Consider the following 41,221-nt stretch of genomic DNA (forward strand, 5'->3'; position numbering starts at 1 on the left):
CCGGCAGGTTCATCACCGTACCGCCCGATTCAACACCGCGGATCTGTGTCCCCCAGCCGGAAATCTTGTGGCTGCGGTTGATGTTCACGCCCATCGCATAGGCGGCGTTCATCCAGACATAGTGGTCGTGCTGGCCGTCGATCTGCTCTTCGAAATCGAAGCCTTTGACCGGCACGGTTTCGGCGCCGTAAGGCAGACGCCCCAGAACCCGTGGCATCGCCAGACCGATATACCGCGCGTCCTCGCTTTCGCGCAGCGACTGCCAGCTTGCGTAATCCGGGCTGGAAACGATCTGTTCCAGATCCTGCGGGTTCGGCAATTCCTGCCAGCTTTCCATGCGGAAAAGCTGCGGGGCGGCCGCAGCGATGAACGGCGCGTGCGCCGATGCCGCGATGCCCGAGATGTTGCGCAGAAGGCTTACGTCCTTGGGTTTGTGGCTGAATTCGTAGTCGCCCACGATCGCCCCGAAAGGTTCTCCGCCGAACATCGAATATTCGTCCGAATAGATCTTCTTGAAGATCGGGGACTGGTCCCACATCTGGCCCTCGTAATCCTCCAGATGATCGGCAAGATCCTCTTTCGAGATGTTGAGCACGCGGATTTTCAGCTTCTGGTCGGTCTCGGTATTGTTGACGAGATAATGCAGTCCGCGCCATGTGCCTTCCATCTTGCGCACTTCCGGGGCGTGCAGGATTTCGTTCATCTGCTCGCTCAGCATCCCGTCGATGCCCGCGATCAGCGACTTGATCGATTTGACCGCATTTCCCGAAATCGCCGCCGTTCCGGCGCGTTCCTTCGCGGCGAGCGCGAGGTTTGCAACCAGCGCCTGAAGCTTCTCACCTTCGCTGTCCTTGACGCGGAAATCCTTCTCCAGCAGATCGCTGAATTCCCCCAGATCGAGAGCTTCTGCTTCGGCGGCGGCGCCTGCGGCTTGCTTTTCTTCGGCCATGCTCAGCCCTCCTCGTTCTTGGTTGCGTTCATGGCCTTTTCGGCGGCCTGCGCCAGAAGCGGCTCGTTTGTCAGCAGCTGCGCGATGCGCTTCTCTGCATCGACCTTGCCGTCCATGTAGCTGAGCAATTCTTCGAGCTGCTTGCGCATCTTCAGCAGCTCGTTGAGCTGCGGCACCTGTTCGGCCACCTTGTCAGGGGCGAAATCGCTCATGCTCTGGAAGCTGAGATCGACGAAAAGCTCCTCGTCGCTTTCCTCGCCATCCTCGGTCGGCAGGGTGTTCTTCACACGCGCCTTCACCCGCGGGCTGAGCGCTTCCATGAACTTGTTGAACCGGCCCGCATCGGTTTCCACGAAAGAGCGGTCGTTGATCGGTTTCTTGGCTTCGCGGGTTTCGGATTCGCCCGCCAGATCCGCCATCACCCCCATGACAAAGGGCAATTCGATGGTGGTGGGACTTCCGTAGTGTTCGACGTCATAGGCAATCTGGACCCGCGGGGCGCGATTGCGTTCGATAACCTTTTGCTTACTGCCACTCATAATAAAATACCTCCGTCTTGATCAAAAAATATTGGTCTTCGGTTACTTTTTCTTCGCTTCGTCAACTCCTGCCACATTGCGAAATTCCTTCAGGCCCGAGGGCGCGATTTCCTCCATCAATTCAAGGAAATCCATTGCCACCATGCGCCGCATCCGCCGCGCAAGATGCGGGATCGGGCTGCTGGGTTCGGTGCGTTCGTAAAATCCGATAATCCGGTCGAGGCTCGCTTCGACGTCGGCGCGTGAATTGATCGTGCCGGGCGCCGGTGCGGCAGATGCCTGTGCCGGCGCGGAAGCGGGAGCGGCCCCGTTCGATACCTGCGGTGCGGTCGCGGACGGATCATCGACCACCTGTGGCGCATCCGCCGCCGTTGCCCCGACCGCCGCTTCCAGCGTTTTGCGCGCGAGCGCCAGAAACTCTTCGAGTTCGGGCATCGGCACGCCGGGGCCGTCTGCAAATCCGGCGGCCTTGGCCACGGTCGCGCTGAGTTCGGACAGCGCCGCCTCGCTTGCCGACAGGCCCGCGATCAGCGCCGCGATCCCCTCGGCGTCTTCGGCGGCCATGGCGCGGGTCGCCGCCTTCACGCGGTTCACCTTTTGTGCGTGCGCGGCCAGCAATGCGTCCTTCTCGGCCTGGCTCAGGCCCGAGGCCGAGCGCGACAGCATGTCGAAATCGCTCAGGCTGGCGGCGGTCAGGTCATCACCGATGATCGGGCCGATCCCGCGCGGATTGAGGATCACACCGAACCGCAGGTCACACAGCAGCCCGTCTTCGTCGTTTTCCAGCTGCCGCAGCGCATTGGTGCGCGGCAATGCGGCCACCTTGGGATCGTCGCGGTCGCGCTGTGCGGGATGCAGGCTGTCCCAGTATTGTGTCACGCTCTGGCGCAGAAACCCGACGGCGGCGGCCAGCCCCCCGAACCCTTCAAGATTGTAGTGCGCGCGCGTCATCAGCACCAGAAGACGCAGGTCGCGCCCCTCCGAAGACAGCTCCTCGCCTTCTTCGATGATCCGCTGCCAGTCGACATTCGGCTCAGCCTCGGCAAGCGATCCGTCGTCGTTCATCCGCGCGGCCCGTGTTGCAGGCTCTGTCAAACGCTCCAGTTCGTGGAACCGCAAATCATGGCGCAGTTCGATACCCGAAGGGCTATCCCCGTCAATGGGCGCGAGGAGGCTCTCAAAATTCATGCCCCTAGCTTTCTCAAAATAAATTCAAGTACGACTGTTGCACGAGATCGTGATTCTAGCAACTCTGCGAAAGGCAAGGAATTCCACCATTGCGCGATCTTCTTTTTTCGCCCCTCTGCGCGTTATTTTATTTTTCGACGCTACGTCACCGTGCCGATGTCGCCACGAAGAGATACGCCCATTCTCCGCGAAAATCCGGGTGCGCCTGCCGCGCCTCTGCGATCCGCGCGCGCATCTCGGCAAGGTAGGGGGCGGCGGGTTCGACCAGCGGGCGCAGACCGTCGTAGAGCGGGACACTGCTGGCAAAGGCCACCGCGATATCCTGTCCGAAGGGCGGTGCGATCCGCAGGTCCAGATCGTCCCCGCGCCCGATTGAAAACACTTCGGCCTGCGCCGTTTGCACCAGCGGGGTCTGCGCGTTGGGGCGCAGGTGGATCACCTGCCCTTCGGCGTCGAAATAGTCCACGTAGACATAGGCGGGATAGTCGGGGCCGGTCAGGTCGATGGTCAGCCGGTCACCTTCGGTGAAGGCGTATTCACGCACCTGCGCCGCCTCGCCAACCAGATCGCTGTCGGTCAGTTGCTCTTCCGATTGCGGCAGGCCCAGCGCGGTGATTGCATCAAGCGTGCCGCATTGCGGTGGGGGCAGGATGCGCAGCGCATCGCGCAAGGGCAGCGCCGTGCCCACCTGTGCGCGCATTCGGTCCAGCAAAGGGACGCGCAGCGTTTCGTCGGGCAGATGCCCGCGCAGTTCCAGCGCGCCGGTATCGGGGTCGAACACGGTTTGGACGCGCGCGCAGGGCGGTGCGCCCATGATACGGGTCATGCTGTCGCGCACCGCGCGCGCCGTATCCGTCTGCGGGCTGAGAAACGCCTCGAGCGTGGCAAGGCTTTGCGGGTCGAGCGTCAGGTTCTCCGCGCCGCTCCAGCCCAATGTCGCCGTGAGTGCCGCAGCATCGGGCAGCACGGCTGCCACCTGCGCGCCGTCCGCGCGCTGTCCCTGCTGCGATGGACCCTGCGCGTCCGCGGGTGCCAGTGCGGCAGTGGCCGGCAGAGCGACCTGTCCGGCGGGCGCGGCGGGGGTGATGATCGCCGGTGTGGTCTGTGACGCATCCTCAACGTTTTGCAGCCTTGCAGAAACCGGCCGCACCGCTGCGGCCAGGGCCAGCTCTTTCGTTTCTACGGGCGTTTGCAGTGCCACGGTCGGGCTGACCGCAGGATCCGCCGGCTGCGTTTGCGCGAGGGCGGGGAGCGCCGTTGCCCTGCCGGTCAGTGCTGCGGCACGGGGCCCGGTTGCAGGCCGCGCAACCGCCTGCCCGCGCGGCACGGGCCCCGCGCCCAGGCGCCCGCCCTGCGTGGCTGCGCTATCCGCTTTGGGTGCGGGTGGTTCACGTTCGGTCGCACGCTGTTGCGGCACCTGCACCGTAGCCAGCGCAAGCGTGCTGCGCGCGTGGTCCTGTTGCGGCATCGGGCGGGGCGCGAGCAAGGGCAGCAGCGCCGCTGCCGCGATCCCGTGAACCGCCAGCGACAACACCACGGCAAGACCGATGCGCCCCCTCATCGCGCGTCCGGCGTCACGACAAGGACGACCTCGCCATAGCCACCGCGCTCAAGCGCTTCGATCAGCGGCAGGATGTGACGAAGCGGCGTGTCGCGGTGCGCGTTGACGCGGATCAGCGTGGCTTGCCCACGGTCCATGGCCGCAGCGACAGAGCGTTCCCAATCCTCGCCGGGCACCGCTGTGCCGTCCACGGCGAGCCTGCCGTCGCGCCCGACGGAAAGGGTGACTCCACCACCGGGCATATCCTGACCGCTCAGCGCCAGCGGCGGGGCCACCTCGAACGGGGCCGAGGCGTCGAGCCGTGCCACGAGCATGAAAAACACCAACAGAAAGAAAACCACGTCGATCAACGCAATGATCGGCTCCGTGGCGGGCCGGTGATCGGGGCGGACAAGCCTCAAGGCGATGCCTCGATCCTGACCAGACGCGCGTCAATGATCCCTGCCGCTGCGGTCGCATCCATCAGGCGGGTCAGCGCCTGCAGGGGCGCAGAGCCCGAGGGCAGGATCAAAAGCCGCCCGCCCTCTGCCGCCGTGGTTTCCAGAAATTCACGCAGACCGCGCGGATCGAGCGTTCTGCCCCGCAGCGCCACCTCGCCGCCCGCGGTCAGGCGCAGCAATGCGACCGGCCCGGTGCGGCGGTCCTTTGCAGGTGTCACCGCTTGCGGCGCGTCCTGCGTCTCCGCAAGCGGGATCATATCCAGATCACGGTAGACGGACGTCACCATGAAATAGACCAGCAGGATGAACAGCACGTCGATCAACGGGACGAGCGTCACCCGCCGCGCCGGTCTGGCAGGACGGGCGAGGATCACGCCGTGTCCTTTCCGCCGGTCCCGCGTGCCAGCGTGGTGCGGCCGATCACGCGCTCGATCTCCTGGGTGCCGGTTTCGGCGCGAGCCTGCAGGATTGCGGCCCCGACCACCGCCGGAATCGCCACGATCAATCCCGCCGCTGTCGTCAGCAGCGCCTGCCAGATCCCCCCGGCGAGGATCGAGGCATTGGCCGCGCCCTGCGCCAGCTCCAGCGAGCGGAAGGACTGGATCATTCCCAGCACCGTGCCGAGCAGCCCGAGAAGGGGCGCCACCATCCCAATCAGTTCCAGCAACCGGATTCCCCGCCCCATCGACAACACTTCGGCATTGCCCATCTGCACGAGGTCCGCCGACATGGCAGGGGCAGCCACATCGCGCGCCATCAGGTCAGCGGCGCGCGACGCCACGCGGTCGGCGGGGGTGCTGCCGCCGGGGGCAGGATCGCGCGCGCCCGTCTCCAGCCCGTCCAGCCAGCGGTTGCGTGCCTCGCGGCCCGCGGTGATCCGGCCGAGGGCGATCAGGCGGGCGATAAAGACCGCGACCGACAACAGCGAAAGGACCGACAGCACGATCAGAACCGGCCCCGCTGTCCCGAGATCGGACAGGATACCGGTCATTTGACCAAAGCCGCCCGCGCCTTGCTGGACAGGTCGAGCACCTCGAAGCAATTCATCTCTTCACCGTTCTGGGGACGGCAGGCGGCGATATCGTGCAGCAGGATCTCCGAGATACCGTCGCAGGCGATATCCGGAAACTCGAACAGTTTCAGCGTCGTGCGCGCCACCGGCACGGGCGCTGCGTCCACCGTCAGCAGCTGGTCGATGATCCCGTCCCCGTCGAGGATCGCAAGCGACATCTCGAACGCCTCGAGCGTGCGTCCCAGATCGTTGCGAAACAGGAAGTAGGCGCGGCACGAGGCGCCGTCCTGCTGTTCTAGCTTGTTGAGTTCGACGCCCAGCATGGCGGTCTGTGCACTCCCCCAAACGGGAACCAAACACAGCGCGGCAGAGGTCGCGATGACCGGAATGAGGTTTTTCAATGCGTGACCTTTCAAAATGAATATCCCGATCCTACAGCGATTCTGTCCCGTTCAGGTCAGAATTTTCCTCCCCCGCGCATCGCGTTCTTGGTAAATCGCGCGGCGCGTGGAATACTGCGTGCATTGATTGAACGTATTTTCAGGAGAGTGTGATGGATGTCACCGAGAACATCGACGGTGTCGTGATCGGTCTGTTGCTGGGCTTTCGCGACGGGGCGCCATTGGTCGTCTTCCCCTCCAACCCCGAAGATCACGCGCTGCCCGCGCGCAGCCTGTGTAGCCTCGGCGCGCAGGATGCGGGGTGCGAGGTGGCGCTGCTCTTTGAGGATGGTGCGCGCACGCGCCCGCTGATCATCGGGCGCATTGTCGACCCGGTGCGCAACGATGGGGCGAACGTCATCCGCGACGGCGAAACCGTCCGCGTCACGGGCAAGGAACGGATCGAGCTGCGGGTCGGCAAATCCGCGATCATCATGGAAAAGGACGGTCACATCACCATTCGCGGAACGCATCTGGTCAGCCATGCGTCGGGGTCCAACCACATCCGCGGCGGTTCGGTCAATCTGAACTGATGGTCGCCGTTCCGATCATCGAGAACATCGTGCGCCAGCACGCCGAAGAGGCTGCGCACCTGTGGTGTCTCTACGACTGGCATCTTCTCAATCCCGACGAAAACCCCGACATGGACGAAGAGCGGCTGGCCCGGCTGGTCGAACGGCTGGACGCGCATCTGGACGGAATCCGCATCGCCGGAGACGACGGCGTCGCCATTGCCGAAGCCCGCTTTGCCGAATTTCCCGAAGCGGGTGAATTGTTCGTGCTGCGGATGCTGCAGCCCGGCGCGCGAAAGCTGACGGTCGCCGATCTGGATCTGGCGGGCGTTCGCGCCTATCTGGCCAGCAAGCTAGGCTGAAGATCAGGCCACATCGACTTCCATATAGCGCAGCCAAGCGTCCCGGTCATAGATCATGACGTCCTTTTCGCCCACAGACCACAATACCCCTTCGGCGGACGAGAGCACCCCATAAGTCCGGCAGAATTCCAAGGGCTCGGGGATCAACGTCAGTTCGTTTTCGAAATCGAGTTGGAAGAGGGCGGTGTAGCCTGCGAAATAGATTTCCCCGTCGAAATCATCCACGGACCAAAGGTCGATAATGTCTGGATCGCTGTAAAGGATCTCGAAATCGCTGCGCCGCCCGCGCGCGACAGTCCCCGCCTGGCCTGCGGCATAGACGTAGCCATCCGATGCGCAATGGATCGCATAAAAGCACGCATTGCTTGCGCACTGAATGGGGTCCCACGCGGAGCCGTCCCAGTACCAGATCACCCCGAAGTCGCCGGCGACATAGACTTCGTCTGTTGCGAAACCGTCGATTGCTTCGAAAATGTGATTATCGAACTCGGTACGCAAATCTTCCGGCGGAGAGATGTCTGTCCAGCTTTCGGGAGCATCGCGGCGCCAGACCTGCATGGCTGCGCCGCAGCTAAAAGCGCGCCCTCCGATCCAACCAAGTCCGCGCAGCGGTCCGCGTTTGACGGGGATCGTCTCTTCGGTTCCGGTGTCCCCGTTGTAGAGTTTGAACTTCCCCCAGTCACCAAGCGTCATGGGACCGGCATCAGAATAGGCGACAGAGACCACACTGTATTCGAGGCTATCGATCAGGCGAACCGTATCGACCTCGAGCACGTAGATTGCGGCGTGACCACTTTGCGGATCTTCGGCAAGCTCGTCGATCACCATCGCGAAAGCGATCACGTCCTCAGATTGGGCCGCCGCCGTCACTATCGTCATCTTTTCAAGGATCGGGTACACATCACATCCTTTTGCGTTCAGAAGCCGGCCAGTTTCGCCATCTTTTTAGCCCAAGCGTTGATGGCGGCGATATTGCGCATCAAACGCTCTGATTCTTCAGGCGGTCGTCCCGGGATCGGATCAGCGCGCAGCTTCTGATTCTTGGCGATCTTCGCTTCTTCGGAATGCCATGTATCGAGCTGGGCCCTCAAACACGCCGGCGAGCAATCGGAAGCGGGGAATATCTTGCCGACCGAACTGATGGCCTTCTCCTTCATGTCATCATAAGTCATCGCGCGCGCTTTGATCGGAGCGGGCCTTTTGTTGTTTTTCTTGGGCAGCGCAAGATCCTGCAAATCCGGGCTGCCCGCATCCCCGGTCTTGGCCAGGATCTCGGTGTACATGTCGGCGTGCATCAATCCATGGCTTCCCTTGTTGTGGCTTGCGCCCTCCGCGCAAATGCAAAGCGCCTTGTTTTCATCGTAGCTCTCGCACCCGTCCAGCTTTGTCCCATCGGGCGCGCAGAAACCTGACTCCGGCACCATGTGGTGACCTGTCTGGCGCTGGCAGCAGGCGCCGTTGTCCGCGTCATCTTTGCTGACAAGCTTGCAGCGGAGCGCCTTCAGGCAGTCGTTGCGTTGTGCAGCGCCGTAGTCCTTCATGCGTTGCTTGTTGATGCGGCTCTGCTCGGGCCCAAGTTTTTTCGCCGCGGTCTTTCCGCCAAGCGTGGCTTTGCCCTTCTTGACCACGAGGGTTTGATCACTGGCCGATGTCTTGTTATCCCCAGTGGCCAAGCCCGCGTCAGCACAGTGCTCTTCGACGGTTTTGTCTTTCGGTGTGCAGTTGGTCTCGATCGCTTCCTTGTTTCCCTTGCAGGGATCTTCACCACCCGGCATGTGAATCGCTGCAATCTTCGGCCAGGGCGGTGAATTCGGCGGGGAGCCGTGGTTGTCGGTCTGGATGTCCGAGAAGCGGGTCAGGTTCTTGCCCTCGGCCTTGACGTTCATCGAAAACGCCTGGCTGTAGGCTTTGCCGGTGTTCTTGGAGCTGACCACGCCCTTCTTGGCCGCGGCGCCCGCCTCGTCGCCGGTGGTCTTGGTGAAATAGGACGTGTTCTTGAGGTTGACCGTCTTGCCGCCGATCTTGACCGATCCGGTGCCCTTGTCCGTATCGCCGTCGAGGCCGAAGTTGGGATAGGGGATCGGCACGCCGGGCGGTGTTGGCGGGGCTTCCGGCGGGGTCATGCACACGTCGGGAAAAGACGCGATGACCTTGTTGGCCTGCGCCTTGCACGACACTTCCAGCTTGTTGGCGAATACGCTCATGCGGCGGCCCTCTCGCGGGTGGCGGCCTGCAGGATCGCCGCCCCGCAGGCGCCGTCGTCCCCCGTCGCCTCGATCAGCACCACCTCGCCGGGCCCATAGCCGCGCTCGAACGCGGTCAGCCCCCAGCCGATCATCAGCGGCACCATTGCCGCGCCGATATTGCCGACGCTGTCAGTCGGGCTCCAGATGTCCTGCGGGTCGCGGTGGGTGCGCATCGTGCGCTGCATCGCCAGCGCGGATTGTTTGAAGAAATAGCTTTCGCCGGTCATGTCGCAGATCCGGTAATCGACATGGCCGAAGTCGGTGATATTGGCCGCCGCCATCGCGTCACGGTAGGCCTGGGTCATGGCATCGGCCCGCAGGGGCAGATCTTCGGGGTTGTAGAGGAACGCCCGCTCGCGCGTGAGGCCGATCCCCGAGAGCGCGAAATGCGCGGGCGCGCCGGCTTGGCACAGGATGGCGGCGGCGGCTTCGCCGGGGATGAAGGCGTTGGCGATGTCGGGGGTCAACAGGCGTTCCTCGGCAAGGAAATGCGCGATGGTCGGTCCGCTGAGCAGGCTGTCCACGCCCAGAACAACCGCGTGGCCCGCTTCGCCGCGCGCGAACATGCGCCGGATGCGTTCCAGCGCCACGATGCCCGACGGGCGGCCGTGGCGGACGCTGTGGACCTTGGTGCGGGAAGGAAGGCCCGCGAATTCCAGCATCCGCTGCGCAAACCGCGTGTCATCGCGGACCGGACGGCCGGGGCGGCCCTCCTCTGCGAGGCAAAGGACGATCTGCAGGTCCCCGGCGGCCTGAGCGTGACCGTCCAAAGCGTCCAGCAGCGCGCCCGCTGCCAGATGGGCGAGCCGTTTTTCCCCGACCCAGTCGCGCGGCAGCGGCACCGGTGCGCCGATCAGCCATTCGCCCCCCGCCGACATGAACTGGGTTTCCTGAAACCCGTCGAGCCCCGCGCGCATGGCCGCAGTGGTGGCGGCGGCGTTCAGCCCCACCGCCGTGACCATACCGCACCCGATGATGTTGACACCGGTGCTCATCCCTCGGCCTCCTGCGGCAGGCGCAGGGGAACATAGGCCTTGCCCGTTTCCTTGGCGCGGACCAGCCCGCGGCGTGGCTTGCCGATCCATGCCTCGGTGATTTCGGTGACAATGCGCTTGAGCGGAACCTCGACCCGCCAGACCATCGACAAGAGCCGCGCCTCGGTATCGAACAGCAGCGTGTCGGGATAAACCGTGTCGTCGAAGACAGTCTCCCACTCCCGGAAAAGCCGGACGGGAAGCGCCGTGTCAGGCAGGCGGAACGCCTCGCGGCCCGAAGGCGTCAGGTTCAGCAGCACGACGTCCTGCGGGCGCTTGGGTTTTTCAATCTGCTGGTCCACACCAACCTGCTGATAGTATCTTTCGTCGAAGTCGGCGGGCAGGAAGGGAAACACTTCGTCCTGCCATTTCTGGTCGTAGGTGCCGCCGTGGCGCAGCCGATCGGGGAAGCCGCGCCAGACCGGCCCCAGCGCCATGGGTTTGTATTCCTCGTAGGGAGATGTGACCGGCTGCCCCACCTCTTCGGTCAGCGGCAACGGCTGGCCCGACAGCTTGGATTGGTTGCGAAAGCTGGCAAAGCCGCGCCCGTGCGGGTTGGGGTAGTACGCGGGCGGCGTGGCATCATCGGGATCGAGCCTGTCCACACCGCCGAAGGCGGTATCGTACCCGAAGGCCTGCCGCGTGAAAGGATAGGGATCGGTCGCGGCGATCGACGGGCCCAGCACGCGCCATTCGCGGTGGCCGACCACGTGAAAGCTTTTCTGCCATCCGCCGACACGCAAGCCCACCTGGACCCGTTCGGCACGACGACCGCCGGGCGCATAGGCCGCGCCCTGAACGACGATATCACACTTGGGCTTGCGAAAGGCGAAATCGGTTTCCCACCGCGTCGCGGAAAATCCCGGCGCGCCGGTGTGCTCATCCGCGTAGACCAGCGGCACGTGCTCCGCCGCCGGTTGCATCGGTGCGCCGCTGTGATCGGGGAAGCCAAAGCTGCCCTTGATGACCAGAACGAAATGCTCGCGCCCCGCGACATCCATGCCCACCGTATGCTGGTGAAGATAGCCGGGGCGGTTGAAGACCTTCATGGCCGCGCCTCACTCGAAATCGTAGGCAAAGCCGTCCGCACCGCCCGACACCGTGACCTTGTGCAGATCGCGGCCTTCCAGCCGGTAGTTCAGGATGCGGCGGCTGAGTTCGGGCATCAGCGTGTTGGTCAGGATCGCGTCGATCATGCGGCCCCCGCTTTCGATCTCGGTGCAGCGGTCCTTGATGACCTGCAGCGCAGAGGGATCCACCACCAACTCGGCGCCATACCCTTCGCCCAGCCGTTTCGACAGGCTGCGCAGCTTGTGACCGGTGATCGCCTCGATCATCGCGTCGTTGAGCGGGTAGTAGGGGATGGTCACGACCCGGCCCAGCAGGGCAGCGGGAAAGACGTTCAGCAATGGCGCACGCAGCGCCCTGTTCAACTCCTCGGCGTCGGCGGCGACCTTGCCGTCCTCGGTCATCGCCATGATCTCTTCCGAGCCGACGTTCGAGGTGAGCAGAATGAGCGTATTCTTGAAATCGATCCTGCGGCCTTCGCTGTCGTCCATCATCCCCTTGTCGAAAACCTGAAAGAAGATCTCGTGCACGTCCGAATGCGCCTTTTCGACCTCGTCGAGAAGGACAACGGAATAGGGGCGGCGGCGCACCGCTTCGGTCAGGATACCGCCCTTGCCATAGCCCACGTATCCGGGCGGTGCGCCTTTCAGGGTCGAGACGGTGTGCGCCTCCTGAAACTCGCTCATGTTGATCGAGATCAGGTTGTCCTCGCCTCCGTACATCAGTTCAGCCAGCGCCAGCGCGGTCTCGGTCTTGCCGACACCGGACGGGCCGCAGAGCATGAAAACGCCCACCGGTTTCTCCGGGGGCTTCAGCCCCGCGGCGGATGTCTGGATGCGGTTGGCGATCATCTCCATCGCGTGATCCTGCCCGACCACCCGTTCGGCCAGCGTCGCCGCAAGGCTCAGCGCACGTTCGGTCTGGCTCGAAAGCATGCGGCCCATCGGGATGCCGGTCCAGTCCTGCACGACAGAGCCGACGGCCAGCCTGTCCACCGACGGCAGGATCAGTGGCGTCTCGCCCTGGGCCTCTGTGAGGTCGGCCATCCGCGCCTTGAGCCTTGCCAGCGTTTGCTCGCGGTCGAACGGTTCGGCGCGATCTTCGGCATCCGCATCCGCATCCGCTTCCAGCGTGGCATCGGGGGCACCTTCGGCCTCGGCCATTTCTTCCATCATGTCGGCATCCGCATCGCCCAGATCGCCGGTATCGTCCACGGCGGCGCCCAGCCCGCGCAACTGCGCACGCAGATCGAGGATCTCGGTGACGATCTCGCGCTCGGCTTCCCAGCGGACGTTGGCGGCATCGAAGACCTGCTGCGCGTCGGCCAGATTGGCCTCGACCGCTTCCTTGCGGTCGGCCACGTCGATGCCGATGGCTTCCTCGCGCTCGATGATGCCCGCCTCGATCTCCAGCGCGTCGAGCCTGCGCTGCGCGTCCTCGACTTCGGCGGGCGTGGCGTGCTGGCTGACTGCAACACGCGCGCAGGCGGTGTCGAGCAGGCTGATCGCCTTGTCAGGCAACTGGCGACTGGGAATATAGCGGTGCGACAGCTTGACGGCGGCCTCGATCGCCTCGTCCAGAAGTTCGACCTGGTGGTGTTTTTCCAGAACCCCCGCGATGCCGCGGCACATCAGGATCGCCTTGGCCTCGTCGGGTTCGTCGACCTTGACCACCTGAAAGCGGCGCGTCAGGGCCGGATCGGGTTCGATATGCTGCTTGTACTCGGCCCAGGTGGTCGCCGCGACAGTGCGCAGCTCGCCCCGCGCAAGTGCGGGCTTCAGCAGGTTGGCAGCATCGCCCGTGCCCGCCGACCCACCCGCGCCGATGAGGGTATGCGCCTCGTCGATGAAAAGGATGATCGGCGTGTCGCTGGACTGCACTTCTTCGATGACCGACTTCAACCGCTTTTCAAACTCGCCCTTGACGCTGGCCCCTGCCTGCATCAGCCCGATGTCGAGCATGTGCAGATCGACATTGCGCAACTGCGGCGGCACGTCGCCCTTTGCCAGACGCTGTGCGAACCCTTCGACAACGGCGGTCTTGCCCACCCCTGCCTCGCCGGTCAGAATCGGGTTGTTCTGCTTGCGGCGCATCAGGATGTCGACAATCTGGCGGATTTCTGGATCACGACCCACCACCGGATCCATCTTGCCGTCGCGGGCCCGTTCGGTCAGGTTTGTGGCATAAAGGGCCAGTGCCGATTTCCCGCCGGGTGCGGGTTTGCGGCCAGCGGTTTCTGCGGCGGCACTGTCGCCCGTGCGCTCCACCGAGTTGGCCAGCAGATTGTCCAGATCGGACGCCATCGCCTCCACATCGAACTTGTCGAACTCCAGACTGATCTTGAACAGCAACCCTTCGAGCACCGGCACCTTCAGCGCCGCAAGGATCACATAGGCGGACCGGACCGTATCCTCGCCGAACTCGAAAGTGGCGTAATTCCACGCCTCCTGAATCGCGCGAAAGATGTGGTCGGAAAATTCCTCGACCGATCCCGCGCCGTGGGGCAGCGCATCCGTCGCCTTGAGCACATCACCGTCGAACCTGTGCCTGTCCACCCCCGCGGCATCCATCAGCAGGGCCAGATCCGACCCGTCGGTATCGGCCAGCGCGGTAATGAAATGCACAAGCTCCACATAAGGGTTGCCGCGCCGCTTCGCCGCCTGCGCCGCTTCGGAAAATCCCTTCAGGCAAGTCGGGTTGAGTTTTCCCACAAGCTCCTTGCGCTTGATGGTTTCATTGGAACCGCGTGCAGCCATGGCGCAACGTCCTCCTGAAAATCTGTTATGTAAAAAAACCGGGTTAGAAAAATGGTCAAAATGAACCTGAGTCCTATGCTAGACTGATTTTCAATTTGAATCGACATTTTTGAACACAGCGCATCCAGAAGGGATCATTTGATGAAGGATCCGAGGCCGTCGGACATTTTTTCAGCCGGACAGGTGCTGAACAATACATACGAAATCAAAGGGCTACTGGGGCGCGGCGGCACTGGCGAAGTGTATCTGGCGGTCAACCAGATCACCGAGCGCCTGTCGGCGATCAAGGCGCTGAACGCGCGGTTTTCCGGCAATGCCGACTATCTGGAGCTGATGAAGCGCGAAGAGCAGATGCGCAACATCATGCACAATGCCGTCGTGCGCTATTCGGAATGTTCGCGCACCGACGACGGACATGTGTTTCTGGTGATGGACTACGTCGACGGCGTGGCGCTGAGCGACCTGATGTTCGAGAGGCGGCTGAGCGATCAGGAACTGCTGATTGTCGCGCATAGGGTGCTGAGCGGGCTGGAGGCAACCCATGCACAGGGGATCGTGCACCGCGATCTCAGCCCCGATAACATCATCCTGCGCGACGGGGAGGCGGCGAAGGCCACGATCATCGACTTCGGCATCGCCAAGGATACCGCTGCAGGTGCGCGCACGATCGTGGGCACGAACTTTGCGGGCAAATACGAATATGCGGCCCCCGAACAGCTTGATGGGAGGGCCGACTACCGCACCGATCTTTACGCGCTTGGCGCCTCGCTCCTGGCGGTGGCGCGGCGGGAGGTGCCGGACGTGGGCACCAACCCCGGCGAGGTCGTGCGCTTCAAGAAAGAACCTCTCGATACCTCGGGCCTCGACGCGCCGCTTCGCGATCTGGTCACGCTCTTGTGTGCACCCGATCCGGCGGATCGCCCCGAGACAGCGCGCGCGGCGCTGGACCAGTTGGACCGGTGGCTGAAGCCCGATACGCACCGCGCGTCGACCACGGTCACCCCGCGCAGGGGCGACGGGCAAAAGAAACCGGGCGGGCGAGGGCTCTTGTTCGCCGCGGTTGCGGTTGTTGTGATGGCAGGTGCAGCACTTGCGACGCTGTCGGGCGGATGGCTGACACCCGCGCTGCCGGTGGCATCGCCCTACACGCTGACCGCGACCTCGGGCGGCGGCGAGGGGACATTGGTCGGCCATGCACCGGATGCGGAGGCAGCGGCGCTCCTTTCCGCCGCCTACGCGGGCGCGAGTGGGCGCAGCGTGCCGGAGGATGCCCTGCAACTGGCCGATGGCGCGCCGGACCCGGACTGGCCTTCGGACATCGCCGACGTCCTGACCCTGATGGAGCCGATGAGCGACTGGCAGCTTGACGTGTCGGACCGCGATCTCAGCGTGACTGGCCTCGCACCGGACCGGATGACACGGGACGCCACCCGCAACGCGCTTACCGACTGGGCCGCGCGCAGCGGCTTGCAGATCTCGCGCGAGATCCTCGCCGGGCCCGAAACGCTGGCAACTGGGGCGCTGCGGCCGATCCTCGATGCGCAATCCACCTGCGGGCCGCTGACCGTTCTGGGCGACGACGCCGGTACTTTCGCAATGTACGACACCGTTACCGTGACCGGAGATGTCGCCAGCGCGAAAGACATACCAACGCTGGAGCAGGCGATATCCCCGATGATCGGAGAGCGGGACATACGCATGGAAGTAACCGTGCTGAACAGCGATCTCTGCGCGATCCGCGCAGTGCTGCCACCTGCCGCATCCGGAGCGGTATCGATCTGGCTGGGGCGCGGTGACACAGGAGAGCCCGCGCTGACCGGTGTTTTCAACACCGGAGACAATCCGGTGGTCGATATCCAGATGCCCGCGACGATAACGGATGCGTCGCTTTGGGTGATGGTGGTGGACAATACCGGAAAGGTTTTCAACATCCTGCCCAATATCAACCAGACAGAACATCTGGTCGACAATCTGGGGCAGGTCGCAAACGGCGTCAGGCGCATCCGTGTGCTCTGGCCCATCGCGGCCTTGCAGGAAGATCCCTCCCGCCTCGCCATCGAGGTGGATGCAGACAACTACGGCAAGTCAGAAATCGTCGCGATCCTGTCCCGCGAGAAGCTGTTCGACATGCGCAGGCCCCGTGATGAAAGCGTGAAATCGGTCGCCCAAGCGCTGGCGGAAGCGCTGGAAGGGCGCGAGGAGCAGATTCTCGGGGTGGCGGCACGGATCATCGATGCCCGCCCCTGACGGCGATCAGTTCAGCACCGCCGCGTTGAACCCGCCGTTGCGCCACTTGGTCAGCGCGGCGGTAAAGTTCGCCCCCGGCAGGCCGTCGATCTCTGCGGCATAATACCCCGCCTCCTTCAGAACACCCTGCACCGCGCGGATCGTATCGCGCGACCATTGGTCGGGCAGGTCCGTCAACTGGCGCAGCACTTCGCCCCGGTCCTCGGCGGCCCCGCGCAGCAGCATGATCGCGGCCTTGTCGGGGTCACGCGGCACGCCCCTGCCCTCGTCCAGAAGGATCGCCGCAGCGCGGTATCCTTCGGGCTCTCCATCACGCGCGGCGCGCTGAAAATACGCAAGCGCGTCAGAAGGATCATCCACCGCGCCGTCCTGCGCCAGAACGCCGAGGTTGAAGGTCGCCTTGGCCGATCCTTCCTCGGATGCCCTTTTGAGAAGGGCGATGGCGCGCGCAGGCTCTGCCGGCACCGTCGTGCCTTCCAGCAATGTGATGGCGAGATTGATCATCGCATCATGGCTGCCCCCCTCTGCCGCCCGCTCGTAGAGCTCCAGCGCCCGCTCGACATCCATCGGGACGGCGGTGCCCCTTTCAGTCAGTTGCGCGAGGCTGACCATGGCGCGCAGATCACCACGGTCCGCCGCGTTGCGATAAAGCACGACCGCGCGTTCCAGATCACCGGTCGCCGCCGTGGCGCGGGCCAGAAGTGCCACATAGTGCGGCAGTTCGGGCTGGCGCGAGGCCGCAGCGCTGCACGCCTGAATCGCCGCGACCGCGTTCTGTTGCAGTCGCGAGAACGGCACGCCGCGGTTTTCGGCCGTGGCATCACGCGGATGCGTGGCAAGCCGTTCGCAGATCTTGCCCGGTGTCGCGTCTTCAGGACGCGGCAGATTGCCCAGCAGCCGTGCCGCCTCCGCGCTGTTCGGCGCGTCCGGGTAGCGTTCGAGGTAAAGCTCCAGCAGCGGGCGCATCCGGCTGCGCTGTGCCAGTTCCCACAGGCGCTCTGCACGGTCCACGCCACCCGATCCCTCCAGCGAGCGTGTTCTGGTGCCGGTTTCCAGAAACGCCATTGCTTCTTCGGTATGCGCGCCGGTGGGGTAGCGCTCCATGTACAGCGACAGAAGGTCGGGGTCGCGTTCGTCCACCGCAATCTGGTAGAGCATGCTTTCCTCGGAAATCGTAGGCGGGCTGATGTTGAACTGGAAATTGCGCGTCAGCGACGAATTCTCCCACGGGATCTGCTTGCCCCCCGTCGCCGCCAGCACATCGCGGCGCACACCGATCATCATCTGCGCCACGTCCTGACCGGGGGTATAGAGATGGTGCAGCATCGCTTCCGTGAAGAAACTGTTTCTGCCAAGGCCGTCGTAGGCCACGTTGTCGGGCTGTGTGGCATAGGAGAACAGGAAATTCGCCTCGGTTCCCACCCGCGCAAGACCGCTGCCGACGCGCGGATCATCGACCGCGCCGAAGGGGTTGTCGCGACAGGCGTCCAGAAACACCAGCTTCACGCCCTGCGACCGCTCCATCGCGCGCAAGAGCGCATCCAGCCCCAGTGTCTGGTCCACAAGATCCGCGGCTGAGGCAATCGCGGCATCGGTCGGAACAAGATAGTTGCGCCCGTCGATCTGGAACCCGTGACCCGCATAATAGAGCAGCACCACGTCCGCATCTTCCGCACGCGCGCCAAAATCATCGATCAGGCGCGCGAACCTTTCGCGCGTGGCGTCGATCTCGAGCATGACCTCGAATCCCAGCCCTTCGAGGGCCACCGAGATATCGAGGGCGTCGTTCTTCGGATTCTCCAAAGCCGCGATGCGGGCGTAATCAGAATTGCCCACCACCAGCGCCAACCGCGTTTCGGCGCTGGCAGCACCGGCGACAAGCGCCGCCCAGAGGACAAACAGACCTGCAAGAACACGCATCATTGCATCACAGGCCCGTGGCGCGGCTCAGCTCGATACCGACGCTGTCGACCGCTGCGGCAACCGTGGTGATCGTCGCACGCTGGACCGACGCAAGTTCGGGATCATCCACCCGCACGAAGGCGATGGATTTGCGGATTTCGGCGGCGGCCGTGTCCAGTGCGGCCCGCGCTTCGCTGGCGGCATCACGGCGGATCTGGTCACGCTGCGCATCTGTCGTGGCGGCGGCAAGCCTGCTTTGGGCACGGCTGCGCGCCGCATTCACGTTCTGCCGCGCATCGCGGACGATGCGTGCAACATCCTGCATGCCGGGCGGCAGATCGGTCGCGATCTCGTCCAACTCGTTCGCGAAATCATCCAAAGCATCCGACAGACAGGCAAGGTACCGGTCCACATCCCCCGAAATCTCGGCACAGGAACCCGACGCCAGTTCAAGCGTGCCGGCGATTTCCTGAACGGTTTCCAGCGTCTCGCGCGCGTCCGACAGGGCTGCGGCGGTGGCGGGTGTGCCGCCACCCGATCCGTTGCCCAGGCCCGCCGGTCCACTCTCCTCCCCGATCGACAGCGATAGCGTGATCCGGTCTGCCGGATTCGGCAGCGTGAAGACCGGGGCCACCTCTGGCCGGAAAATCGGCGCCTCCGCTTCCTCTTCGGCTTCCAGAACCGTCAGGGCGCCATCGGTAAAGGTGATCGCGTAGTTCTCCAGCCGGTCCCCCTCTGCGGCAAGGACTTCGATGGCAAAGGGGCTGTCGGTTGCCGTTGCTTCCACCGCGGCCCCCTCACTGAAGAGCGTCACACTGTCGACAATGTCGGACAGCAGCAGACCACGGGCGGTGAATTCGGTTCCGTCAAAGGCGACTGCCTCGCCCTCCGTTTTCGTCCTGTCGTCGGCGGTGATCTCCAAAGCCGCCGGATCGACCGTGAGCGCACCGTTCGCAAGGCTGATGTCGTAATTCTGCAAACCGGTGCCTGACGGCGCGGCCCCCGTGATGGCGTAGGGGCTGCCCGCCACTTCCGCTTCAGCCGCAGCGCCGTCCGAGGCGATGGTGATCGTGTCGAGACTGTCCGCGAAGAACAGCTCCCCGCCGGTGATGGCGAACTCCGTGCCGTCAAAGGTCAGCCCCGCGCCGTAGGTCTTGCGCGCGTCGTTTACCGTCACTTCCAGCGTGGCGGGATCGACAGTGAGCGCACCATCCACGAAGTCGATGCTGTAGTTCCCGATCCGCGTGCCGGTGACCGGCGCGGACCCGGTGATCGCATAAGGGCTGCCCGCCACTTCCGCCTCCGCCGCAGCGCCGTCCGAGGCGATGGTGATCGTGTCGAGGCTGTCCGCAAAGAACAACTCGCCGCCGGTGATGGCGAACTCGGTGCCGTCAAAGGTCAGACCCGTGCCATAGGTCTTGCGCGCGTCACTCACCGTGACTTCCAGCGCGGCGGGATCGACCGTGAGCGCACCGTCCACGAAGTCGATGCTGTAGTTCCCGATCCGCGTGCCGGTGACCGGCGCGGATCCTGTGATCGCGTAGGGGCTGCCCGCCACCTCCGCCTCCGCCGCAGCACCCGCCGAGGCGATGGTGATCGTGTCGAGGCTGTCCGCAAAGAACAGCTCCCCGCCGGTGATGGCGAACTCGGTGCCGTCAAAGGTCAGCCCTGTGCCGTAGGTCTTGCGCGCGTCGTTTACCGTCACTTCCAGCGCCGCGGGATCGACCGTGAGCGCGCCTTCCACGAAGTCGATGCTGTAGTTCCCGATCCGCGTGCCGGTGACCGGCGCGGACCCCGTGATCGCGTAGGGGCTGCCCGCCACTTCCGCCTCCGCCGCAGCGCCCGCCGAAGCGATGCTGATCGTGTCGAGGCTGTCCGCAAAGAAAAGCTCGCCGCCGGTTATGGCAAACTCCGTGCCGTCGAAAGACAGCCCCGTGCCGTAGGTCTTGCGCGCGTCACTCACCGTCACTTCCAGAGGGGCTGGATCGACCGTGAGCGCACCTTCCACGAAGTCGATGCTGTAGTTCCCGATCCGCGTGCCGGTGACCGGTGCGGATCCGGTGATCGCGTAGGGGCTACCCGCCACTTCCGCTTCAGCCGCAGCACCCGCCGAGGCGATGGTGATCGTGTCGAGGCTGTCCGCAAAGAACAGCTCGCCGCCGGTGATGGCGAATTCGGTGCCGTCAAAGGTCAGCCCCGCGCCGTAGGTCTTGCGCGCGTCGTTTACCGTCACTTCCAGCGTGGCGGGATCGACAGTGAGCGCACCATCCACGAAGTCGATGCTGTAGTTCCCGATCCGCGTGCCGGTGACCGGCGCGGACCCGGTGATCGCATAAGGGCTGCCCGCCACTTCCGCCTCCGCCGCAGCGCCGTCCGAGGCGATGGTGATCGTGTCGAGGCTGTCCGCAAAGAACAACTCGCCGCCGGTGATGGCGAACTCGGTGCCGTCAAAGGTCAGACCCGTGCCATAGGTCTTGCGCGCGTCACTCACCGTGACTTCCAGCGCGGCGGGATCGACCGTGAGCGCACCGTCCACGAAGTCGATGCTGTAGTTCCCGATCCGCGTGCCGGTGACCGGCGCGGATCCTGTGATCGCGTAGGGGCTGCCCGCCACCTCCGCCTCCGCCGCAGCACCCGCCGAGGCGATGGTGATCGTGTCGAGGCTGTCCGCAAAGAATAGCTCCCCGCCGGTGATGGCGAACTCGGTGCCGTCAAAGGTCAGCCCTGTGCCGTAGGTCTTGCGCGCGTCGTTTACCGTCACTTCCAGCGGCGCCGGTGTGATGTCGGCCGACCCGCTGAGTGCGACGACGGCGTAGGTTTCGGCTGCGGAGCTTGTCAGCGGCGTTGTATCCACCGTGAAGCTGCGGGTGCCGACGGTGTTGTCGGGGAAGGTGAGCGTCTGGAAGATCGGGGATGTGTCCAGTGTCTCGCCCGCATCGGCAAAAACATAGGCGGACGGCCCGCCGGTGACGGATCCTGTCGCAGTTGCATCGGGTGTCTCGCCGTAGACAAGGGCAAGCGGGTCAGGCTCTGCGAAGACAACGCGATCGATGCTGTAGATCGACGGATAGCGCCCCGAAGCGCCCGGTGCCCAGACGGTGAAATCCCACCCGTCGGCGGTCGCGCGGTCAAAGAATGCGTCGGTATCCTGAAGCTCTGCCGTTGAAAGACCAAGGCCAACGCCGGTGCCCGGCGGGTTGGTACGGCCGTAGGCGTCTTCGTCCCAGTAGGAATTGACGACGTTGGTCGTAGGCGCCGATGTGACGAGATCGCGGTCGTAGAAGCCCACCAGCCCCTCGACACCCGGATCACCGGCGCCGCCCACGGTGACAGTACTTGCCCCGAGGGAGGTGATGATGGCGCCGCCAGTGGAGCCGCCCACCAGCGATCCGATCCCCAGCGGCGCGCCGGAATTGTCGGTCAGGGCGCCGGTCGAATAACTGTCCGTGATCGTACCGCCTTCATTGGCACCGGTGTGCCCGCCGACGACCGACACGACCTCGGCCGCGGCCTGATTGTCGACCGGCCCGCGCGCGGCGGTCCGTGTCATGGCGCCCTCGTTGAGACCGGCAAAGCCGCCTGTCGCGGTTCCGTAGGTATCGGGGACAGGTTCAACCCCGAACGACGGCATCCGCAGGGTGACGCTGCTGTTGGAATAGGCGTCCTCTATCGAGCCCGCATTGCCACCGACAAAGCCGCCGACCACACCTTCGAGGTTGGTGGTATAGCTCACCGGACCGGTCGCAAATGCGACAGAAATATCGCCTTCCGGGCTGCCTTCGGTCACCGCCTCGTTATAGCCGGCAAACCCGCCAACGAAGGAATTGACCAGTTCTGACGTAACCGTGACCGCCCCCGTGGCCGAGGCGTCGGTCATCGGGCCGGCGTTCACACCGACCAGACCGCCGATATAGGAAGACAGCGTTGCTTCCTCGGCGGAGAGGTTGGAGACCGTGACGTCCCCCGTTGCCGAAAGCCGCTCTGCACGCCGCGTTGCGGTCCCCTGATTGCGGCCAATCAGACCGCCCACGGCAACCCGCGCGCCCTCGGCATTTACGGTAACAGCGCCGGACGCGCTGGCATCCGCGGTCGAGCCGATGCTGCGCCCGATCAATCCCCCTGCGGCGACCTCGCTTGAACCGGTGCCGGTAACGCTCACCGTTGTCGAGCTTGAAGAGTTGGCGATCCCTTCGACCGAATTATTTTCGCCCGCAAGGCCACCGATGTAGAGCGGACCACCATTGGCGGTGGCGCTGACCGAACCGGTGGCGCCGACACCCACCATGGTGCCGCCGTTGATGCCGACCGCGCCGCCGACCGAGCGGTTCGCCAGCGTCGTGCCGCCTTCGGTGATGGCTGCGTTCACCGTGCTGTTGGAAATCGTGCCGAGGAAGTTGCGCCCGACAAGACCGCCGATAGCGTTGCTCAGATCGCTTTCGCTTTCAATGGCGACGCTGCCGTCGAAGTTGCTGTTGCTGAGCGTGGACCCGGCCCCGCGCAATTCGCCGACCAGACCGCCGAAATTGCCCGAGCCGAACAGGCTGAGCGTTCCGTTCACATCCACGTTGTCGATCGTCGTATCCACCGACAGGCCGGACAGGATGCCGACGCTGCTGTCACCGGCAACATTCGCGTTATTCAAGGTCAGATTCGTGATCGTTGCGCCGCTGGTCTCGCCGAACAGCCCCGCGATCTCGGAGGTCAAAACCGTCAGGTCGTCGATGCTGTTCCCCTGCCCGTCGAGTGACCCGGTAAAGGCCCCTACCGGGGCGCTGATCGGATCGAACCCGAGGCCAAGCTGCCACTGGTCGGTGCCCGCCGCGTCAATCGTGCCGGCCAGGGCGAAACTTTGCGAAGACAGGCCATCGGATCCCATCCCCTGAAGTCCGAAGGCATCCGTCAGCAAATATGGATCGCCATCCACGCCGCTTCCGCCCATGGCCCGCAGGAAGCTGGTGCCGATCGCCCCCGACAGCGCGAAATCACGCGCGCTGAATCCGGGCAAGGTCGCCCCCAGCTGCTGCCAGTCTCCATTGAACAAGCGGAAAGTATCCACGTTGATCTCGCCCGCAGCAGCGGTGGTCAATGTGCCATCCGCCGTCAGTTCCAACCCTCCGGACGGGGCGGTGATCCCGTCATTGAAGACGATATCGTTGTCCGCGATCATACCGAGGGTAAAACCGCTCGCCCAGGCGACCTCGGCGTTGACGGTGATGTTTCCGGCATCCGAAAGGTCGATATCTTCGGTTGTCAGCGTGACGTTACCGGACTCGAGGTTTCTGGAAAGGACCGCGACATCGACGAAGGACGCACCGGGATCACTGTCAGTGGTATCGATGTTCAGATTGCGCGGATCGAGAAGAAGCTGGCCCGCAGCACCCGCCGGAGCGCGGCTATCGACAAGGCCGGAAAAGGCCAGCGTGTCCTTGCCCGACACCTCGACAAAGCCGCCGTCACCGCCCAGATCGCCTCCGCGCGCCGAAATCGTACCCGCGAACTCGGTCCGCTCGTCGGACCACAGGATCACGCGGCCACCGTCGCCCATGCTCCAGGCATCGGCGGTGATGGTCGTTTCGGCATCGACCCCGAGGTAGAGTGCGGTCGGCAGCCCGTCGCTGCCACGCAGCGCCCCGCCGATGCGGATCACGCCGCCCCCTTCCGGGCCGCTTGCGTCGATGCTTGCCCCGGCCAGATCGATCTGCCGACCGATGATCGTCACGTCACCGCCGCCGCGCCGTGCGAGCGGCCGCGGCGATTCAGCCACCACGATCGCCGGTCTGCGCGGTGCCTTGGCGCGCGTCGTGACGCGGCCCGAAACCGTGACGCGCCCTCCCGCGCCGCCGCCCAGCGTGATCACGCCGTTGCGCACGGACACCGACCGCGCCTCGGCCACGCCGGACAGGTTGATGGCGTGGCGGGCCGCATGGCGGGCGGTCGCCGCGCGCATTTCGATGCTGCCGCCCTCTGCCGATACGGTGCCCGCGTTTTCGATGAGCGCGCGCATCTCTCCGTCGCCTTCGGACGGCACCTCGATCTGAAGGAACCGGTCGCCCGACAGATCGAGCGTGGCACGCTCGCCCGCGCCGAAGCCGATCCGGCCCATCGGCACCATCACCAGCCCCGAGTTTGACACCCGACCGCCCAGAAGCGCCGCGAACCCGCCCCGACCCACGGTGATCGTTCCGCGGTTGTCGACAGCGGCGGAACTGCCCAGACCGTCAAACCGCAGCCGACCGGCCATGAAATCATCGTCACCGGTATCCAGCGTCGACCCCACGAAGCCGCCACCGGCGCTGACCTCTCCGGTTTTGCCGATCAGCAGACCGTTGGGGTTGACCACATAGACCTCGCCCGTCGCCGAAAGCCTGCCGTGAATTTCACTGGTGGTGGCGCCTGTCACACGGTTCAGGATCGCGCTGGAGCGGTCAGGCTGGCGGATCTCGACAGAGTTGCCCCGCCCGATCGAAAAGCTGTCCCAGTTCATCACCGCGCGGTCGGAGCCCTGATCAAGAACCATCACCCCCGCACCGGGAACAGAGACCGATACATCCCCCTGCGCGACAGTGCCCCCCTGCGGCAAGGCGTCTTGTGAAAATGCTGTGTGCGGGTGCAGGAATCCCAGAATGACCAGGGTCAGCGGCGCCAGCCGGGCACCCCAACGTTCAGAAGCGGAAATTACCCGAAATGCTGAAACGCGTGTCGTCAGAACCATTGTCCCGTTCTCCCTTGGCCAATTCGACCCTCAAACTGCTTGCTCTAAATCGCGACTCTGTCTGTGAAAAAAGATCGAACCCCACGCCGTAGGAATGGGCGCTTTCGTGGCCGCTTTCGACGGCGGTTGGTTGTTCGATCGAAACGCCCCCGGCGGCCACAAAGGCATAGGGGCTGACGAGGAAAGGCGTATTTGCAAATGTCGTGCGTGTCTGGTGCGCGATTTCGGCGCGGACGACCCAACCGCGGTCCCCGCGCAACGCTCCGGATTCGAACCCCGACAGCGCGCTCGCGCCAGAGAGGCCGAACTGTTCGGACGTGACCAGCGCATCCCCGAAAGACAATTGCGCACGGCCCGAAACCGACAGAATGATCCGTTCGGACAAAGCGCGCTGGTGGAAGGCCGAGAGGCTGAGCTTGGTAAATTCGGCATCCGCGCCCTGCCGCGACAACGGCGTGCCGGTGCCCACGTCATCGGCGCCGCGCGCGCCCCACGCATCAACCCCGCGCGACAGCACCGCCCCCAGATCGGTGAATGCCCCGTCCTCGTGGATGTAGCTGAAGTTTGCGCCAAAGCGCAGGACTGTGGTTTCGTCTTCGTAGATCGGCGTCGCTCCGGCAATGGTGAGCAGATCCTGGCTGTCCTGCTGGCGGTCGACCGCAAAGGTCGTCGTCAGGTTCATCTGGCGCGACCGGATCACCGGATAGATCAGGCGCAGCGACTGGCGGTCGAAATTCGACCGGGTGGGTGCCGTGGCGTTATCCGGGGTCGTGTCACTGGTCGTGAACTCCGCGTTCAACAGCAGACCGGACACGCCCAGCGGCACCACGAAACCCGCCGCCAGCACGCGGTAGCGCGGATCACTGTCGAAAAACCCGCTCGGCGTGCCGGAAGCGCGGGCATAGATCGATTCGCCGTATCCGAAGGGGCTGTTGAATTCGACCCCGGCATTCAGGGACAGCTTTCCCAGATCGTCGGAAATCGCATTGTCGAAGCCGACAAAGCCGGTGATTTTCTTGTACTCGGGGTCGAGGGTCAGCACCGTGCCGCCCGGTGTCCGCCCCGATCCGAGCGCCGTACCGAGCGCCACACCCGCCGTGTCCCCCGCCAGCAGCAATTGCCGCTCAAGCTCGGCCAATGTCAGGCCCCTGCGGTTTTCGAGGGTCGAGGTCAGACGCTCGAGGCGCTGGCGCACTTCGGGCGGGACCGACTCCGCGTTCACCTCTTCGATGAAACCATCGACGACCTGTACCTTCAGAACGCCGCCGTCCCGCAGGCTTTGCTGGGGCAGCACGACGCGGGCCAGAACATACCCCGCGTTGGCGTAATCCTCTTCCAAGGCCGCGACAGCATTGAACAGTTCCGATACCGGTACGCGGCGACCGGTCAGACGTGCCTCAAGCTTTGCGTTCGCGTCGGCCATCTGGGGCAATCCGCCCTGCAGGTTCACGCCCGACAGGGTGACACCGATCCGTTCGGCACCCGGAGGGGCCTGCGTGCCCGTTGCCCCGGAAAAGACAATCGCCCCGTTCAGATTCTGCAAGGGCGGCGTGAAACTCTCTGGGGTGACTGTGCTGGCCGTGGTTCCGTCCTGCGCCAAGGCAGGGCTTGCAGTGCAAAGCGCGACAGCCATTCCCGCACAGGCGGCAAATCGACGGAAGTTTTCAAGACGCAGCTTGGCTGTCACCATGGGGTGCACTCCAGAACAATGACTTTGATTAAAAATTGATACTCGATACGAAACGGCCGCTGAATAATTTCGGCCCGTATCACAGTGTAACCCGCCTGCCACCGCTTTATGCAAGATAAATTTCGGTCATTTCCCCTATAAGCGCAAAGTTGCGATGCAAGCGCAGATCGAGGCATCCGGCACCGGTGCGCCCCCGCGCGAGCGGCCTTTTCCGGGACGTCCGGGGTTGCTACGATGCACTCATTTGAAGAGGTCGCACGCCGTGACGATATTTTACACGAAGGATTTGCAGTGGGTCCGCGAGACGCAGGATGGCTTTGTGGTGGGGCTGACTGCGCGGGCTGTGAAAGAGATGGGCAAGCTGACGCTGGTTGAATTGCCACCGCTTGGCGATCGTATCCAGATCGGCGACGAGGCGGTTCTGATCGAAAGCACCAAGGCCGCGACCGACCTTGTCGCGCCGCTGTCGGGTCAGGTGATCGAATGCAACGATGGCGTCACGCGCATGCCGACGCTCGCCAGTGAGGAGCCCGAAGGGGCCGGATGGCTGTACAAGCTGCGGGCGGAGGACCGCTCCGAACTCGCGCTTCTGTCGCGGCAGACGCCGGACGACGAGCAGGAATAGCGCAGATATTCCCTTTTGCCTTTGGCGGCTCTTGCCGCTTGAGCGCGCTGCATCTGCCATGGCTCCGAAGGCACCTCGGCGTTTTGCAGAATGTTCACTTTTGAAGGGTTGCCCTTCGAAAAACCGGCTGCAATGCTGTCCTCCCAAGCGGCGGCCCTGTCCGGCTGCTGCCTGTCAGGGTGACCATGCCGGAACACGGGCAATGGTCGGCTCGCTCGGCTATCCCCACAGTCTGAATCCAATCGCAAAGCACAGAACCCACGGGCGAAATACCGGCGCACAGGTCGTGGAACGCAATTCCGCCATGCGGTATTGCGGCCTCGGGTTTTTCAGCCTAACCTCTGGTTATGCCGTGTGTCTCTGGGAGGGTGATGTTCGGCGTGGTCGCGGGAAGGCTCTCTGTTGAACACTGCGTTTGACCGGCGAGGCAGGCCAAAACGGCAAGAGGGGGATGCCGGAGAAGCCTAATCAGTATCTGGACCTCTTTTGCCGCCATCGCGCGATGCGCACAGCCGGATCGCGCGATCACGTTGCTGCGGCTCCAATCAAGACAACTTGAGAAAAAACAAACCATCGGGAAGGTAAACAATGAAATCCACAAAGAAATTTACGCAGTTGGTCCTCGGCTCGGCGCTCGCTACGTTCGGGCTGTCGGCTGCGGCAATGGCGCAGGACTATGACTGGCCGCGTCTGCTGGTCATCGGGACACCGGGCACCTCGACGGGCAGCTTTGCCTCGACCAACGGCTGGGGCCCCACGCTTCAGGAAGAGACAGGCACAACCGTGCGCATCGTGCCAGAAGACAGCGAGCCGATGCGCTACAAGCGTCTGACCGACCGCGAGGATATCGCGATTTCTTCGGTGTCGGCGTCTGAAATGGCCGCGCAGACCGAAGGCTTCGGCGGCTATGCTTCGGCCAAGCCGCTGCCGCAGCGCATTCTGTGGCACCATAACGACACGCCCTGGGGCTTTGTCGTCTCCGGCGATTCGGACATCCAAAGCCTTGACGATATCGCGAAGGGCGGCGTGCGCGTGACATCCGGCGTCTTTTCGCCGGTGATCGTTGCGGTCATCACCGAAGCCCTGCCCGGCTTTATCGGCCTGTCCCCCGAAGAGGCGCAGGAAAAGATCGAATTCGTTCCCGCCTCTAGCTACGGCGAAAATTGCCGCTCCGTGGTTGAGGGCAAGTCTGACGTGGCCTATTGCTCGCCGATCTCATCGGTCCTGTCCGAAATGGAGGGTTCGCCCGGCAGCATCCGCTGGTTGCCGATGGACCCCGACGATACCGAAGCCTGGGACCGTTTCCTGAACGTGCGTCCGATGACGATCCCGACCAAAATCTCCTTTGGCGTGAAAACGGCGCAGGGTGTGAATTCGATGACATCGAATTTCGTCTATTCGGTACCGGCCACTGCGGACACGGATTTCGCCTACAACATGGCGAAATGGCTGCACACGTCCTTTGACAACTACAAGGGCACGCATGCGCTGGCGACCCGCATGTCGGTCGACCTGTTCCGTGAATTCCTGAATGCGAACCCGATTCCGGTGCACGAGGGAACCGTGAAATACCTGCGCGAAATCGGCCAGTGGACCGAAGAGGACGATGCGTGGAACGAAGAAGCGATCGCGCTGATGGACCGCTGGATCGAAGCGCGCAACGAGGGCCTGAAAACCGCCGCCGAACAGGGCGTCCGCGCGGATTTCCAGGACGAAGAGTTCCTCGCGATCATGGAAAAGGCGACCGAAGGTCTGCCAGCGTTCCGTTCGCGGCTCTAAGACGCGTCTGATCCGAAAATCGGCGAAGCGGCCCGACCGCTTCGCCCGTTTGACCACAGTCCCCAATTTCCGGAGCACCAGATGTCCGATCTGCAAAGTTCAGCGGCCGCCGACAGCGCGCCGAACGACGAGGTTACACGGCTTGGCCCGATGTTCTCGTTCACGTCCATCGCCTTTGTGGTTCTATGCTCCGCGGGGCTGGCGCTTGGGCTCTGCTATGCCTTCGGGGTGCCCATCGGGGGCAAGCGGATGCTCGAGGGACAGTATTACTGGTTTTTCATCGGTACATTCCTTGCTGCGGCATTCATCGCCCTGCCCGGACGCAAGGGCCAGACCGGCGTGCCGTTCTACGATGTGATCGCCGCCGCCATCGCCTTCGGGATCTGCGCGTGGTTCTCCAATTACGCCTGGGACATCGTTCAATCGGGCTGGACGAATTTTCCGGCCGGTGTCGTGCTGTGGGTCCTGATGCTGGAAATCGCGCGCCGCTCTGGCGGGGTGCCATTCCTGCTGGTCGTTTTCCTTCTGGGTCTCTACCCGCTGGTCGCGGACTTCTTTCCGGGCCTGCTGATGGGCATTCCCTACAGTTTCGAGCGGATGATCGAAGCGCATATCTTCCGCACCGAGGGGTTGATGGGCATCACGACAAAGATCGTGGCGGAAATCGTCCTTGGCTTTCTGGTCTTTGCAGGGGTTCTGATCGCGACCGGGGCCGGGCAGTTCTTTATCGATCTCGCCAATGCGGGCTTTGGAAAATATCGCGGCGGGGCTGCGAAGGTTTCCATCGTCGCAAGCGCCTTCTTCGGCTCGCTTTCTGGCTCTATCTTCTCGAACATTGCGGGGACCGGATCGATCACCATCCCGACCATGAAAAAGGTCGGATACCCGCCACACTATGCCGCCGCGATCGAGGCCTGCGCCTCGACCGGTGGCGTCGTCATGCCGCCCGTGATGGGGGCCATCGCCTTTGTCATGGCGATCACGATCGGCGTGGACTACGCGACCATCATGGTTGCCGCGATCCTGCCGTCGCTGCTGTTTTACTTCGGCCTGATCCTGCAGGTCGACGCCTATGCCGCGCGCAAGGGTCTTGTCGGGCTGAAGCAGGAAAACCTGCCTTCGGCGCGCGCGGTCATGAAACGCGGCTGGCCGTTCCTGTCGGTCATGGTCTTTCTGGTCTGGGGGCTGCTCTACATGCGCTGGGAATACTACGCCCCGTGGTATGCCAGCGCGCTGATGATCGCTCTCAGCTTCCTGCAACGCTCTACCATGATGACACCGACGCGCCTGTTCGCGACACTCCGTCAGGTGGGCGTACTGGTCACCCAGACCGCCGCCATCATTCTGCCCATCGCTTTTGTGGTCAGCGCCCTGACGATCACCGGCGTGACCGGCTCCATGACCTCCGGTCTGGTCGCCCTCGGCGGGGATAACGTCTATCTTATCATAGCACTCGGCGTGCTGGCCTGTTTCATCATGGGCATGGCCGGTCTTGCCATCGTGGCCTATATCTTTCTCGCCGTCACACTGGCGCCCGCCATCATCGAAATCGGCGGGCTGAACACCGTGGCCGTGCACTTCTTCATCGTCTACTACGCGATGCTGTCGGTCATCACACCGCCTGTGGGCGCCGCCGCCTTCCTTGCGGCGACAATCGCGGGGGCAAAACCGATGCAGACCTCCTTTACCGCGATGCGGCTCGGTGTCGTCATCTACTTTGTTCCGCTGTTCTTCCTGTTCCAGCCGGCGCTGGTGCTGCAGGGGGATCTGACCCCGTTGATCTACGTTCTGCCATCGATCATCGTAGGCATCATGCTGCTGGCCGGTGGCCTCGAAGGCTACCTCCTGGGCTTTGGCATGGTGCGTCCATGGATGCGTCTTCCATTGGCTGTGGCAGGCTTCGCCTTCAGCTTTCCGGGACTGCTTACCACGGTCATCGGGGGGGCGGCATCGGCTGCCATGGTCGCCCTGATCTGGCGGGACAACAGCAAGGAAAACACGGCTGTCGTCTAGCCGGCGCAGGCTGCACATCCATCGCCGGCAGCATATCGTTGACGGTCAATAATCATCACGGAGCGGGCGCATCATGCGCTCGTTTCGCTTTGCGGCTGGTGCGAGCGCTCTGAAGGCTCTGTCCCGATCTCAGCTTTCCCACATCCAGCGGCAGGCCGCATCGACCGCCGCGTGCAGGAGCAGCGTCAGGACCGCCAGTACGATCAGCGCGGCGAACATCAGGTCGATCTTTGCGCGACCGTTTGCCAGAAGCATCAGGTAACCAAGGCCGCAGGACGCGCCGACCCATTCGCCGATGATCGCCCCGATGGGAGCGTAGACCGCCGCCAGCCGCAGACCAGAGGCAAACCCCGGCATCGCGGATGGCACCCGCACACGCCACAGGATCCGACCGGGCGTGGCGTTCATCCCGCGGGCAAGCTCCAGCCAGCCGGGCGGTGTGCGCATCAGCGCGTCGAAGAACGCCGATGTCACCGGGAAATAGATGATAAGAAGCGCCATCGCGACCTTGGACCAAAGCCCGTACCCAAGCCAGAGTGTCAGGATCGGCGCCAGCGCGAAGACCGGCACCGCCTGACTGAAAACCAGCACAGGCCGCAGGACCGAACGGGCGACCGGAGACGCGGCGAGCAGGATCGCCGAGGCAAAGCCGAGCAGCGCACCGATCCCGAGGCCCAGAATAACCTCCAGCGTGGTGACGAGCGCATGGTCGGCCAGAAGTGCGCGACTGGTCCACAGCGTGGCAAAGACCAGTTGCGGACCGGGCAGGATAAAGCGCGGCAGATCGGCGAGGGTGACGATCGCCTGCCAGACAGCGGTCACCAGCAGGGCGATCCCCAGCGTGCGGCAGGCGCGTATCATGCGGCCTCCATCAGCAGCCGCAACAGCCGCCCCTGATAGGCCAGCGTTTCGGGCGCATCGAAGGGACGGGGCACAGGTGTGTCGGGCGGGGGTCGCGACGTGATGCCTGCGCCCGTCATCAGCAGAACATGCTGCCCCAGCCGCGCGGCCTCGGCCACGTCGTGGGTGACGTGCACGACCGTGCGACCGGCCAGAACCTCGGCTGCCAGATCCTGCATGCGCGCGCGCGATCTGGCATCGAGGGCCGAAAAGGGTTCGTCCAGCAATACGACTGGCCGGTCCTCCATCAGGGTGCGGGCGAGCGCGGCGCGCTGGCGCTGCCCGCCCGACAACGCATGGGGCCGTTTGCCGGCATGAGCGTCCAGACCGACACGTTTCAGCACCTCGCGCGCGCGGTCGCGCCGGGGCCTTTCACCGCGCAGTCGCGCGCCGAGCATGACATTGGCCGTCACGTCGAGCCACGGCAACAGCAGGTCGTCCTGCGCCATAAGCGCTATGCGGCGGCGCAACGTCGCCCCGTCCCCTGCCACCAGCCTGCCCTCGAAGGCGACCTCGTCCGCCAAGCCCGCAATCACCCGCAAAAGGGTGGACTTGCCCGTGCCGGAGGGGCCGAGCAGGCAGGTCCATTCCCCGCCCGGCACCCGAAGCGCAAGAGGCCCGAAAATCGGCACTCCACCGATCGCAGCACTGCCCGTCAGATCCAGCGCAGGAGCCGTAGTCATACTGACAGACCCGTTGCACCGGTCCGGACGCACAGCCGGCCCCCGGCGCAAATGCGTGGCCATGGCGGCAGGCGGGAGGCTAGGTACCGCTTGCAATCAGCGCCCTGCGGCGCCTCGTAACTCACCGAAGGATCGTTCCTGACGATGCGCGCAGCAGCACGCCACAGCCCGACTCTGCCGATGCTCATTGCTGTCCGAGATCGACCGCAAGATCGGACACGGCGCGCAGCCCGTCGACCAGACCCGCTTCGTTCAGGAAGGCTTCGAAACGGGCGTAGCGTCCCTCGTCCAGCGCCTCGGGGCGCAGGGCAAAACGCGGAACCGTATCGACCCATGCCCGCGCATTCAGCTCGTCCTGCAATTCGACGGCGGTTGCGGAAAAGATCTCCCAGCTTTCATCGGGATGGTTGACGATGAACTGGGTGGCTTTCTCGGTCGCGGCCAGGAACCGGCGGACCATGTCCTTGTCCATCGTTTCGGGATTGGCGACGTAGATCAGCTCGTCATAAGTCGGCACGCCCGTTTCCTCGGGATAGAAACAGCGGCCCGGCACCCCCTCGATGTCCATCTGGTTCAGCTCGAAATTGCGGAACGCGCCGATGACGGCATCCACCTGCCCCGACATCAGCGCGGGCGAGAGGGACCAGTTGACGTTGACCAGCTCGATATCCCCCATGGCAATGTCCACCTGTCCCAGCATCTCGGCCAGCAGCGCCTCCTGTACGCCCGCCACCGAAAAGCCGACCTTGCGGCCCCTGAGGTCCGCGATGCTGTCAACGGGGCCGTCCTGAAGCACCAGCAAGCAGTTCAGCGGTGTCGCGACCAACGTGCCGACGCGCACCAGCGGCATGCCCTCGGCGACCTGGAGATGCAGCTGCGGCTGGTAGGAGATCGCGATATCGGCGCGGCCCGCCGCAGCCATCTTGGGCGGATCAGACGGATCTGCGGGGGCAATGACAGCGACCTCCAGACCCGCCTCGGCGAAGAACCCTTTCTCTTCGGCGATCACGATGGGCCCGTGATCGGGGTTCACGAACCAGTCGAGCACAACGGTCATCTGGTCCTGAGCGGCGGCGGGCGTGGCGGCAAGAAGGGCGAGGGCGGCAAGTCTTGATATCATTCGTTTTCTCCATCTGGTGTGTATCGGGGTGGGGGATCGCCAAGAGCGACAAGGAAAATAGGGCCTTCCCAGACGCGCGACAGCCGCTCGGCGGCAGCCCAGGCGCGCAGGCCCGAGCGGCAGCACAGCACGGCGCGGTGGCCGGTATCCGGGGAAGGCCCGTCCGGCCCGAAGGCCGTGACAGGCAGGCGGTGGGCTGACGGTCGCACCAGCGGTGCCTCATCAGCAGACCGCAGATCGACAACGAAATCGTTTTCCCGGATGTCGGAGACGGCAAGAAAGCGCGGCGCCTGCGCGGGCTCTGGCGCGCCAGTGAAGGCGAAGCCGCCAAAGCGCAGGTTTGAGCCGTCAAAGGTGACGATACTGCCCAGCGGCGACGGCGCGATGCCCGCGATAAGCGCCAGCGCCATCTGCGCCTGAAGGGCGCCGATCACCCCGACGACCGGCCCCAGCACGCCGTCTTCGGCGCAGGACCCCGCGCTGCGTGGCAGATCGGGAAAGACGGCCCGCAGGCTGGGGGCATCCCCGCAGAAAGCCCCGGCGTAACCGCCCAGACCGATGACCGAGGCACTGACCAGCGTCAGACCTTTGGCGCGGCAGGTATCGGACAGGATATAGCTGACGGCAAAACTGTCGGCACAATCCAGAACCAGATCGGCGTCCTTGCAAAGCGTATCGGCATTCGCCGGATCAAGGGCCGCGATCACCGGCTCGACGCGGCAGTCGCGGTTCAGCGCGCGAAGGGCGGCGGCGGCGACCTCGGCCTTGGGGCTGCCCACATCGGCCTCGCGGAACAGCGTCTGCCGGTGAAGGTTCGCCACCTCGACCCTGTCGGGATCGACGATCCGTATCCGCCCGACGCCCGCCCCGCCCAGATATTGCAGCACAGGGGCCGCAAGCCCCCCTGCCCCGACGATGACCACACGGGCGTTGCGCAGGCGGTCCTGACCTTCCGGCCTCATTTCAGGCAGAGCGATCTGGCGGGCGTAACGGTTCATCGGGTCGCCTCGACCCACTGCCGCACGCGCCCTTCCGGATCGTCGTTCAGCGTGATGTCGGTGACGACCGACACGATGTCCGCACCCGCCTGAAAGGCACCTGCCGCGCGGTCGACACTCATCCCGCCGATGGCGACGAGGGGCAACTCGCCGATCAGCTGCTTCCATTCGGACACCCGCCCGAGGCCCTGCCGCTCCCATTTCATCTTCTTCAGGATGGTCGGGTAAACCGGGCCGAGCGCCACGTAATCCGGCGACAGCGAAAGCGCGCGGTCAAGTTCGGCATGGTCGTGGGTGCTGATACCCAGCTTCAGGCCCGCCCGCCGGATCGCGCCCAGATCGGCGGTATCGAGATCCTCCTGCCCCAGATGCACCCAGTCACATTTTTCATCGATGGCGATGCGCCAGTGGTCGTTCACGACAAGCACAGCGCGGTATCGCCGGCACTTTTCCATGGCTTCGGAAACGAGGCGTCGAACCTGCGCCTCCGGCGTGTCCTTGATCCGCAGTTGCACCAGTTTCACACCGAGGGGCAGCATCCGGTCCAGCCAGCCGGGGTGATCGAAAATCGGATAGAACCGGTCGAGCGTCATGTCAGGAAAGCCTTTCCAATGACCGGTGTCGAGGGCGCGGCCATGTCGCGCGGCTCCATCGGGTCGGCCTCACGGGCGAGCCGGCCTGCCTCTACCGCGCGGGCGAAGGCTTCGGCCATCGCGGCCGGATCCCCTGCCTTCGCGACAGCGGTGTTCAGCAGGACCGCGTCAAAGCCCATCTCCATCGCCATCGCAGCCTGGCTGGGCAGCCCGAGCCCCGCGTCGATGACCATGGGAACATCCGGAAACTGCGCCCTGATCGTGCGCAATCCGTAGACGTTGGTCAGCCCCAGCCCGGTGCCGATGGGCGCGCCCCACGGCATCAGGACCTCGCACCCGACAGACAGCAGGCGGTCGGCCAGCACGACATCCTCGGTCGTGTAGGGAAAGACCTGAAATCCGTCCTCGGTCAGGATACGGGCGGCTTCGACCAGACCGAAGGGATCGGGCTGGAGTGTGTCGGCATGGCCGATGACTTCGAGCTTGATCCACGGCGTGTCGAAGAGCTCGCGCGCCATATGCGCGGTTGTGACGGCTTCGCGAACGGAATGGCAGCCGGCGGTATTGGGCAGCAGCGTGACATCCAGATCGCGCACCAGATCCCAGAAGGCCGTACCGGCCCGGTCGGCGCCTGCCTCGCGGCGGACGGAAACGGTTGCGACACCGGCACCCGAACGTTGAAAGGCGCGGGCCAGCACGCTGGGCGACGGGTATTGCGCCGTGCCCAGCATCAGCCGCGATGTGATCTGTTTTCCGTAGACCTGCATCCTAGCCCCCCTGCCGGGGTGCGACGATCTCGATCCGGTCACCCGGCGACAGCGCGGTATTCTCCCGCGCGGTGGCGGGCACAAAGCTTTCGTTGACCGCCGATGCGATCTTGGCCCCGCCGTAGCCGAGTTCGTCAAGTGCGCCGGCAAGCGTCTCTGCGCGCACCTCCGTAGGGGTGCCGTTAACGGTGATCTTCATACAAAAACTCCGGTTTGGTGCCCTCGCAGGCCATCTCTGCCGCCATCCGCGCCAGCGCGGGCGCAAGCAGAAAGCCGTGGCGAAAAAGGCCGTTGACGTAGATTGTCGCACCGCGCCGTTGCAGGCGCGGCAGGTTGTCGGGAAAGGCAGGGCGGGCATCGGCGCCGACTTCGACCAGTTCTGCCTCGGCAAAGGCGGGATGCAGCGCATGCGCCGCCGACAAAAGCTCGAGGACAGCGCGGACGCTGCGGCGACGGTCATCGCTTTCGATTTGCGTGGCGCCGAGCATGAACAGACCGTCACCACGCGGCACGACGTAGAGCGGAAAGCGCGGGTGGAGCAGCCGGACCGGCCTGCTGAGGCGGATGTCGGTGCTGCGCAGCACTGCCATCTCTCCCTTCACGCCGCGCAGATCGCGCAAGGCATCCCGCGCCGCCAGCCCGCGGCAGTCGAATGTCAGGCCCCCTGCGTCCGCTTGCCCGGAGGCGAAGGTGACACCGGCCTGCATCAAACCTTCGCGCAACCGGAACAGCGCGGCGCGCGGATCGATATGTCCTTCGTCGGCGATATGAAGGGCGCGGTCGAACCGACCGTCGAGGTCAGGCTCAAGTGCGGCCAGCGCAGCCGCGTCGGCTTGCCGGTGCTGTGGAACACGGCGTGCGAAACGGTCAAGCTCCCGCCGGTCACGGTCGAGGGCGACCGCGACGGTTCCCCGCCGCGCAACTGCCACACCCTGCCGTTCCCACCAATCGGCGGCTTCCTGTCCCAGCCGCACAACCGGTTCCTCGGCGGTTTCGCCCTCGCAGAAAGGGGCCAGCATCCCGCCTGCCCACCACGAACACCCGTGCGGCCCGGGCCGATCGGCTGGGTCGATGACGGTCACATCGCAACCACGGGCGACCAGTTCCGTCGCCACGCACAGCCCCGCAACGCCGGCGCCCAGTACCGTCGCGCGCATCATCGGCTCCAGACCTCGTAAAAGTGGTGAACCGGCCCGCAACCGCCGCCGATCTGCAACCCGTCCGCCGCGCGGATCGCACCGTGCAGCCATGCCTGCGCGCGCCGGACCGCCGCCACGACGGTGGCCCCTTTCGCCAGTTCGGCAGCGATCGCCGACGACAGGCTGCATCCGGTCCCGTGGGTGTTGCGCGTCGCAAGCCGTGGTTGCGACAGCTCCGTTGTCGCAAAGGCTGTGACCAGCCTGTCGATGCAGGTCGCACCGGTCGCGTGGCCGCCTTTCATCACCACTGCCCCTGCTCCAAGTGCGCGCAACGCATGCCCCTGTGCCTCGGTCTGCGCGGCGGTGTCTGCGGGGTCTTGCCCCAACAGGCGGGCCGCTTCGGGCAGGTTCGGCGTCAGCACATCGGCACGCGGCAGCAGGCGTTCGATCAGCGCGGCCTCGGCCTCTTCGGCCAACAGCGCGTGCCCCGACTTTGCGATCATCACGGGATCGAGCACGACAGGGCCGCGATAACCTTCGAGCGCATCGGCCACGGCGGCGATGATCTCTGGCGATGCGAGCATCCCGATCTTGATGGCTTGCGGGGGGATGTCTTCGAGAACGGCTGTTATCTGCGCGCCGACCACGGCGGGCGATACTTCCTCGACCGCGAAAACACCTCGTGTGTTCTGCGCGGTGATCGCCGTGATCGCACTGGTGCCGTACACGCCGAGGGCCGAAAAAGTCTTGAGATCGGCCTGGATGCCCGCACCTCCACCGCTGTCGGAGCCCGCGATGGTCAAAGCTGAACAATGTGGCATCTTCTACATCTCCTCCGGCGAGGGGAGGAGGAAGAACAAGCGGGAAAGGACGGTGCGCCTGATCTTGCTCCGTTTCCTACGCCGGTATTGTCCGGATCAGGTTCAATGGGTTAGCTTGCGCCTCTCAGCCCCAGACGGGGCACCCCAACGGATTTGGATTATTGATATCAGCCTGCGGACGCCCCTGCAACTGCCCAAAGCGCGCGACCGGATTCGGGGCGCGAGGGGCCGGGTGTGAAGGCCGGTGACCGGCGGCCAGTCCTACCGAAGGCAAACCGTGCCAGTTGATGCTGGCCATCAAACGCGCAATAGATCTTGATACCATCACCACCCACAGCACGATTTTGATACCGAACCGAACCGCAACCACAGGACCCCCCATGACAGATACCATTCTCGCCGAATTTCTACTGCCGACGGAAGAGCTGCGCGATGATCTGCCTTTCTATACGAAGACGCTGGGCATGCGGCTTGAAAATATCTATCCCGCCGATGACCCATCTGTGGCGAGCTTTTCCGGCTACGGCATCCGCCTGCGGATCGAGAAAGGCGCCGATGTCGCCCCCGGCCATCTGCGCATTCTGACCGACGATCCCGACAGTTTTTCGGATGGCGCGCGCGAACTGACCGCGCCAAACGGCACCCGCATCACGCTTGCGCCGCTGACCCCACAGGTAGACCCGATCGAAACCCAGCATGAATTCGCCGTCCGCCGCCTGCGCGACGAAGCGCCATGGGTGATCGGCCGCGCGGGTATGCATTACCGCGATCTGATCCCGTCCCGCCTCGGCGGGTCGATCATCGCCAGCCACATCCGCATCCCCGACGGCGGCCCCGTTCCGGACATGGTCCACTACCACACGGTCGGGTTCCAGCTGATCTTTTGCTATCGCGGCTGGGTCGATGTGCTCTACGAGGATCAGGGCGATGTGATCCGCCTGCACGCAGGCGATTGCGTGACCCAGCCGCCGGGGATCCGCCACCGTGTCGTCGAAGCCTCTCCCAACATCGAGGTGATCGAGATCGGCGTGCCAGCCGAACACGTCACCACCATCGACCACGATTTCACGCTCCCCAACGGCAAAGGCGATCCCGCCCGCGAATGGGACGGCCAGACCTTTGTGCACCACGTAAAAGACAGGGCGGAGTGGCATCCCTTCCGCATCCCCGGCTTCATCGCGCGCGACACCGGCATTACCGCGGGGACCAAGGGCGTGGCCGGTATTCAGGTCGTCCGAAAAGGCGACGGCGAAACGAGGGCCTTTACCCACGATGCCGACATCCACTTCACCTTCGTGATGGAGGGTACGATGACACTGGCGGCCGATGGTCACGATCCCCGCCAGCTCGAAGCGGGTGACGGTTTCGTCATCCCGCCCGGGTTGGTCGCGACTTACAACGATGCCTCGCCTGATCTCGAACTGCTCGAAGTCGCGCTGCGCGGTGATTTCACGACAACGCTGCGGTAACCGCTCCAGAAACGCAAACGCCGCCCCGGAGGGCGGCGTATAAGCGTCTGATAACGCGTTTTTATTGGTTGCGGGAGTAGGATTTGAACCTACGACCTTCAGGTTATGAGCCTGACGAGCTACCGGGCTGCTCCATCCCGCGCCAATGTGTGTCACCTAACGCGAGTCGGAACGGACTGCAACCCTGAACGCCATGCTCCAAGGCCCAAAACCACCGAAATTCGATATTTATTTCCACGGTGCGGCAGCGGGTATTCGTTTCTGTACCCCTTGGCTTTGACGGCCCGGTTTTCAGCCATCCCCTTCTGCGGATCAGCGGTAGACAAGCGGCGGTTTGATGTTCGGCAGTGGTGGCATTTTCCATGTCAGGATCACCGGATCGACCGATCGCAGTCCCCGCAAACCACATTCATCTGCTTGGCCGTTTTGGAAGATGCTTGGCGCGCAACACCTGGGATGCTGTCACGAACAACTCTGCGAGATTGGCGATCCCTGAAGGACTCGAACCCTCAACCTGCTGATTAGAAGTCAGCTGCTCTATCCAGTTGAGCTAAGGGACCGCTTGGGCCGTTATGGGTCAACTGTCCGCGCCCATCAAGAGGCATCAGCCCCGATGAAACCACACAGGCAGGGTGGTGCGGCAGACGTAATTGATGAAGGGCGGTTTCACGATCCCGCGCTCGGGGTCGCGAACCGGATTGCCGCGGATCTTCTCGTAGCCCAGTGCCACGGCGTCCGGCCAGGGAAGGTCCTCCGCTCGGGCGAGTTTGCGGAAGAACCGTTTGGCATGGAAATCCGGCTTCGCCCAGCCTTTGACGTTCCAGTCTTCTCCGACACTGTCCGCGACCGACTGGCGGACTGCATTCGTCTCTTTCAGCGCCGCGCTGTTTGCGTGCTTGAGATGAACCAGAAACACGCCGTCCGGCATCTCGAACGGGAATTTCAACGCCCGCCGGTGGCCACAGAAGACACCGTGCAGACGCAACGGCATCCCGCGTTTTGTCGCCCAGGCCTTTGAATAGTTCCCGGTGACCGCCGCGATGCGGCGCTGCGCGAACACGCTTTCAGTGGCTTGCAGCTCAGCGTCGCCGTCAACCTCCGCAAGGTTGAGGCCGAGGGCGAAAATAGCGGGGGCGGCGGTGCTTTGAAAGACATCCGCGAAGGAGCTGTGTAACTGCGGATCGTAGCAGATCAACTCGTCAGCGTCTGTCTGGATCACCCAGTCGTAGATGTGGTTCAGGGCGGACTGTATGTCGTTCATCACCCGCAAACGCACGCGGTCGAAGTTTGCCAGATCGTCGCGCGGGATGGTGATGATGCTGGCGTCGGGACAAAGCTGTGCAATCTTGGGATCCTGCCCATGACAGATAATATAGAGGTTCGCTGTTCCGACTTCCCGACCGTAGTGGCGGTACCACTGCGAAATGGCCCAATAGTCCTGATAGACCATCGTGAGAGCGCAAATTTTCATTGGGGCATTCCAGTACAGACAGATCCGAGAACGTTTCGTGCGTATAATGCACGACATTCTGCCCCTCTCAAGGAATGGCTGCGACCCGATTGCGGCGGCCCCTTCCGGCGGTTCAGGAGTGCCGGATCGCGGATCGAATTTGGCTGCCTGCTTCGGCGGGCCGCTTTGTAGTTTATTGTATTTGT

33 protein-coding genes, 2 tRNA genes and 1 riboswitch (1 of these 36 running past the window's edge) are annotated in these 41,221 nt (G+C 64.1%); of the genes, 7 read left to right on the plus strand and 28 right to left on the minus strand.

The genetic code is table 11. From position 1 onward, the window contains the following. From tssC to ABMC89_RS17290, 8 genes are all read right to left on the minus strand, one after another. Positions 1-949: the 5' portion of a type VI secretion system contractile sheath large subunit gene (gene tssC / locus ABMC89_RS17255; protein WP_349570147.1), read on the minus strand. The gene continues 557 nt to the left of window position 1, outside the view; only the first 949 of its 1,506 coding nucleotides appear in the window; it begins with the start codon at positions 947-949; the stop codon falls past the left edge of the window. Between the two features lie 2 nt (positions 950-951). Further along, positions 952-1,488 carry a type VI secretion system contractile sheath small subunit gene (gene tssB, locus ABMC89_RS17260; protein ID WP_349570149.1) on the minus strand — a complete coding sequence of 179 codons (537 nt, stop codon included), beginning with the start codon at positions 1,486-1,488 and terminating at the stop codon, positions 952-954. Between the two features lie 42 nt (positions 1,489-1,530). Then, positions 1,531-2,676, minus strand: coding sequence for a type VI secretion system protein TssA (gene tssA / locus ABMC89_RS17265; RefSeq protein WP_349570151.1), 1,146 nt, complete (start codon positions 2,674-2,676; stop codon positions 1,531-1,533). A 145-nt stretch (positions 2,677-2,821) separates the two neighbouring features. Beyond that, positions 2,822-4,237 (minus strand): DUF4384 domain-containing protein, encoded by a 1,416-nt coding sequence (locus ABMC89_RS17270; protein ID WP_349570153.1) that lies wholly within the window; start codon positions 4,235-4,237, stop codon positions 2,822-2,824. Beyond that, on the minus strand, positions 4,234-4,638 hold the full coding sequence (locus tag ABMC89_RS17275; RefSeq protein ID WP_349570155.1) for an ExbD/TolR family protein: 405 nt from the start codon (positions 4,636-4,638) through the stop codon (positions 4,234-4,236). Before ABMC89_RS17275 ends, ABMC89_RS17270 begins: the two co-directional genes overlap by 4 nt. After that, the gene (locus ABMC89_RS17280) at positions 4,635-5,051 is read right to left on the minus strand and encodes an ExbD/TolR family protein (RefSeq protein ID WP_349570157.1); all 417 of its coding nucleotides are present in this window, start codon (positions 5,049-5,051) and stop codon (positions 4,635-4,637) included. Before ABMC89_RS17280 ends, ABMC89_RS17275 begins: the two co-directional genes overlap by 4 nt. Then, positions 5,048-5,668: a MotA/TolQ/ExbB proton channel family protein gene (locus ABMC89_RS17285; RefSeq protein WP_349570159.1), complete on the minus strand. Its 621-nt coding sequence runs from the start codon at positions 5,666-5,668 to the stop codon at positions 5,048-5,050. The genes ABMC89_RS17280 and ABMC89_RS17285 overlap by 4 nt, the downstream gene beginning before the upstream one ends. Then, the gene (locus ABMC89_RS17290) at positions 5,665-6,090 is read right to left on the minus strand and encodes a hypothetical protein (protein ID WP_349570161.1); all 426 of its coding nucleotides are present in this window, start codon (positions 6,088-6,090) and stop codon (positions 5,665-5,667) included. The genes ABMC89_RS17285 and ABMC89_RS17290 overlap by 4 nt, the downstream gene beginning before the upstream one ends. Before the next feature lie 152 nt (positions 6,091-6,242). Between ABMC89_RS17290 and ABMC89_RS17295 the strand changes: the two genes are divergently transcribed. Together ABMC89_RS17295 and ABMC89_RS17300 are read left to right on the plus strand one after the other, a co-directional pair. Continuing rightward, a complete protein-coding gene (locus tag ABMC89_RS17295; protein ID WP_349570163.1) occupies positions 6,243-6,662 on the plus strand; it encodes a DUF6484 domain-containing protein in 420 nt (139 codons plus the stop codon). After that, positions 6,662-7,003 (plus strand): hypothetical protein, encoded by a 342-nt coding sequence (locus ABMC89_RS17300; protein ID WP_349570165.1) that lies wholly within the window; start codon positions 6,662-6,664, stop codon positions 7,001-7,003. Before ABMC89_RS17295 ends, ABMC89_RS17300 begins: the two co-directional genes overlap by 1 nt. Positions 7,004-7,006: 3 nt before the next feature. On the opposite strand, the gene ABMC89_RS17305 is transcribed toward ABMC89_RS17300, so the two are convergent. Genes ABMC89_RS17305 through tssH form a run of 5 tightly spaced genes read right to left on the minus strand, consistent with a single transcriptional unit; the run spans position 7,007 to position 14,107 of the window. Next, positions 7,007-7,882 carry a beta propeller repeat protein gene (locus ABMC89_RS17305; RefSeq protein ID WP_349570167.1) on the minus strand — a complete coding sequence of 292 codons (876 nt, stop codon included), beginning with the start codon at positions 7,880-7,882 and terminating at the stop codon, positions 7,007-7,009. 38 nt (positions 7,883-7,920) lie between these two features. Beyond that, positions 7,921-9,207, minus strand: coding sequence for a PAAR-like domain-containing protein (locus ABMC89_RS17310; protein ID WP_349570169.1), 1,287 nt, complete (start codon positions 9,205-9,207; stop codon positions 7,921-7,923). Continuing rightward, entirely contained in the window at positions 9,204-10,244 is a 1,041-nt protein-coding gene (locus ABMC89_RS17315) for a 3-oxoacyl-ACP synthase (protein WP_349570171.1), read from the minus strand. The genes ABMC89_RS17310 and ABMC89_RS17315 overlap by 4 nt, the downstream gene beginning before the upstream one ends. After that, positions 10,241-11,332: a DUF2169 family type VI secretion system accessory protein gene (locus ABMC89_RS17320; protein WP_349570173.1), complete on the minus strand. Its 1,092-nt coding sequence runs from the start codon at positions 11,330-11,332 to the stop codon at positions 10,241-10,243. Before ABMC89_RS17320 ends, ABMC89_RS17315 begins: the two co-directional genes overlap by 4 nt. 9 nt (positions 11,333-11,341) lie before the next feature. Continuing rightward, entirely contained in the window at positions 11,342-14,107 is a 2,766-nt protein-coding gene (gene tssH, locus ABMC89_RS17325; RefSeq protein ID WP_349570175.1) for a type VI secretion system ATPase TssH, read from the minus strand. A gap of 141 nt (positions 14,108-14,248) precedes the next feature. On the opposite strand from tssH, the gene ABMC89_RS17330 reads away from it, so the two are divergent. Next, positions 14,249-16,354, plus strand: a complete 2,106-nt coding sequence (locus ABMC89_RS17330) for a serine/threonine protein kinase (protein WP_349570177.1) — start codon at positions 14,249-14,251, stop codon at positions 16,352-16,354. Positions 16,355-16,360: 6 nt separating this feature from the next. Here the strand turns inward: ABMC89_RS17330 and ABMC89_RS17335 are convergent, their stop codons facing one another. Genes ABMC89_RS17335 through ABMC89_RS17345 form a run of 3 tightly spaced genes read right to left on the minus strand, consistent with a single transcriptional unit; the run spans position 16,361 to position 26,601 of the window. Next, positions 16,361-18,274: a caspase family protein gene (locus ABMC89_RS17335; protein WP_349570179.1), complete on the minus strand. Its 1,914-nt coding sequence runs from the start codon at positions 18,272-18,274 to the stop codon at positions 16,361-16,363. 7 nt (positions 18,275-18,281) lie between these two features. Continuing rightward, positions 18,282-24,968, minus strand: a complete 6,687-nt coding sequence (locus tag ABMC89_RS17340; RefSeq protein WP_349570181.1) for an MBG domain-containing protein — start codon at positions 24,966-24,968, stop codon at positions 18,282-18,284. Next, positions 24,919-26,601 (minus strand): ShlB/FhaC/HecB family hemolysin secretion/activation protein, encoded by a 1,683-nt coding sequence (locus ABMC89_RS17345; protein ID WP_349570183.1) that lies wholly within the window; start codon positions 26,599-26,601, stop codon positions 24,919-24,921. The genes ABMC89_RS17340 and ABMC89_RS17345 overlap by 50 nt, the downstream gene beginning before the upstream one ends. A gap of 319 nt (positions 26,602-26,920) precedes the next feature. Between ABMC89_RS17345 and ABMC89_RS17350 the strand changes: the two genes are divergently transcribed. From ABMC89_RS17350 to ABMC89_RS17360, 3 genes are all read left to right on the plus strand, one after another. After that, positions 26,921-27,283 carry a glycine cleavage system protein H gene (locus ABMC89_RS17350; protein WP_349570185.1) on the plus strand — a complete coding sequence of 121 codons (363 nt, stop codon included), beginning with the start codon at positions 26,921-26,923 and terminating at the stop codon, positions 27,281-27,283. A gap of 588 nt (positions 27,284-27,871) precedes the next feature. After that, on the plus strand, positions 27,872-29,062 hold the full coding sequence (locus ABMC89_RS17355) for a TAXI family TRAP transporter solute-binding subunit (RefSeq protein WP_349570187.1): 1,191 nt from the start codon (positions 27,872-27,874) through the stop codon (positions 29,060-29,062). Between the two features lie 81 nt (positions 29,063-29,143). Then, the gene (locus ABMC89_RS17360) at positions 29,144-31,075 is read left to right on the plus strand and encodes a TRAP transporter permease (protein WP_349570189.1); all 1,932 of its coding nucleotides are present in this window, start codon (positions 29,144-29,146) and stop codon (positions 31,073-31,075) included. Positions 31,076-31,204: 129 nt separating this feature from the next. On the opposite strand, the gene ABMC89_RS17365 is transcribed toward ABMC89_RS17360, so the two are convergent. The 9 genes from ABMC89_RS17365 to thiD form a co-directional block, all read right to left on the minus strand. Then, positions 31,205-31,936 carry an ABC transporter permease gene (locus tag ABMC89_RS17365; protein WP_349570191.1) on the minus strand — a complete coding sequence of 244 codons (732 nt, stop codon included), beginning with the start codon at positions 31,934-31,936 and terminating at the stop codon, positions 31,205-31,207. After that, positions 31,933-32,658, minus strand: a complete 726-nt coding sequence (locus tag ABMC89_RS17370) for an ABC transporter ATP-binding protein (RefSeq protein WP_349570192.1) — start codon at positions 32,656-32,658, stop codon at positions 31,933-31,935. Before ABMC89_RS17370 ends, ABMC89_RS17365 begins: the two co-directional genes overlap by 4 nt. Positions 32,659-32,842: 184 nt before the next feature. Beyond that, positions 32,843-33,778 carry an ABC transporter substrate-binding protein gene (locus ABMC89_RS17375; protein ID WP_349570193.1) on the minus strand — a complete coding sequence of 312 codons (936 nt, stop codon included), beginning with the start codon at positions 33,776-33,778 and terminating at the stop codon, positions 32,843-32,845. Further along, on the minus strand, positions 33,775-34,776 hold the full coding sequence (locus ABMC89_RS17380) for a ThiF family adenylyltransferase (RefSeq protein ID WP_349570194.1): 1,002 nt from the start codon (positions 34,774-34,776) through the stop codon (positions 33,775-33,777). Before ABMC89_RS17380 ends, ABMC89_RS17375 begins: the two co-directional genes overlap by 4 nt. Further along, the gene (locus tag ABMC89_RS17385; RefSeq protein WP_349570196.1) at positions 34,773-35,369 is read right to left on the minus strand and encodes a thiamine phosphate synthase; all 597 of its coding nucleotides are present in this window, start codon (positions 35,367-35,369) and stop codon (positions 34,773-34,775) included. The genes ABMC89_RS17380 and ABMC89_RS17385 overlap by 4 nt, the downstream gene beginning before the upstream one ends. After that, entirely contained in the window at positions 35,366-36,136 is a 771-nt protein-coding gene (locus ABMC89_RS17390) for a thiazole synthase (RefSeq protein ID WP_349570198.1), read from the minus strand. The genes ABMC89_RS17385 and ABMC89_RS17390 overlap by 4 nt, the downstream gene beginning before the upstream one ends. 1 nt (position 36,137) lies before the next feature. After that, positions 36,138-36,335, minus strand: a complete 198-nt coding sequence (thiS, locus tag ABMC89_RS17395; RefSeq protein ID WP_349570200.1) for a sulfur carrier protein ThiS — start codon at positions 36,333-36,335, stop codon at positions 36,138-36,140. After that, positions 36,319-37,296 carry an FAD-dependent oxidoreductase gene (locus ABMC89_RS17400; protein WP_349570202.1) on the minus strand — a complete coding sequence of 326 codons (978 nt, stop codon included), beginning with the start codon at positions 37,294-37,296 and terminating at the stop codon, positions 36,319-36,321. The genes thiS and ABMC89_RS17400 overlap by 17 nt, the downstream gene beginning before the upstream one ends. Then, positions 37,293-38,096 carry a bifunctional hydroxymethylpyrimidine kinase/phosphomethylpyrimidine kinase gene (gene thiD, locus ABMC89_RS17405; protein ID WP_349570204.1) on the minus strand — a complete coding sequence of 268 codons (804 nt, stop codon included), beginning with the start codon at positions 38,094-38,096 and terminating at the stop codon, positions 37,293-37,295. The genes ABMC89_RS17400 and thiD overlap by 4 nt, the downstream gene beginning before the upstream one ends. A gap of 56 nt (positions 38,097-38,152) precedes the next feature. Next, positions 38,153-38,253, minus strand: a riboswitch (TPP riboswitch). A gap of 223 nt (positions 38,254-38,476) precedes the next feature. Here thiD and ABMC89_RS17410 point away from each other — a divergent pair. Beyond that, positions 38,477-39,565: a cupin domain-containing protein gene (locus tag ABMC89_RS17410; protein WP_349570206.1), complete on the plus strand. Its 1,089-nt coding sequence runs from the start codon at positions 38,477-38,479 to the stop codon at positions 39,563-39,565. Positions 39,566-39,630: 65 nt separating this feature from the next. On the opposite strand, the gene ABMC89_RS17415 is transcribed toward ABMC89_RS17410, so the two are convergent. The 3 genes from ABMC89_RS17415 to ABMC89_RS17425 form a co-directional block, all read right to left on the minus strand. Further along, positions 39,631-39,707 (minus strand) — tRNA-Met (locus ABMC89_RS17415). Between the two features lie 341 nt (positions 39,708-40,048). Continuing rightward, a tRNA-Arg gene (locus tag ABMC89_RS17420) sits at positions 40,049-40,125 on the minus strand. Between the two features lie 44 nt (positions 40,126-40,169). Next, a partial coding sequence (locus ABMC89_RS17425; protein WP_349570208.1) for a glycosyltransferase family 2 protein occupies positions 40,170-41,221 on the minus strand: 1,052 nt, incomplete at its 5' end.

Source organism: Sulfitobacter sp. HNIBRBA3233, from assembly GCF_040149665.1.
In the GTDB taxonomy this organism is placed as follows: Bacteria; Pseudomonadota; Alphaproteobacteria; order Rhodobacterales; family Rhodobacteraceae; genus Sulfitobacter; species Sulfitobacter marinivivus.

Coding starts and splice junctions, on each gene's coding strand:
- ABMC89_RS17295 (WP_349570163.1), top strand. CDS start 6,243: ATGGATGTCACCGAGAACATCGACGGTGTCGTGATCGGTCTGTTGCTG.
- ABMC89_RS17365 (WP_349570191.1), bottom strand. CDS start 31,936: ATGATACGCGCCTGCCGCACGCTGGGGATCGCCCTGCTGGTGACCGCT.
- ABMC89_RS17300 (WP_349570165.1), top strand. CDS start 6,662: ATGGTCGCCGTTCCGATCATCGAGAACATCGTGCGCCAGCACGCCGAA.
- ABMC89_RS17380 (WP_349570194.1), bottom strand. CDS start 34,776: ATGAACCGTTACGCCCGCCAGATCGCTCTGCCTGAAATGAGGCCGGAA.
- ABMC89_RS17390 (WP_349570198.1), bottom strand. CDS start 36,136: ATGCAGGTCTACGGAAAACAGATCACATCGCGGCTGATGCTGGGCACG.
- thiS (WP_349570200.1), bottom strand. CDS start 36,335: ATGAAGATCACCGTTAACGGCACCCCTACGGAGGTGCGCGCAGAGACG.
- ABMC89_RS17355 (WP_349570187.1), top strand. CDS start 27,872: ATGAAATCCACAAAGAAATTTACGCAGTTGGTCCTCGGCTCGGCGCTC.
- ABMC89_RS17305 (WP_349570167.1), bottom strand. CDS start 7,882: ATGACGATAGTGACGGCGGCGGCCCAATCTGAGGACGTGATCGCTTTC.
- thiD (WP_349570204.1), bottom strand. CDS start 38,096: ATGCCACATTGTTCAGCTTTGACCATCGCGGGCTCCGACAGCGGTGGA.
- ABMC89_RS17345 (WP_349570183.1), bottom strand. CDS start 26,601: ATGGCTGTCGCGCTTTGCACTGCAAGCCCTGCCTTGGCGCAGGACGGA.
- ABMC89_RS17385 (WP_349570196.1), bottom strand. CDS start 35,369: ATGACGCTCGACCGGTTCTATCCGATTTTCGATCACCCCGGCTGGCTG.
- tssA (WP_349570151.1), bottom strand. CDS start 2,676: ATGAATTTTGAGAGCCTCCTCGCGCCCATTGACGGGGATAGCCCTTCG.
- ABMC89_RS17315 (WP_349570171.1), bottom strand. CDS start 10,244: ATGAGCACCGGTGTCAACATCATCGGGTGCGGTATGGTCACGGCGGTG.
- ABMC89_RS17360 (WP_349570189.1), top strand. CDS start 29,144: ATGTCCGATCTGCAAAGTTCAGCGGCCGCCGACAGCGCGCCGAACGAC.
- ABMC89_RS17270 (WP_349570153.1), bottom strand. CDS start 4,237: ATGAGGGGGCGCATCGGTCTTGCCGTGGTGTTGTCGCTGGCGGTTCAC.
- ABMC89_RS17285 (WP_349570159.1), bottom strand. CDS start 5,668: ATGACCGGTATCCTGTCCGATCTCGGGACAGCGGGGCCGGTTCTGATC.
- ABMC89_RS17340 (WP_349570181.1), bottom strand. CDS start 24,968: ATGGTTCTGACGACACGCGTTTCAGCATTTCGGGTAATTTCCGCTTCT.
- ABMC89_RS17400 (WP_349570202.1), bottom strand. CDS start 37,296: ATGATGCGCGCGACGGTACTGGGCGCCGGCGTTGCGGGGCTGTGCGTG.
- ABMC89_RS17330 (WP_349570177.1), top strand. CDS start 14,249: ATGAAGGATCCGAGGCCGTCGGACATTTTTTCAGCCGGACAGGTGCTG.
- ABMC89_RS17375 (WP_349570193.1), bottom strand. CDS start 33,778: ATGATATCAAGACTTGCCGCCCTCGCCCTTCTTGCCGCCACGCCCGCC.
- ABMC89_RS17410 (WP_349570206.1), top strand. CDS start 38,477: ATGACAGATACCATTCTCGCCGAATTTCTACTGCCGACGGAAGAGCTG.
- ABMC89_RS17320 (WP_349570173.1), bottom strand. CDS start 11,332: ATGAAGGTCTTCAACCGCCCCGGCTATCTTCACCAGCATACGGTGGGC.
- ABMC89_RS17335 (WP_349570179.1), bottom strand. CDS start 18,274: ATGCGTGTTCTTGCAGGTCTGTTTGTCCTCTGGGCGGCGCTTGTCGCC.
- ABMC89_RS17370 (WP_349570192.1), bottom strand. CDS start 32,658: ATGACTACGGCTCCTGCGCTGGATCTGACGGGCAGTGCTGCGATCGGT.
- ABMC89_RS17310 (WP_349570169.1), bottom strand. CDS start 9,207: ATGAGCGTATTCGCCAACAAGCTGGAAGTGTCGTGCAAGGCGCAGGCC.
- tssB (WP_349570149.1), bottom strand. CDS start 1,488: ATGAGTGGCAGTAAGCAAAAGGTTATCGAACGCAATCGCGCCCCGCGG.
- tssH (WP_349570175.1), bottom strand. CDS start 14,107: ATGGCTGCACGCGGTTCCAATGAAACCATCAAGCGCAAGGAGCTTGTG.